Annotated in this window: 56 protein-coding genes, 2 tRNA genes and 2 pseudogenes (1 of these 60 running past the window's edge); 18 read left to right on the forward strand and 42 right to left on the reverse strand. The window is 49.4% G+C overall.

The genetic code is table 11. The features are described 5' to 3' along the window. From WC647_02825 to WC647_02875, 11 genes are all read right to left on the reverse strand, one after another. The coding region (locus tag WC647_02825; GenBank protein MFA6221229.1) for a CsbD family protein at nt 1–128 on the reverse strand (128 nt) is incomplete at its 3' end. A 231-nt stretch (nt 129–359) separates the two neighbouring features. Next, nucleotides 360–743, reverse strand: coding sequence for a PRC-barrel domain-containing protein (locus WC647_02830; GenBank protein ID MFA6221230.1), 384 nt, complete (start codon nt 741–743; stop codon nt 360–362). 760 nt (nt 744–1,503) lie between these two features. Continuing rightward, entirely contained in the window at nt 1,504–1,752 is a 249-nt protein-coding gene (locus tag WC647_02835; protein MFA6221231.1) for an alpha/beta hydrolase, read from the reverse strand. Further along, nucleotides 1,752–2,372 (reverse strand): superoxide dismutase, encoded by a 621-nt coding sequence (locus WC647_02840; GenBank protein ID MFA6221232.1) that lies wholly within the window; start codon nt 2,370–2,372, stop codon nt 1,752–1,754. Before WC647_02840 ends, WC647_02835 begins: the two co-directional genes overlap by 1 nt. A 144-nt stretch (nt 2,373–2,516) precedes the next feature. After that, a complete protein-coding gene (locus WC647_02845; protein MFA6221233.1) occupies nt 2,517–3,815 on the reverse strand; it encodes a divalent metal cation transporter in 1,299 nt (432 codons plus the stop codon). Nucleotides 3,816–3,988: 173 nt separating this feature from the next. Beyond that, nucleotides 3,989–4,627 carry a hypothetical protein gene (locus tag WC647_02850; protein MFA6221234.1) on the reverse strand — a complete coding sequence of 213 codons (639 nt, stop codon included), beginning with the start codon at nt 4,625–4,627 and terminating at the stop codon, nt 3,989–3,991. A 22-nt stretch (nt 4,628–4,649) separates the two neighbouring features. Then, nucleotides 4,650–4,850 (reverse strand): hypothetical protein, encoded by a 201-nt coding sequence (locus tag WC647_02855; GenBank protein MFA6221235.1) that lies wholly within the window; start codon nt 4,848–4,850, stop codon nt 4,650–4,652. A gap of 411 nt (nt 4,851–5,261) precedes the next feature. Next, on the reverse strand, nt 5,262–5,564 hold the full coding sequence (locus WC647_02860) for a hypothetical protein (GenBank protein MFA6221236.1): 303 nt from the start codon (nt 5,562–5,564) through the stop codon (nt 5,262–5,264). Nucleotides 5,565–5,829: 265 nt separating this feature from the next. Continuing rightward, the gene (locus tag WC647_02865) at nt 5,830–8,376 is read right to left on the reverse strand and encodes a sigma 54-interacting transcriptional regulator (GenBank protein MFA6221237.1); all 2,547 of its coding nucleotides are present in this window, start codon (nt 8,374–8,376) and stop codon (nt 5,830–5,832) included. A 10-nt stretch (nt 8,377–8,386) separates the two neighbouring features. Next, nucleotides 8,387–8,830, reverse strand: coding sequence for a response regulator (locus tag WC647_02870; GenBank protein ID MFA6221238.1), 444 nt, complete (start codon nt 8,828–8,830; stop codon nt 8,387–8,389). Between the two features lie 21 nt (nt 8,831–8,851). Next, nucleotides 8,852–10,789, reverse strand: coding sequence for an ATP-binding protein (locus WC647_02875; protein ID MFA6221239.1), 1,938 nt, complete (start codon nt 10,787–10,789; stop codon nt 8,852–8,854). A gap of 443 nt (nt 10,790–11,232) precedes the next feature. On the opposite strand from WC647_02875, the gene WC647_02880 reads away from it, so the two are divergent. The 3 genes from WC647_02880 to WC647_02890 all read left to right on the forward strand — a co-directional run bounded on the left by WC647_02880 (nt 11,233) and on the right by WC647_02890 (nt 13,591). After that, entirely contained in the window at nt 11,233–11,802 is a 570-nt protein-coding gene (locus WC647_02880) for a flavin reductase family protein (protein MFA6221240.1), read from the forward strand. Between the two features lie 183 nt (nt 11,803–11,985). After that, the gene (locus tag WC647_02885) at nt 11,986–12,912 is read left to right on the forward strand and encodes a cation diffusion facilitator family transporter (GenBank protein MFA6221241.1); all 927 of its coding nucleotides are present in this window, start codon (nt 11,986–11,988) and stop codon (nt 12,910–12,912) included. Nucleotides 12,913–13,285: 373 nt separating this feature from the next. Further along, nucleotides 13,286–13,591 carry an AF1514 family protein gene (locus tag WC647_02890; GenBank protein MFA6221242.1) on the forward strand — a complete coding sequence of 102 codons (306 nt, stop codon included), beginning with the start codon at nt 13,286–13,288 and terminating at the stop codon, nt 13,589–13,591. Between the two features lie 74 nt (nt 13,592–13,665). Here the strand turns inward: WC647_02890 and WC647_02895 are convergent. Both WC647_02895 and WC647_02900 read right to left on the reverse strand, forming a co-directional pair. Further along, nucleotides 13,666–13,833 (reverse strand): annotated as a pseudogene (locus WC647_02895) (transposase). Between the two features lie 79 nt (nt 13,834–13,912). Then, nucleotides 13,913–15,211, reverse strand: coding sequence for an ATP-binding protein (locus WC647_02900; GenBank protein ID MFA6221243.1), 1,299 nt, complete (start codon nt 15,209–15,211; stop codon nt 13,913–13,915). Nucleotides 15,212–15,912: 701 nt separating this feature from the next. Here WC647_02900 and WC647_02905 point away from each other — a divergent pair. Continuing rightward, entirely contained in the window at nt 15,913–16,143 is a 231-nt protein-coding gene (locus WC647_02905) for a hypothetical protein (protein ID MFA6221244.1), read from the forward strand. Nucleotides 16,144–16,260: 117 nt separating this feature from the next. Here the strand turns inward: WC647_02905 and WC647_02910 are convergent, their stop codons facing one another. From WC647_02910 to WC647_02925, 4 genes are all read right to left on the reverse strand, one after another. Beyond that, nucleotides 16,261–16,959 (reverse strand): lipid-binding SYLF domain-containing protein, encoded by a 699-nt coding sequence (locus tag WC647_02910; protein ID MFA6221245.1) that lies wholly within the window; start codon nt 16,957–16,959, stop codon nt 16,261–16,263. 294 nt (nt 16,960–17,253) lie between these two features. Continuing rightward, complete coding sequence (locus WC647_02915) at nt 17,254–17,670, reverse strand: YidB family protein (GenBank protein MFA6221246.1); 417 nt, start codon at nt 17,668–17,670, stop codon at nt 17,254–17,256. A gap of 203 nt (nt 17,671–17,873) precedes the next feature. Continuing rightward, on the reverse strand, nt 17,874–18,062 hold the full coding sequence (locus WC647_02920; GenBank protein ID MFA6221247.1) for a hypothetical protein: 189 nt from the start codon (nt 18,060–18,062) through the stop codon (nt 17,874–17,876). A 162-nt stretch (nt 18,063–18,224) separates the two neighbouring features. Further along, entirely contained in the window at nt 18,225–18,494 is a 270-nt protein-coding gene (locus WC647_02925) for a hypothetical protein (protein ID MFA6221248.1), read from the reverse strand. Between the two features lie 145 nt (nt 18,495–18,639). Between WC647_02925 and WC647_02930 the strand changes: the two genes are divergently transcribed. After that, nucleotides 18,640–18,882, forward strand: a complete 243-nt coding sequence (locus tag WC647_02930; GenBank protein ID MFA6221249.1) for an NAD(P)-binding domain-containing protein — start codon at nt 18,640–18,642, stop codon at nt 18,880–18,882. A 786-nt stretch (nt 18,883–19,668) separates the two neighbouring features. Here WC647_02930 and WC647_02935 read toward each other — a convergent pair. The 5 genes from WC647_02935 to WC647_02955 form a co-directional block, all read right to left on the reverse strand. Beyond that, complete coding sequence (locus WC647_02935) at nt 19,669–20,484, reverse strand: methyltransferase domain-containing protein (GenBank protein ID MFA6221250.1); 816 nt, start codon at nt 20,482–20,484, stop codon at nt 19,669–19,671. A 23-nt stretch (nt 20,485–20,507) separates the two neighbouring features. After that, nucleotides 20,508–21,107 (reverse strand): NAD(P)H-dependent oxidoreductase, encoded by a 600-nt coding sequence (locus WC647_02940; protein ID MFA6221251.1) that lies wholly within the window; start codon nt 21,105–21,107, stop codon nt 20,508–20,510. Nucleotides 21,108–21,581: 474 nt separating this feature from the next. After that, nucleotides 21,582–24,086: an arylsulfatase gene (locus WC647_02945; protein MFA6221252.1), complete on the reverse strand. Its 2,505-nt coding sequence runs from the start codon at nt 24,084–24,086 to the stop codon at nt 21,582–21,584. 537 nt (nt 24,087–24,623) lie between these two features. After that, nucleotides 24,624–25,484, reverse strand: a complete 861-nt coding sequence (locus WC647_02950; GenBank protein ID MFA6221253.1) for an enoyl-CoA hydratase-related protein — start codon at nt 25,482–25,484, stop codon at nt 24,624–24,626. A 139-nt stretch (nt 25,485–25,623) separates the two neighbouring features. After that, nucleotides 25,624–26,619, reverse strand: coding sequence for a GlxA family transcriptional regulator (locus WC647_02955; GenBank protein ID MFA6221254.1), 996 nt, complete (start codon nt 26,617–26,619; stop codon nt 25,624–25,626). A gap of 168 nt (nt 26,620–26,787) precedes the next feature. Here WC647_02955 and WC647_02960 point away from each other — a divergent pair, with 168 nt between their 5' ends. From WC647_02960 to WC647_02970, 3 genes are all read left to right on the forward strand, one after another. Then, nucleotides 26,788–27,243, forward strand: coding sequence for a DUF3795 domain-containing protein (locus WC647_02960; protein MFA6221255.1), 456 nt, complete (start codon nt 26,788–26,790; stop codon nt 27,241–27,243). A gap of 439 nt (nt 27,244–27,682) precedes the next feature. Continuing rightward, on the forward strand, nt 27,683–28,975 hold the full coding sequence (locus tag WC647_02965) for a metallophosphoesterase (protein MFA6221256.1): 1,293 nt from the start codon (nt 27,683–27,685) through the stop codon (nt 28,973–28,975). A 529-nt stretch (nt 28,976–29,504) separates the two neighbouring features. Beyond that, entirely contained in the window at nt 29,505–29,807 is a 303-nt protein-coding gene (locus tag WC647_02970) for an RNA-binding protein (GenBank protein ID MFA6221257.1), read from the forward strand. A 223-nt stretch (nt 29,808–30,030) separates the two neighbouring features. On the opposite strand, the gene WC647_02975 is transcribed toward WC647_02970, so the two are convergent. From WC647_02975 to WC647_02985, 3 genes are all read right to left on the reverse strand, one after another. Beyond that, nucleotides 30,031–31,059, reverse strand: coding sequence for a hypothetical protein (locus WC647_02975; protein MFA6221258.1), 1,029 nt, complete (start codon nt 31,057–31,059; stop codon nt 30,031–30,033). Nucleotides 31,060–31,316: 257 nt separating this feature from the next. After that, complete coding sequence (locus WC647_02980; GenBank protein MFA6221259.1) at nt 31,317–32,297, reverse strand: hypothetical protein; 981 nt, start codon at nt 32,295–32,297, stop codon at nt 31,317–31,319. Nucleotides 32,298–32,312: 15 nt separating this feature from the next. Further along, nucleotides 32,313–33,113 carry an RluA family pseudouridine synthase gene (locus WC647_02985; protein MFA6221260.1) on the reverse strand — a complete coding sequence of 267 codons (801 nt, stop codon included), beginning with the start codon at nt 33,111–33,113 and terminating at the stop codon, nt 32,313–32,315. 257 nt (nt 33,114–33,370) lie between these two features. Here WC647_02985 and WC647_02990 point away from each other — a divergent pair, with 257 nt between their 5' ends. The 7 genes from WC647_02990 to WC647_03020 all read left to right on the forward strand — a co-directional run bounded on the left by WC647_02990 (nt 33,371) and on the right by WC647_03020 (nt 41,929). Continuing rightward, on the forward strand, nt 33,371–34,384 hold the full coding sequence (locus tag WC647_02990) for a substrate-binding domain-containing protein (protein ID MFA6221261.1): 1,014 nt from the start codon (nt 33,371–33,373) through the stop codon (nt 34,382–34,384). Nucleotides 34,385–34,389: 5 nt separating this feature from the next. Continuing rightward, on the forward strand, nt 34,390–35,913 hold the full coding sequence (locus WC647_02995) for a sugar ABC transporter ATP-binding protein (protein MFA6221262.1): 1,524 nt from the start codon (nt 34,390–34,392) through the stop codon (nt 35,911–35,913). Further along, nucleotides 35,910–36,866 carry an ABC transporter permease gene (locus WC647_03000; protein ID MFA6221263.1) on the forward strand — a complete coding sequence of 319 codons (957 nt, stop codon included), beginning with the start codon at nt 35,910–35,912 and terminating at the stop codon, nt 36,864–36,866. The genes WC647_02995 and WC647_03000 overlap by 4 nt, the downstream gene beginning before the upstream one ends. A gap of 36 nt (nt 36,867–36,902) precedes the next feature. After that, on the forward strand, nt 36,903–38,426 hold the full coding sequence (locus tag WC647_03005; GenBank protein MFA6221264.1) for a fucose isomerase: 1,524 nt from the start codon (nt 36,903–36,905) through the stop codon (nt 38,424–38,426). 1 nt (nt 38,427) lies between these two features. After that, nucleotides 38,428–40,098 (forward strand): FGGY-family carbohydrate kinase, encoded by a 1,671-nt coding sequence (locus WC647_03010; protein MFA6221265.1) that lies wholly within the window; start codon nt 38,428–38,430, stop codon nt 40,096–40,098. A 232-nt stretch (nt 40,099–40,330) separates the two neighbouring features. Next, a complete protein-coding gene (locus WC647_03015; protein MFA6221266.1) occupies nt 40,331–40,759 on the forward strand; it encodes a MaoC family dehydratase in 429 nt (142 codons plus the stop codon). A gap of 201 nt (nt 40,760–40,960) precedes the next feature. Beyond that, nucleotides 40,961–41,929 carry an MBL fold metallo-hydrolase gene (locus WC647_03020; protein ID MFA6221267.1) on the forward strand — a complete coding sequence of 323 codons (969 nt, stop codon included), beginning with the start codon at nt 40,961–40,963 and terminating at the stop codon, nt 41,927–41,929. A 38-nt stretch (nt 41,930–41,967) separates the two neighbouring features. Here the strand turns inward: WC647_03020 and WC647_03025 are convergent. Both WC647_03025 and WC647_03030 read right to left on the reverse strand, forming a co-directional pair. After that, nucleotides 41,968–42,279 (reverse strand): annotated as a pseudogene (locus WC647_03025) (AF1514 family protein). A 43-nt stretch (nt 42,280–42,322) separates the two neighbouring features. Next, nucleotides 42,323–42,919 carry a DUF1499 domain-containing protein gene (locus tag WC647_03030; GenBank protein MFA6221268.1) on the reverse strand — a complete coding sequence of 199 codons (597 nt, stop codon included), beginning with the start codon at nt 42,917–42,919 and terminating at the stop codon, nt 42,323–42,325. Between the two features lie 525 nt (nt 42,920–43,444). Here WC647_03030 and WC647_03035 point away from each other — a divergent pair. Then, nucleotides 43,445–43,720, forward strand: a complete 276-nt coding sequence (locus tag WC647_03035) for a hypothetical protein (GenBank protein MFA6221269.1) — start codon at nt 43,445–43,447, stop codon at nt 43,718–43,720. A 42-nt stretch (nt 43,721–43,762) separates the two neighbouring features. Here the strand turns inward: WC647_03035 and WC647_03040 are convergent, their stop codons facing one another. Next, nucleotides 43,763–44,587 (reverse strand): NAD(P)-dependent alcohol dehydrogenase, encoded by an 825-nt coding sequence (locus WC647_03040; protein MFA6221270.1) that lies wholly within the window; start codon nt 44,585–44,587, stop codon nt 43,763–43,765. A 266-nt stretch (nt 44,588–44,853) separates the two neighbouring features. Between WC647_03040 and WC647_03045 the strand changes: the two genes are divergently transcribed. Further along, on the forward strand, nt 44,854–45,429 hold the full coding sequence (locus WC647_03045; GenBank protein ID MFA6221271.1) for a DNA-3-methyladenine glycosylase I: 576 nt from the start codon (nt 44,854–44,856) through the stop codon (nt 45,427–45,429). Between the two features lie 223 nt (nt 45,430–45,652). Here the strand turns inward: WC647_03045 and meaB are convergent, their stop codons facing one another. The 14 genes from meaB to WC647_03115 form a co-directional block, all read right to left on the reverse strand. Then, nucleotides 45,653–46,684: a methylmalonyl Co-A mutase-associated GTPase MeaB gene (gene meaB, locus WC647_03050; GenBank protein MFA6221272.1), complete on the reverse strand. Its 1,032-nt coding sequence runs from the start codon at nt 46,682–46,684 to the stop codon at nt 45,653–45,655. Between the two features lie 3 nt (nt 46,685–46,687). Continuing rightward, the gene (locus tag WC647_03055) at nt 46,688–47,092 is read right to left on the reverse strand and encodes a cobalamin B12-binding domain-containing protein (GenBank protein ID MFA6221273.1); all 405 of its coding nucleotides are present in this window, start codon (nt 47,090–47,092) and stop codon (nt 46,688–46,690) included. 26 nt (nt 47,093–47,118) lie between these two features. Further along, complete coding sequence (locus tag WC647_03060) at nt 47,119–48,816, reverse strand: methylmalonyl-CoA mutase family protein (protein MFA6221274.1); 1,698 nt, start codon at nt 48,814–48,816, stop codon at nt 47,119–47,121. A gap of 176 nt (nt 48,817–48,992) precedes the next feature. Then, entirely contained in the window at nt 48,993–49,247 is a 255-nt protein-coding gene (locus tag WC647_03065; GenBank protein MFA6221275.1) for a hypothetical protein, read from the reverse strand. Nucleotides 49,248–49,284: 37 nt separating this feature from the next. Beyond that, nucleotides 49,285–49,890: a pyruvate kinase alpha/beta domain-containing protein gene (locus WC647_03070; GenBank protein MFA6221276.1), complete on the reverse strand. Its 606-nt coding sequence runs from the start codon at nt 49,888–49,890 to the stop codon at nt 49,285–49,287. An 84-nt stretch (nt 49,891–49,974) separates the two neighbouring features. After that, nucleotides 49,975–50,517, reverse strand: coding sequence for an isoprenylcysteine carboxylmethyltransferase family protein (locus WC647_03075; protein MFA6221277.1), 543 nt, complete (start codon nt 50,515–50,517; stop codon nt 49,975–49,977). A gap of 213 nt (nt 50,518–50,730) precedes the next feature. After that, nucleotides 50,731–50,889 (reverse strand): hypothetical protein, encoded by a 159-nt coding sequence (locus WC647_03080; protein ID MFA6221278.1) that lies wholly within the window; start codon nt 50,887–50,889, stop codon nt 50,731–50,733. Continuing rightward, nucleotides 50,886–51,323, reverse strand: coding sequence for a MaoC family dehydratase (locus WC647_03085; protein ID MFA6221279.1), 438 nt, complete (start codon nt 51,321–51,323; stop codon nt 50,886–50,888). The genes WC647_03080 and WC647_03085 overlap by 4 nt, the downstream gene beginning before the upstream one ends. 327 nt (nt 51,324–51,650) lie before the next feature. Then, nucleotides 51,651–53,048, reverse strand: a complete 1,398-nt coding sequence (locus tag WC647_03090) for a hypothetical protein (GenBank protein MFA6221280.1) — start codon at nt 53,046–53,048, stop codon at nt 51,651–51,653. Further along, the gene (locus tag WC647_03095; GenBank protein ID MFA6221281.1) at nt 53,045–54,442 is read right to left on the reverse strand and encodes a hypothetical protein; all 1,398 of its coding nucleotides are present in this window, start codon (nt 54,440–54,442) and stop codon (nt 53,045–53,047) included. Before WC647_03095 ends, WC647_03090 begins: the two co-directional genes overlap by 4 nt. A gap of 307 nt (nt 54,443–54,749) precedes the next feature. Next, nucleotides 54,750–55,697, reverse strand: coding sequence for a CRISPR system precrRNA processing endoribonuclease RAMP protein Cas6 (gene cas6, locus WC647_03100; protein MFA6221282.1), 948 nt, complete (start codon nt 55,695–55,697; stop codon nt 54,750–54,752). 382 nt (nt 55,698–56,079) lie between these two features. After that, the gene (locus tag WC647_03105; GenBank protein ID MFA6221283.1) at nt 56,080–56,865 is read right to left on the reverse strand and encodes a DUF169 domain-containing protein; all 786 of its coding nucleotides are present in this window, start codon (nt 56,863–56,865) and stop codon (nt 56,080–56,082) included. Between the two features lie 110 nt (nt 56,866–56,975). After that, nucleotides 56,976–57,053 (reverse strand) — tRNA-Glu (locus WC647_03110). A 34-nt stretch (nt 57,054–57,087) separates the two neighbouring features. Beyond that, nucleotides 57,088–57,162 (reverse strand) — tRNA-Lys (locus tag WC647_03115). A gap of 248 nt (nt 57,163–57,410) precedes the next feature. Here WC647_03115 and WC647_03120 point away from each other — a divergent pair. Further along, nucleotides 57,411–57,671 carry the beginning of a phosphatase PAP2 family protein gene (locus tag WC647_03120; protein MFA6221284.1) on the forward strand. Its footprint extends 468 nt past the window's final position, so only the first 261 of its 729 coding nucleotides appear in the window; it begins with the start codon at nt 57,411–57,413; its stop codon lies off the right edge, out of view.

Below are 57,671 nucleotides of genomic sequence, written 5' to 3' on the forward strand. Positions count from 1 at the left end.
AACTTACCAAGTAAATGATCTCGCTTCCCGGCAACGACTTCCAGATCGTTGTCCGTGAGTTTGCCCCACTTCTCTCTGAACTTGCCTTGCAGTTGCTTCCAATTTCCCTCAATCTGATCCCAGTTCACGGTTCATCCTCCTTGTTGTTGTGGCGTTAATTCGCCAGGTTTTTCCTGTTTCATGTACTCCACGCCGCCGTCTGAGATTAGTTTTGAGGGTATTCGCTCCGCCCCCGAGTTGCGAATCAAAATCAGGTTCAAGGCCACCCCAGACTGCTGCAATCAAATCGGCAAATAGTTGTAGTTGTTAGGCAAACATCCCTGACCCCTTTTTTAGATGTCAGCGGGGGACAGACAGCTCTAAACATTAGCAACCACAGGTTGCTGCTGAGTTACGCCAGCCGTATAGGCCGCAAAGTATCTATCGACTTTTTCATTCCATTCGGCCGCGGTGAAGTCGGGCCATGTCTTGCTCTCAAAATTGAGGGCCTTTTCCAAGGTCTGCTTGTCAATATCGAGAACCGCTGTTCCCTTTTTATCGCCCGTCATCAGAGCGTCAAACGGAATCGGAATCAACACGTCACCTATTCCCAGGAAACCTCCGTGAGACAGGATGGCGTATTTTAAGCGCCCATCCACGTCCACCATGAAATCCTGTATTGTGCCAAGTTTTTCCCCAGGACGATTCTCCACGGTAGTTTTCAGCATCTCACTCACTCTCATGGGTACCTTAATTTCCATCATTTTTCCTTCTCCTCTTTCTCGTGTTTACATAGGCGTTGCTGATATCTCTATGGCTGGGACGACTGGACGCCATCGGAAACGGCTGCAGTTGCTACACCTGGTCCACAGATCCAAAAAGCGATTCAGATTATCGAATAGTGATTCTTTATAACCCTTGCCCCATATGTAAGCATTTTACGTGCCAACTATGCACAAATGAATGAAAACTTAAATAAAGGCTTTGATGTTAGTTAGTTAGCTACGGTGATGAGCGTGGGGGCGAGATGCCAAAGGTCGGCAAGAAAGGGGGTGAATGTCCTAATAACGGACCACAAAGTTACTGATGTATGTTTTATCAAGGGGTTAACAGTTCTATAGGTGTCTTAATGTCGATCAATCGTCTTGGTCTACGGTCCGTTTTTCGCTCTCAATCACGAAACGCTTCATGTATCTATAAAGTGAGTCACGGGCTATGCCAAGCGTACGGGTAGCGCATCTTCTATTGCCGCGGCAGCGCCGAAAAACATCTAGTGTAGCGTTCCCCACGTTGGTTGGACATTGTTACCTTCAGATAATGCGGCGTTTCCATTCATAAATAGTACCATCAATTTTTGGAACGCCACACTAGACAAAGTGGTTCGATTACCATTTCTACTTTCTTCATCGCTGCCGCTGCTGATTGACGGGGGGCTCCCTTATGCCCTGAGAAAGGCGAGCAGGTCGGCATTGAGTTCGTCTTTGTGCGTGTCGGCCAGACCGTGCGAGCCACCCGGGTAGACCTTCAGTGTCGCGTTCTTGACGAGTTTGGACGAGGCGTGCGCCGAGGCGCGCCGATCGGCACGATCTGATCGTCGTCGCCGTGGATGATTAAGGTTGGCACGTCGAACTTCTTGAGATCCTCGGTGAAGTCCGTCTCGGAAAACGCCTTGATGCAGTCGAGTTCGCTCTTGAGACCGCCCTGCATGCCCTGAAACCAAAACGCGTCTCGGACGCCTTGGCTGACCTTCGATCCAGGCCTGTTTGGCGCCATCAGCCAAGGTTCTTTGCCGCGAAATCCCAATTAATCAGTTTATCCAGCACTGCGTTGACATAGTCCGCGCGCCGGTTCTGGTAATCCAAATAGTAGGCGTGTTCCCACACGTCGATGGTCAATAATGGTTTCATGCCAGTGGTCATCGGCACATCCGCATTGCCGGTCTTGACCACCTTGAGCTTGTCACCATCCAGCGCGAGCCACACCCAGCCGCTGCCGAACTGGGCCATTGCCGCAGTCGCCAACTCCTTCTTGCATGCATCCAAGGCGCCGAAGGAAGCCTCGATCTTTTCCTTCAACACGGCGGGTGGATCGCCACCACCCTTCGGTCTTAGGCTGCGCCAGTAAAACGTGTGGTTCCATGCTTGCGCCGCATTATTGAAGATCGCTGTCTTGTCAGCTTTGCCGGCTGTCTCGATAATTATTTTCTCCAACGGTAGGTCCGCAAACTCAGTTCCTGCTATCAGCTTGTTCAGGTTATCGACATAACCCTTGTGATGCTTCCCGTAGTGGAAACCAATCGTATTTGCGGAGATTACGGGTTCCAGAGCGTTATCCGCGTAGGGCAGAGACGGTAGGACATGCTGCGTTGCGCTTTCAATCTTGCTATTGCTCATCTTTTTCCTCCTATGTAGTGACGTAAGGGCCGAACACCTCTCATCAGCAGAGCCGCCGCGGAGCACTCAGGGAATCATGAGAAATTAGCTTCGGAGCCTCCGCTGCATAAGATTGTTAGGCAGTATCGCTATTATTATCAACTGTTACATGGTTACAAACATCGCTATAGACGCGGCAGTCATAATTGCTGCCGTTGCCCATCCGAAATAACGCAGCGGGCGCGAACTGACTCGAATGCCCATTATTTCGGATTTGCTCGTAAGCAGCGCTACTAAGACAATCAAGGGCGGTGCCAACACCCCATTGAGCACTGCCGAATAAAAGAGCATCTTCACCGCATTGAGTCCTACAAAATCCAGCGCCAAACCTAACAGCATCGCTACTGCGATCAATGCGTAAAACTTGCCTGATAATGGTGGTTGGTCTTCCAATGTTCCGCGCCAACCCGCTGCTTCCGTCACTGCATAAGCAGCCGAGCCTGCGAGGACGGGGACACCAAGTATCCCTGTCCCGATTAAACCAACTGAGAACAACAGGTAAGCTCCATTTCCGGCTAAAGGGCGCAATGCTTCCGCCGCATCCCGCGCTGTTTGTACGTTGGTTTGCCCATGTGCGTGCAACGTCGCCGCAGTAGTCAGGATGATGAAATACATTACGAGGTTAGAAAAAAACATCCCCGTGAAAACATCCGTTCGAGCTACTCTCAATTCCTTGAGGGTCGCACCTTCACGCTGTTTAACTGTGCGTTTCCCTTGCGCCCGGTCGTCTTCAACTTCTTGCGATGCTTGCCAGAAGAAAAGATAGGGCGAGATGGTCGTTCCAAGTATGCCAACAAAGGTCGCAAAAAACGTACTCGACCATTCGCCGCGGGGCACAAATGTCGCGCTTAAGACAGAGTACCAGTCTGGTCCGGCGAGGAAGCCTGCCGCAATATAAGCGAAGAGAACAAGCGTCAGCCATTTGAAGATGCGAGCGATATGACGGTATGATGAAAAAAAAAGCAGTAAGATGATCAGTATGGTATAAACTGGGGTCCAGTAGTACGATTCAATTCCCGTCATCATTTCGGTCACTTCAGCCATGCCTCCGAGGTCGGCGGCGATGTTGAAAACGTTAGCCACAATCAAGATCGCACACGCGGACCACAACACCCAACGCGGATAATAAAGTCGCACTACGCCTGCCAGCCCGCGCCCCGTCACCATACCAAGACGCGCACACATCAACTGTACGGCAGCCATCAGCGGGAACGACAAGAGCGCCGTCCATAAGGTCATATAGCCTAAGGACGCCCCGGCCACCGAATAAGTCGCGATGCCTGAAGGGTCGTCATCGGCGGCGCCGGTAATTAAGCCGGGACCAAGATTGGCGAAGAACCGTCGCACTCTGTTTGTCGAGTGATGCTTGGATTCAGCTTGTTTTTCGATATTAGAGTTTTTCAATGCTTGACTTTTTCCCTTTAGGCCTTGGTTCCTTCGACGTTTTCCTCAACCTTTCCCTTCACCTTTTCAGTCTGCTTTTGCTTCAGCCTCTCTTGTTGCTGAGGCTCGGCTCGCCAGTCTCGGATCAAATTCTTACTTTTCCGCTAATTCCAAGCAGTTCTGTCCAAAATTAGCTAGGGCCCGTAATTCCTGAGGTCTTTTCCTTTTCCGTGGCCAGTTAGGATTACTTGTGGTTCTTCTATTGTCAGGCTTTCTCCTTCGCTTTGAGCCATTTTCGCGCTCCCGGGGTCTTGGCGAACGACAATGTTCATTGGATCGGATTCAGAGAATCCGCTATTAGCGGAAAGCTGAGTGGAACTTTCTTTTGCTAAACTTCTTAGCCGTTCTTTCAATTGAGTCGTCAATCTTGTCCGCACAGATTCTATTAAACGCATGTATTCGGAGCACAGATTTGCCGAATAGAGTTGTTTATAACCAGGGCTCCTAATAAGCGCCCGGTACACCTTGAGAAACCTTTCATATTCGCTGGTTCCAACGAGATGACTAAAGACTCGATTCATTAGCTCGCTATTTAATTGCGAATCTGTCAATGATTGTCGCGACAAAGACGCTATCATCGCTGTTCGTTTCTCCGCCTCATAGCACCTTTGTATATCACGCCCCATCAATTCCAAGTCCTGTATCTGCTCGATTAACTGATAAGCCGTGTCATCAACTGGTATCGACAAGTCCTGTGATCGAACAATACCCGGCATGATGGTGATTGTCGCAACTAACAAAAGCGAGCCAAAGAGTTTGGTTTTAGTCTTCATTGTGTTGTTGCCTCGGTCCCCGTTATTCAGTGAATTGAGCCCAAGAACCAAACGAGACGAGATTTTCAAAATCTTTGGTGGTAACATGATCGGGGCCAAGCATGGCTTCAATGCAATGAAACGCTTGCACCCTCCAATGCTGTAAAGCGGTCCGATCAAAATCAGAGTCGAGCACGTACCAGCCCGCTACCATCAAGTTGTCGATTCGCTGTTCGATAGACATTGGCGCCTCTTTCTATCAAGAAGATTCGACGGGGTAAACTTCGTAAGCACGGCGCCTCGCTGGTTTTACCTTCGAGGTAGCAGCAGTTACTGCGATTGGTCCGGAAAACTCAAAAACGTTTCAGATTATTATAACGAAGATAGTTTAACCCTTGCCGCACCTAAAGCACATTTCGTGCCAACTGTGCTGACTCGAGAACTCTTTGCAGAACAACCTGGCTAATTAGACGGTTAGCTATTTTGACGAAACCGGGTGTGAGTTACGAAGATTTGACAGGAGAAGCGGGACAGGAGAAATGTGTCTGACAAACGCAACACAAAATTCCTGATGCGTGTCTTGTCAAGGGGTTACGGATTTACCTGGTGTCTTAATGCCGGCCAATCGTCTTGATCCGCAGTCTGGTTTTCGCTCTCAATTGCGATCCGCTTTGCTTGCAAAATCGGCTGCTGTCATTGACGCCGAAGTTGAATTGTCGCCGAACAGTTGTTGGACAGCGGTTAGTATGCCGTATGCCGCAAGAAGGTCAATTCTTTGGGCTTGTCTGACAAAATCTTCAAAATGTTTCGTATAATAATGATCGGGACCAAGGAAGGTAGTCAGACAATCAAACGCTTGTAGTCTCCAGCGTCTAAACACGCTTGGATCAAGATCAGAGTGGAGAGCGAGGAGCGTACCTGATTCTATCAAATCGTCGATTCGCTTTTCTGAACACATTGATGACCCCATTTATACAGAAATAATTTCTTTAACCCTTGCGGCGTATTAAGCATTTTTTGTGCCAACCGTGCCCATTAGAGACTTCCGTACAGAAACATTAGGCCAATTAGATGGTTAGCTGTTGTGACGAAACCGGGTGTGAGTAACGAAGGGTTGACAGGAGAAGCGGGAGTCGGAGAAATGTGTCTGACAAACGCAACACAGAATTCCTGATGCGTGTCTTATCAAGGGGTTAAGAATTCACCCGGTGTCTTAATGCCGGTCAATCGTCTTGATCCGCAGTCTGGTTTTCGCTCATGATCCCAAAACGCTTCATGTACCGATAAAGAGAATCTCGGGCTATACCAAGCGTACGGGCTGCGGATCTTCTATTGCCTTCGCAACGTCGGAGCGCCTCCAAAATCAGGGATTTGATCACCTCATCCGTCACGTCGTGAAGCGTGCGTTCTTGCGCCGGAAAACTGGACACGTGAGACCAGTCCTCAGAACCTGCTTTACCAGAAGGGAGCGTCAAGCTTAAGCTATGCCCGTCGGATAGCATCAACGCCCGCTCCAGAGCGTTCCGCAACTCCCTGACGTTGCCGGGCCAGTCATACCTCGTAAGCGCAATAGCAAAGGCCGGATCGACATACGGGAGACGAGTTAGTTGAAGTTCCACCGCCAGCCGCGGCAGGATCCCTTCCAAAAGCACGGGGATGTCTTCGATCCTGTCACGAAGGGGTGGCACAGTTATCCCGAAAACGTTAATTCTATAGAAAAGCGCGGATAGGAATCGGCCTTCCTCAACCTCTTTATCGAGGCTCCTGTTGGTAGCCGAAATGATCCGAGCATTCACAGTGAGGGATTTTTCCCCACCGACACGAAGGAATGACCTTGTGTCCAGAAACGTAAGAAGCTTGGACTGCAACGAGAGAGGAAGTTCTCCTATTTCGTTCAGAAGGAGGGTACCTCCTTCCGCCAACTCCAGGAGTCCTCGTTTACGCCTATGCGCTCCAGTGAATGCGCCACGCTCATGTCCAAACAGCTCTGATTCCGCCAATTCTCTTGATATGGCAGCGCAATTCAGCGAAAAGTATGGGCCTAACGCACGCTTCGAATGGTCGTGGATCCAGCGCGCCAAATAGTCCTTCCCGCTCCCGCTCTCCCCCTGAAGAAGAACCGTACCGTCACTGGCGGCGGCCGAGCGAGCCTCGCGCATGGTCGCCCTCATGGCCTCCGATGGGTAGCTTTCAAAAACTGCTTTGGGGGTAGGCGATACCCTCGAGCGCTCGGTCACATCACGAGAAATCCCGAATACGCCGACAATTTCTCCTTCAGCGTTGTGAAGCGGTCTGAGGACCGTATTCAGTATTGACGAGACACCTTTTATGCGGACAGTGTGTTCTCTTTCGATGGACTCTCCTCCGAGTACGCGGAGATCCAACAGTCGAAGCTGTTTCCCGATTTCTTCGCCATAGACCTCCTCTGGCTTGTGTCCAATGATTTCGGACACATCAAGTCCAAGAACTTTGGCCATCGCGGGGTTGGCTTGCTTGTATTTACGATGACTATCCATCATGAAAATCATGTCCTGGGCACCGTCAAATATTGCCCGGAAACGTTCTTCACTGAGACGCAAAGCGTCCTCAGCGCTCTTCCGTTCGGTAATATCAAGATATGTTCCCGATACCCGCAACGGTTTGCCGTGTTTGTCCCATTCGACGACTGAACCACGGGCCAAGATCCACTTCCATTCGCCCAACTTGGGCCTCAGTCGAAATTCCGCCTCGTAAAAAGGTGTGCGGCCTTCTATGTGCTGATTCAACAGCTCCATGACTCGAGACCAATCGTCTGGATGAGTTAGATTCTCCAACCAAAGGATATGTGGCTGAATATCATCATAGTTGAATCCGAGCATCTTGGCCAAACCCCGGTCGTAAAAGGCCCCGCCTGTCTCAAGGTTGTAATCCCACGACCCGAGGCCCGCTCCGGTCAATACCAGGTTCAGCCTCAGTTCGCTCTCTCTTAGCGCCTGTTCGGCTTTCCGCCGTTCAGTGACGTCTCTGTTACATGCCCGCCTGCCAAATGGTTGCCCATCTTTCCCGTAAACTGGTTGGCAAGCGTGGCTGACCCAGAGGGCGTGTCCATCTCGATGGATGATTCGGAAATCTAAAGAATGGGAGGTTTCATGGTTAACTTCTCTCGCCACATGAAAATGGTTCATCACCTCGTCAAGGTCATCCGGATGGACAATTCTCTCCAACAAGCTTGGGTCATCAACAAATTCTTGCGCTGAGTAACCTGTTACTCGTTCACACGAAGGTGAAATGTATAACAGCGTGCCGTCCGAGGCCACCCAATACTCCCAGTCATAAGTGAAATCGGCAACAGTTCGATAACGCTCTTCACTCTCTCGTAACGCTCTCTCGGCCTGTTTCTTATCCTCTCTGACAACAGCATCCTTGAGTTCCCGCTCGATCGCGGGAATAAGCCGAGGTAGGTTAGCTTTCATGACGTAGTCACATGCCCCGGCCTTCATCGCTTCCACGGCTATCTCCTCGCCAATCGCTCCAGATACGAGGATCAAGGGGATATCCAGACCGCTTTCCTTCAGGACTGCAAGGGCATGGAGACCATCAAAGGAAGGCATCTTGTAATCAGACAGAACAAGATCCCATGGCTTCTCAGCAAGGGCCGAACGCATTGCGTCTTCCGTTTCAACTCTCTCGAAGGATGTTTCAAAACCGCCTTTGCGGAGAATCCGGACGAGCAGCGTCGTATCATCAGGAGAATCCTCCACAATCAACACACGCAAGGGAATGGCGCTCATGTCTCCATCCTTACTTCACTAAAGGAGGCGATTCGTTTAACAAAATCCAGTACAAACCCAGTTGCCGGATGGCTTCGTTGAACTGTTCAAAGTCAACCGGTTTTCGGATGTAGCTGTTGGCTCCCAGGCTGTAACCGTTGATGAGATCGCTTTCTTGTTTTGACGAGGTTAGAATGACAATCGGAATAAGTTTCGTCCTTTCATTACCACGTACTCGTTTAAGAACCTCAAGTCCGTCAATTTTGGGGAGTTTCAGGTCCAGGAGGGTCACAACAGGTGTCACGGAGGTGTCACGGCCCGCATATATTCCAGTGCCGAACAGATAATCAAGGGCCTCCACCCCATCCTTCGCAACGACCACCTCATTGAGGATATTGTTCTTCCTGAGGGAACGCAAAGTAAGAGTGATGTCATCAGGACTGTCTTCGACTAAAAGGATGATTTTATCTTTCATGTGATTCCACCCTAATTGGAATTAGATTGTAAAAAAGAATGTAGCGCCCTTGTTGGGTTCGGCCTCTGCCCAGATCCGTCCCCCATGACGGTGAATGATCCGCTGGACCGTAACCAGACCAATACCGGTTCCCGAGAATTCTTCTGATGAATGAAGACGCTGGAACGCTCCGAAAAGTTTTCCGGAATATGCCATATCAAACCCGACACCGTTATCCTTGATATAGTAAACATTGAGACCATCCTTCTGATTCATTCCAAATTGGATTCTTGGCCGCTCTGTTTTTCCGGTAAATTTCCATGCGTTGTTTACGAGGTTTTCCATCGCTATTTCTAACAGATATTGGTCCCCGTTTACGATGATTCCTTCTTCAACCTCACATTCAACGAAACGATCAGGCTCGTTGTTTTTGAGTGATTCAATGATTTCGGTAATGATACCACTCAACGATACCGGTTCTTGACGCATCTCAGTCTTCGCAAGTCGGGACAGCTTCAACAGATCGTCAATCAGATGGCCCATATGCTGCGTGGCGGCCCTCACTCTCGTCAGGTAATCCCGACCTGTTTCATCAACCTTCTCGTAATAGTCCTCCAGGAGGGCCTGACTGAAGCCGTCAATCCCACGCAATGGCGCACGCAGGTCGTGAGACACGGAATAACTGAACGCCTCCAGTTCTTTGTTGGTTCTCTCGATCTCGTCGCCCCATTTCTGAATTCGCTCCAACATAGAGTTGAATGTTGCGGCAAGAGCGCCGATTTCGTCCGAGGTCTTCACTGGCGCCCTGACTGCAAAGTTACCGGTTTCTACCTCACGTGCGGTAAGACTCAACGCCTGTATCGGTCTTGATATCCTGTTTGCCGTGAGCACTAGGAGTAAGGCCCCGACCATCAGCCCCAAAAAAGCCACTAGACACGTATACAATACACCGTTCCACAGCGGACCGAACACTTCCGCCTGGTCACGTTTTACCACCAATCCCCAGCTTTGGTTGGGCCCTACCGAGACTTGCCGATAAGCTGACAGCACTGGTACGCCACGATAGTCATCGGCGATGATCAAGCCTTCCTCTCCTCGAGCGGCCATCGTCGCAGGTAGAGCATGAATCTTATATTCAAGGGGCTTGGGAATGGTTCCGTCGGGCAAGGGGAACCTAAGTGACATGAGGATAGTTGCATCCCGGTTGACCAGCGCTATGTCATCTGTTCCTCCCATGCCTGTACCAGCGTAAAGCAGAGGCTTGAGGTAAGATTCGGTGTCGATGTAGAACATAGCGACGCCCAATGGGGTGTCTGTCGCGGTATCTTTGGGTGGAGGCCCAAAGACGGCTCGGGAGACGATAAGGTGAGGGTGTGTTGTAGTGGGGTCCAACTGAATGTCGACTGCCACTTCTCGTGGGGACTTAAGGGCCTCATCGAAAGAGGAGTAACCCGAAACGTTGAGCCCCCGACTTTTGTCGTCACTGGAGACTACAATCATCCCCGTGCTCGCATCAGCTATCTGTATTTTTTGATACGCCTTGTAGCCAGCAATAATCTGGTCGAAACGGAGAACAAGAAGTTCATAGCTAGGTTCTTCGGTCAACTGGGCCCAAAATTTGGCGTTTGGTTTCCCATCAGAAGAGCCCCGCCGAATCAGAGTCAAAAAGTCATTCAGTAAAGTTGAAATGTTAATAGATTCTGAGAATACCGTGACATCATCCTTGCGGCCCCCTAACCAAAGCTCGAAGAGTTCTTTCTTCAAATCCGCAACGAGACCGAGAGTTTTCAGGACCGAGGACTGTTCTTCGCCGAGAGTGCCGGTGTATCTTGTGAAGGGGATACCTAACGTCGATACGACAATCACTAGCGCCATAATCCCAACGATAACCGCCCCGAACTCGAGCGCCAGCTTTGAACGCAGGCTGAGTCCTCTGGACTGGAACCCCTTTCCGGACTCTGAAGTCTGATGACTGCGCATTGTGGCTCCCTTGCATCAAGACTGAACTACGTGAGCGGACATTTCTTCGTATTGGCAAGTTTTCCTCATATTATATCAATCGGGGTGAAAAAGCGCATCAAATTCTGTCGCTTGATCAATTCGCATCCATTAGGCTGGAGGAAATATAATGATGACAACAGGTTCCAAAAATGTGTGTCTCGTATGGTAATAACCCTGTCCTTTCCATCCCCAGTGATGGTTCATCCCTCCCAACGCTACCTGACTACGTCTTTTTGTCGGCAAGAGTTTCGTTTCGCCCCATTATGGAGCACCCCCGATGCAGGGGGAAGGGTCTGTCACGACAATGATTCCATTTGAAATTTCTCACGCTTTGTGCTCAGCTAAACAGGTTGAAGGCAGAACCATTCATCGGGTATCACTTAATCCGGCATACGTGTGGCCGTACGATCAGGAGGAATGTCGTGAAAAAGTCTATAGGAGCGAAAACACTTCTCTACCCTACCCCTGTCTTGATAGTGGGTACTTATGACAAGGCTGGGAAGCCCAATGTGATGACCGTCGCTTGGGGTGGGATTTGCTGCTCCTCTCCACCCTGCGTCTCAATATCAGTTCGAGAGGCAACCTACACTTACGGCAATCTCATGGAGCAGAAAGCCTTCACGGTAAACATTCCCTCGGAGAATTACGTGAAGCAGGCTGATTTCATCGGGATATTGTCGGGGACGGATACCGATAAATTCTTGGCGACTGGACTTACACCGTTGAAAAGCGACGTCGTGAATGCTCCATATGTTGCCGAATTTCCATTGGAACTGGAGTGTAAGGTCATCCATCACCACAGGATTGGTATACACACACAATTCATAGGTGAAATTCTGGACATACAGGCAGACGAGGCGGTTGTGGGACAAAATGGCCCTGAGATCGAGAAGATTAAGCCGTTCATGTGGGCGCCTGATTCTTCCCGAGGTTATTACGGCGTTGGTGAGCATCTTGGCAAAGCGTTCTCGATAGGAAGGAACCTTAAATAGCCTTTCCAACAGAGTGTGGGGGCTCGAGATCGGTTATGAACCGACTCGAAGTTCCCCGAAATGGAGCGACCGCCGCATAATTCCGAGAAACCAGTGTTTTTTCCGGCTCTTGCCGGAGAGTGAAGTGGCCAATTGGCAAGCCAGTGAGCGATTAAAGAGAAATATTCGACGGAGTTCCAGCGCATGGCTGCGTCTTCCTTAAAAGTTATCTATTCCGCCCTGGCCGGAAATTGTCTCATCGCAATAACCAAGTTTATTGCGGCCCTCATGACCGGCAGTCCAGCCATGTTCTCGGAAGCGATCCATTCTGTTGTCGATACGGGTAACCAATTTCTACTGCTGTATGGATTACGGCGGTCAAAAATGCCAGCCGATAAAGAATACCCTTTCGGCCATGGCAAGGAGATTTACTTCTGGAGTTTTGTCGTTGCTATTTTACTCTTTGCAGGTGGCGCGGGTCTTTCGATTTTCAAGGGAATTGATCATCTCATTACCCCTGCGGATGTAAAGAGTTCCTACGTCAACTATGGGGTTATAGGCCTCGCCACGATATTCGAAGGAACTAGCTGGTACATCGCTTTGAGGGAATTCTCAAAATTAAAAGGCAAGTGGGGCTACTTCCAGGCCGTTCATAGAGGAAAAGATCCATCCATTTATATCGTGCTTTTAGAAGATTCGGCTGCAATTTTGGGTCTTGCAGTTGCCTTTCTGGGGATCCTTCTCAGCCAAGTTACTGGAAGCCCCTACTTTGATAGTTCGGCCGCAATCGTCATCGGGCTGATACTTGGCGGAACGGCCATTTTGCTAGCTTCCGAGACGAAGAGCCTTTTGATTGGAGAAAGCGCCAATGAAGAGGTCGTTCAAGGAATACGTGAAATTGCCGATTCGTGCAAAGAAATCAAACAAGTTAATGAAATACTGACCATGCACATGGGACCCGATTTTGTTCTCGTGAATGTCAGCGTCGATTTTGTGGACCCCATCCTGGCGACGGAGGTTGAGGTCGCCGTGGCCCGATTAGATGGGTTGATTAAACTGGCCTACCCACAGGTTCAGCGCATATTTGTCGAAGTAGAGACATGGCGAACAAAGGATTCCCGCCAGGGATAACTCGGTATCGGCATACAAACTGTTAAGCATGTGATTCAGTCTTGTTTGCTCGTCATTCCGGACACATGACGAGTGATAGGCGTCATTCCCAAAAAATCTTTCACGTTAATAGTTACAAAAGTTGCGTTTTGTTTTTTACGAAGTAACCGTGGAAAAGCGTCATCAGTTATGACACAATTTGTTCTTAGACCTTGTTCGGATAGGTTCCGCGAGATTACTCTGACCCGGACTCTCCAGTTTACATCTATAAGTCTACAATCGATTGACATCGGTGATTTCGTGATTAACTGGGACGCAGAGTTAAAATGAATCCAGTATTTTTTATTAGGCGCTCCTATCAAGAGGTTTCAAGGTTAGACACCAGGAGGTTCCCATGGTGGATTGCAAGTACATAACTCGGGACATGCTAACTAATCCCGTCAGTGTACGGATAGATGATAGACCTGCGGATTTCCCCAGCGCCAAGTCCTTGGCCGACCAAAAGGCTAAAGAACTGTCGTCGGACCCGATGCTGCTAGCGTGGTTCGACAGGAAAAAAGGGACATTTTCGCCTGACGTAATCTGCTGCGGCGACACTAAACCTAGTTGGCTGGTCTACGCTGATTCGCGCGGGGCTGACATTTCCGTGGACGTCAACGACCTGGATTACGTGTTCGTGTACAAAACGGGTTGGGAATAGCATACCCCGACCACGAAACAATATGAGTCCCACGTGGACCTGTAAAGAATTTTGTGTAAATGGGGTACGTGGTTTCAAAAGTTTGGTAACCAGTCCTTTATCGGCATAGTCCATTTCTTTGCGATGTTAATCAAGGCCAAGTAGAGAAGCTTGAACATGGCCTCGTCATTGGGGAAAGAGCCTCAGTTTTTAGTCACTTTCCTAAGCGTCATGTTCAATGATTCTATGGCATTGGTCGTGTACTTGGAACTTTCATAATTCAGGGGTGTTTTAAAAATCGGATCCGGAGAAATCCGGTTGGAAGATAGATCCGGAATGAGCCTAAGAGTTCGGGAGTGTAAAATAGAAAGTCGACCCTTTTCCAACCTTCGAGTCCACCCATATGCGTCCCCCATAACGTTCCACTATTTTCCTGCATGTCGAGAGACCGATGCCGGTTCCCATGGGACCAGACAAGTCCTTTACCCTTTCAAACAGATTGAAGATACGGTCCAAATACGGAGGCTCAATTCCAATACCGTTATCGCTGACCGAGAATTGATAATAAGACTCTCTGGAGATAAAGCCGACGTGAACTCTAAGAGGCCCTGTTTCGCCGTATTTGATCGCGTTGCCAACAAGATTCTGAAAGATTGTAGCCAATTGAGAGGCGTCGATCTTAAGAGTTGGAAGAGTATCGCTTGTTACAACTGCTCCTCTTTTCTTGATTGACAACCCCAGATTTGAAATGGCGTCTGCAAGGCAAGTGTTGCAATCTGTCATCTCATAAGAAATCGGGGTAAGTGTTAGTCGTGAGTATGCGAGCAAGCCCTGGAGCATCGAGTCCATTCGTAGAGCCAAATTTAGCGCCTTTGCGATACACGTCCGCGCCACATCCTCAAGGGGGTTCTTAGAAAGTCTTTCTAGAACCTTGAGGTATGCAGCGACTGCCACCAGAGGCTCCCGCAGGTCGTGGGCCGCAACATAAGCAAACTGCTCCAGGTCCTTGTTGCTCCGTTCAAGTTCCTCAGTTCTTTGTTTAAGAACTTCTTCTATCTGCTTGCGCTCGGTGATGTCGCTGACCGCCATACGGATCACGTGGGTAACGCTTTTGTCCTCTTGCAGTTCGGCAGGCGCATGCATTCGGATACTTTCAAAACTGGCATAAAACGTCGAACCATCTTCCCGAATGAGTTTCAGATCGCAAGTCTGCCTCTCTTCATGCCCAAGCACGCTAATAATATGCTGATACCAACGGTCTAAGCACTCAGACGCAACAAAACGTCCAAAACCGCGATTAATTAATTTGGAACGAAAAACCCGGAGCAGGGAGGCGCCGGTCAGGTTGACCTCTCTGATGATCCCCTTGTGATTTAAGGTAAAGTATCCTACGGGAGCAAAATCATAGAGATCCTCATATTTGTCCTTGGACTCTTCCAATGCGCGCTGGATTCTTTTCAGTTCCTCATTCTGCGTCTCCAGTTCGATCTGGTGGGCCTGGAGTTCGTGGATGATCGCTTCAGGGGTTTGACCTTTGAGTCCCGAAGGCGCACCCTCACGCTTGCCAAGTTTCTCCGCCGCAACATGCCTCAGAGCGCTTTCGCTTCTAGCATTCTCATCCAGGTCAATTTTGTCTGCCATGAGTTTATATCCTCATAAACGCTTCAGTCAAAATGACATATGCTCTGGATGTCATCTCGAGCAGTAACGTGACGAAATATCTACAGCTTTACGGGGATAGATTTCTCCCTCTGGCGGAGTGGACACCTGTTCGGGTTCGCTATTCATATTTGGAACCTTGTCCAATCAGGGCCTTTTTATATCTAACAATGTAATCCACTAGCTAAGCTAAGCAAATTTTATAGAGTATAAGTTATCAACATTATACCTGCTGATGGGCCGCACCGTTCACCATGTGTCTTTCTTACTCATTGTGTATAACTCCTGAGCGGGCTAGATAAAAAGTCGTTAAAACAGGGCTGGAGAATGTACCTTGGATTGATTCCTTAGAAACACTTTCTTCAATTTTATCATAGAATAAGCTTTAACTTCTTTTTTTCCGATTATGTCATATATCGTGGAGCCTTCCAATGCCTATCTGTAATGGTTAAATCGTATAGTGATTCTGGAGATTGGAAGATTGTGAGGTAGCTTAACGGTCTCAATCCGTCATGACCACCATGATATAATTCCCAATATATCCGGTAGTAATCTAAATATATTTAGATCAGATATTAATTTGTTAATATAACATGTTTATAAATCATAGTAACATATTTAGTGTTTCACTGTCACTACTAAGCGGTAAGAGAAAATCCTGATGGAGAAAGAAGGTATTGCAGATGAAACGCATCAAACAACTTATAATCGCAGCCGACGCCCTTCTGAAAACGAATGTTGAAGTCGATTCCTTCAGGAGTTGGGAAAAGAGTTCTCTATTAGCTCTTGTTGCTCTGTTGGGGCCTTTGCATTACTACACCGAGAATTTTGGAAGATTCACGAAGGAAAAAAACCGAAGGGGCCTGCTGGCTGGAACGGGGATTCTAACAGCGGTCGAGGAAGAATTCACTTAGAATCTGTTTGGGAACTGCCGGTTCAAAGCCTTTATGAATAAATTTATCCCATTTGTTTGTATCCGTTATTCAAAGCATTTCAACTTATATTAATGAAATTTCCGGACGCCTGGTATTTCATTTTGACAGGTGTCTATTAAGAGTTTCAATAAGTTTTACAGCCGCGGGAGAGAGGTGTCCCTTTTTGTGGGAAAATATATCAATAATTGAAACATGTGAACCATAATAAGCTTCATTGGCCTCCCAATCCGCCTCTAAGACCCCTCCCTGTATAGTCAAGCCTGCAAAAAGACCTGAGGCTCGGGAATATGATAAAATCCCGGTGGATAATGAAATATCGGTGTCTGCGGACGCTTGTCGGCCAACAGGACCTGCTGCCACCGATGCGTCTACCCCGATTGTAAACTTGTCCTTAAACAAATTTTTTAGATTAACATCACTCATAACCAACAGAACCAATTCGGTCGATTGCACACCCAGTTGCCAACCGAAACTCCCACCATAAAGAGTGACAAACGCAGGAAAGCCCCATTTCCGGTTCGCAGGGTCACGACGTAAGGCCACACCTTTTCCATATTGCCCACCTATCCCCATACCCGCTTTGATAACTGACGGAAATATAATTATGGCTTTGCTACGTTTGAGCAAATCATGAGGGATCCCCCCATCGGGAGCCTGGAGCATCTCAGTTATGACCTTCTTTGTATCAGTCAATCTATTTTCAAGCTCTAAATTTTCGGCATGGGATATCCTCTGGCTAATATTTCCCACCATAAACAATAGAAACAGGATTTGCAGGACGGTTTTTTTCTTCATCTAATCCTCCTTTGCAAGAAACGGTTTTAGTGTTTACACCAAGAGTGTCACAATGAAAACAATATTGATCATAATCCAATCACCTGAACCTGCTAAACCATATTGAGAAATCGACACCTCATAGGGAACATAGTGAACGGAATTTACACCGAGCCACTGCCGTTTGTGACGCCAAACAATCAGCGAATCCGCTGAATCCTGGCGGCTCCGATGCCGAGGCACGCAAGGCGCTATGGGAGACGAAAACCGTTAGACTATCTCACGGCAAACTCTTGGTGGAGAAGTTCGCCTAAGTCACTTGCCGAAAAGTTTGTCCGCAATCAATCCCAAACCCTGGTGAAGCAAGTCCTGGATTGGTAGGGAGCCTTCAGGCGTTAGTTTGTCCACAATCTGGGGTAACATCTCGGCCAGGCCGCTCGATGCCTCTTCCAGCGAAACCCCCAGCTTTTCCGCGATCCGCTGAACTTGATCTCTTCCCAGGACCTGCTGGATTTGTTCAGGAGAAATCGGAAGGTTTTCTCCTTTACCAATCCATGAAGACATTACCTCGCCAAGCCCGTTCTCTTTGAAAATGTTTAAGAGTCCTTCAGCGCCGCCGGACTCGGAACTGTTGAGGATGCCCATAATGCTTTCCAACATGCCACTCTGGGTATCTTGACCTGAAAAGACATTTTTCAGGAGTTCATCTGCAGCTTCCTCAAAGAACTCCATATTGAACCTCCGTGGGATTTTTTCCTGGACAATTCCGAAATCTTCTGTGAACTCAGTACCCGTCCATGATGGCCGTGTTCGAACAATCTCTGTAGGTTACGCGTGGCGCGACGGTAAGAATTCGGTTCAAATACAGGAAAAGTCCTAGCACAAACTGCCAGGGCCTGAAAAATAATTCCGGAATGTAGGTAGAAAACCAGCGCCTATCTTCCAGGTGGGCTGATAGGTTTACTTGGCTGATTAGATGCTTTAGCGCATTCCTTTCCCTTTGCTTTTACCGCTTCTTCTTTGGTCTTGATTACAAAGTAGCTATCCCCGGCGGCGAAGACGGCTACAGTTGTCAGGACAAAAATCATAGCTATGAAAAAACCTGTTAAACGTCTAACTTTCATTAAGCCGTCCGATGAATGAGATATTATTAGTGGTAGGATAATGATGTAGCAAAAAGCAATTGAAGGAAAACCCAAAATAATTTTGATATTCATAGGTTTCTAGGCCTTTCAAAATCTGAGTCGCTGGTCAGTTTACCTCTGACCGGGGATTTCTCCTTCTGGTTAACTAGTCCTTTTAAGTGTGCCGATAATCTCAATCATTGCGTCTTTCGCTTTTTGTTCACCCCTACCTAGAGCAGTTAAAAAATCGTCAAAATTCTGGAATCCGTAAAGAGCTAATGACCCTTCCCTAGAAAAAATGTCGTCAACCTTTTCCGCGTCCTCCTGGGATAACTTTTGAAAAAGTTTTTCTAATCCTTCGTCCATTGCTTTGTCGTCGGTAAGGATTCCTTTAAAGAGACGGGCCACAATTCCATTGATTTTGTCATCCATACCTCATCCTCCTTTATGTTATTTCACAGTTGGTCCGTTTCTAGCCACAATTATCTCCCTTCCACACACAGACAATCTCCCAGGCGGAACATTTTTTTGAGGCAGATCTCATTGTCTTTATGTATTGGCGTTGAAGGAGGTCGCAATGCAAGGGAAGAAATTGGGATTCACAGGCGTTGGCCAATTGGCGCAGCCAATGGTAAAATACTTATTTGAACAGGGTTACGAAGTCCTCGTTCACAATCGACGCCCAGATCCGCTCGAAAGACTCATATCCAAAGGCGCCATGTACTGTCCGCGTCCTGAAGACGCCGTAGAGAATAAAAGGCCATTCTACATTACAGGAGGCGACCGTTATAGAGGAGCCCTGGAAGGTTCCCCTATATGAACGAATCACTTGATCAACTCCCTAAGACCACTATATCAGCCCGCCACTCTTTCAATGCTTTCTCGCCGCACGTAGGCCTAAACATACAAGAAGCGTTTTCACAATCCTCGTGCCTGTTATAACATTCATCATAACCTTTGTTTCTCTGATGATCATGCACTTTATCTTCTTTTTGTCGCTGAAAACATTCTGGACAAATTCCGTGGCTTATATCAGTTCTGTTTTCTATATCTAAATTTTGGACATCTAATGTTTCATATTTGTCCCTACTACACCAAACCTTATTACAAAAGACACAACCATATATCATGATGTCACCCATTGTTTTCCTATAGGTCTTTCTAATCGTAATGTAGTCATTTTTATGTGTAACGCTCTATCTTCGGGTTTTCATTACGTCACTGAGAAGACGTCCAGCTTTGACTTAGGATAGCCGCAAATAATTAAAAGAGATGATATTTGTTTCTTTTTGAGCCTCTCTTTTAGAATTCGATGAACACTAGTAGCATTACCTTGATAGGACCTATTTCTCGCGAACAAAAAAATAATGTTGACGCTAAGATGAGTAACGGCACAAAAGCGACGTCACAGACGAGCTATGCCAAGCCTGATTGCATTGACCCAGCGCCTCCGTCAAAATCGGGCACAGCATAGCCTTCATCTGCACATATTGAGCAAGTCGGCGGCATTCAGAGAGGAGTACCGAATCAAGCGTTTGAGCAAACTTATTAAAGAGAAACTCGTGGATGGTGGCCGTTTTAAGAAAAAAAGCCCTGGCGAAGAACGCTAACGCAAGTGAGGCTTCTCTCCTAAAGCCTTGAAAAAAGTATAACAAAATACACCATCCACCTCCGTTGTTCTGTAAAGGTCCCTAATCCCTTCCTCAAAGACATGTTGGTCTATCAGCCCCGCTTCAATTGCAGATTCACGAACACCTTCGATCATAGCCGTAAAAGTCTTTTTTGTGAAACCTTCAACAAATTCAGGTTTGCTAGAATCAACGTAAACCATTCGTGGCGAAACTCGAATCGAACGAAAGCCAGCTTGTTGTAAAAGCGGATATAATTCCCTTCCAACCATGGCGTTACCGCCTGATCTCTTCTGTAGTTCTACCTGACATTGAATTGCCTTACGGGCAGAAGGGCTGTCCGGGTAAAAAAAAGCGGAACCGTGATCACCTTCAATGACCGTAATTGTACCGCCAGGCTTGAGAATGACTTTTAAGGAATTTAGCGCATCAAGCGGTCGAGACAAATGCTCTAAAACGAAACAAACGAAGATGTGGTCGAAAGATTCCGGCCTAAAGTGTAAATTGAAGATATCCGCCTGTTGGAATTGGACGTTGGTGAATCCCGCCTCTGCTACTTTTCTCCTGGCTTCGGTTATTGAGGCTTCAGATATATCCACAGAAGTAATAAGCCCATTGGGGCTATTCCGAGCTAGGGTAACAGTCTGAGCGCCGATGCCACAACCGGCTTCAAGTATGCTGCTTCCGGTCGGATATGCAGTGTCGGAATGGAGCAATTCAACCAAGGTGGAAGCCTGGTCCTGAAGGCGTATGTTTTCTCTGGGGTCGTAACCGTGAACGTATGAGATCTTCATGGTTCTCCGTGCGCATGCAATTGTCATGATTTTTTGGGAAAGAGTCGCGTAACCAGTAACCGAGTCTCATTGAGCCATGCCTGTCGCTCGGCATGAGTGCTCGTGACGATGACATTGAACATTCTGCGGTGGAAGATATGGACACCGCATAACCCGAAAATGCAACGTTTCCACAGTGACTCCAGGGGATCACTGAAGGCTGATTGCTCTCGTTCATCCGGGGTGTTAGACGTGTTCAGAACCAAAGCCGTTTTGGCTTTGAGCAGCCCGATGGGGACTCCGTCTCCAGTATCGCCGTCTTCAAACCTGTAGGCTATGCCCGGTCTAATGACCCTGTCGATCCATCCCTTCAGAATGGCCGGCGGTTGACCCCACCAATTAGGGTGGACAATGACTATGCCGTCAGAAGACCGCAACTGTTCACAATGACGCTGTATATTCTCGGGGACCAACCCCTGTTCCGGGATTTCCGCCCTGGTGAGGAGTGGATCAAATCCCTCGGCGTACAGATCATGAAATAGCACACGATGTCCGTTGTTTAATGAGGTTTCGCACACGGTGGAGGCTATGGCGTGGTTGAAACTGTCCGGGTCTGGATGACCAAGAATGACGAGTATATTCATTTGCTACCTCAACTCCTTTAGCAACAAAAGAACATGCCATAGAATCACAACTAAGATTTGAGAGTTATGTCACTTTGAGAATATGAGTTTCGGCTATTTAAGGCACAGGCTTATGGGGTGTCAAGGGGAGATTGTAGCAAGAATTAGTTTTGGGGCAGGTTTCTCTTGATCGGACCGAAACTCAGTTTATCTCATAAAAAGCTAAACCCGCCGTTGAGCCAGCGGGTAAAGCAGAATTCGACGAATGGAAGTTGCGGAGTATTAAAGAATTTGAAGCTCTTACACTCCTGCCAAATTATCTTCAAGCCGGATTTCTCCGGAGTTGTTAATGTAGACACCGTAAAATTAAAAGGGTTCCACTACAACAGTAAAAACATTCAAAAGCAGAAACATTTCTTTTCTGGCGATTGTTTCTCAAGAGGCTAGGAGGAATGGGCAACCCCGGAAGGGGGCCACCCGACTTCTCTCCAAGCGCTATCGCCGATCGGCTGCGCTCCCAGCGGCTTCCATGAGCCGCTTTTCGTCTTCCGGCGTTAGCTTCGGCGCATCAACAGTGATGGTGAGCTTACCAATCTTGCCCGTAAATTTGAAGGGTACCTGGTAGTCCCGGTCATCGACCGGCGTTCCGGTGTCCTCGCCGATGTCGAAGGTGTCGTCCCACTGGAGAATGAGCGGTACTGTGCGCTCCATCTTCTCCGTCACTACGACCTTACCGTCGACCTTCAGCACGCCGACGCCTCCGCGGCCGATACCACTGATGTTATTGAGGGCCAGAGTGGCAAAGCCCAGGCCATCATAATTGAAGTCGAACTCGATGGAGTGTTTGCCGGGCGAAAGAGAGCCATTCCCCTCCCACCGAACCCGATTGAGATTGAGTACGTTCCAGGTGAAAACCGGCTTGTTCTTCAGCAGATAGAGACCATACCCGCCGAACCGCCCGCCGTTCGTATTGATCATGCCCTCAGCGCCACCCTGAGGAATTTCTACCTCGGCGGTGATCGTGTATGAGGAGTTGAGCAGGTTGGGAGCGCCCCCATGTGGGATGCCGGTCACCGTCTCGCCGGAGTACGTAAATACCGTCCGACCGGCTGTGGGGCTGGGACGCGGAGCATCCAACCGTGTAAACACCGCCGCATCCAGTGGTAGGACATGATACTTGGCCATTTCCACCCAGAGCAGTTCCTGCATTTCCTTCAGCTTAGCGGGGTTGGAAGCGGCCAAATCGTCGTTCTGCGTCCAGTCCTTGCTGATGTCATACAGCTCCCATTTGAAGCCATTCGCGGGATCCTGAATTGCTGTTCCCATCAACTGCCAGGGCGGCCGAATCGGGACAGCGCTCAGCATCCAACCATCGTGGAACAGCCCCCGCACACCCATTATCTCGAAGTACTGGCTCATGTGTGTAGTCGGCGCATTCGCGTTGGCTTTGTCAAATGTGTAGGCCATGCTCACGCCCTCGATCGGCTTCTGCGCGACACCGTCAACCATGACGGGCGCAGTAATGCCGGTGACCTCGAGGATTGTAGGCATAACGTCAATCACGTGGTGGAACTGCCAGCGGAGGCCCCCCTTGTCCTTGATAACGTTCGGCCACGAGATTGCCATGCCCTGGCGAGTGCCGCCGAAATAGGCAGGAATCTGCTTGACCCATTTAAAGGGTGTATCGAAGGCCCAAGCCCATGGAACCGCGTGGTGAGGAAAGGTCTGGTCTGTGCCCCAGAGGTCGTACCACTTCATCTGCTCCGCGACTGGCAGTTCGACCCCGTTGAATTGCATAACCTCGTTGGGGGTGCCGTTTGGTGATCCTTCGGCGCTGTGGCCATTGTCGCCGCTGATGTAGATGATCAGCGTGTTATCGAGCTTACCTATGTCCTCGACGGCCTGGATCACGCGGCCGATCTCGTGGTCGGTGTACGCCAGGTAGGCCGCATATACCTCCGCCTGTCGGATAAAGAGCCTCCTCTCCTCGGCCGTTAACGAGTCCCAGTGTCTAACCAACTCATCCGGCCACGGAGTCAGCTTCGAGTCTTGTGGAATCACCCCGAGCTGCTTCTGGTTGGCGAAAATCTGATCGCGTAGAGCGTTCCAGCCCTTGTCAAACAGGCGCATGTCACTGATCTTCTTGATCCACTCCGGCGTCGGGTGGTGCGGCGCATGTGTGCCTCCAGGAGCGTAGTGAACGAAAAACGGCATCGAGGGGTCAATGTCGTTCAACTGCTTCAGCCAGTGAATGGCGTCATCGGCCATGGCCGTGGTCAGGTTCCATCTGGGATTGCCGACGTACGGATATATAGCCGTAGTGTTACGGAACAGGTTTGGCTGCCATTGGCTGGCGTCACCGCCGACGAAGCCATAGAAGTACTCGAAGCCCATGCCGATCGGCCATTGATTGAACGGACCGGCCTGACTCGCACACCAGTCCGGAACGTTATGATCTTTGCCGAACCACGACGTGCGGTAGCCATTGTCCAAAAGAATCCGGCCAATGCTCGCGCTTTCCTTGCCGATGACGCTGTTGTATCCAGGGAAGCCCGTAGACATTTCGGAGACCACACCAAAGCCCACCGAGTGGTGATTACGGCCGGTGAGTAGCGCCGCTCGCGTGGGCGAGCACAACGCCGTGGAATGGAAGTTGGTGTAGCGTAGCCCGGCGTTGGCTATTCGGTCGAGCGCCGGCGTCGGAATGACCCCTCCAAAAGTGCTTGGAGCCCCAAAACCGACGTCGTCAGTCATAATTAGCAGCACATTTGGGGCTCCCTTGGGTGGTACCACCGCGGGAGGCCACCATGGCTTGGACTGGGTGGCGTTTAGGTTGATCACACCGCCGAACTGCGGTGGCGGGGATGGGAGATATTTCCCGTCAATAGTGGTGGTCGATGAGGGCGAACCGGTTGTCTGCTGGGCGCCGCTAAAACCCGCAGCGAAGGTGATGAGTGTTACCAATGCTGCGAAAATCAGTAGCTGATTGCGAGTTCTCATTGGGTCCGTCTCCTTGGTGATCTCTTTAAGCTAAAAGCGATAGTCCCTCATCGCGTTCCTTTATACGGTCTTGCAAAGAGGTATTCGTTCACTGTCATCTGGGGAGTTCGACCTATATCTGTTGTCCTTTCAGTCTTTGGCATCAATGCTTGTCTTGATTCAATTAGAAACAAGTGACTTGCGCTCTTCACAGGACAAGGCCTGAACTGCTGAGATGAGACATCAAGATATGTGGTACGTTCTTACGCGAGGATCCAAAATTCTCTATGTCAACAAAGCTAATTTCTGACGAATCTCCGTTCCTGAAATCGGCAATTGCAGCGGTGTACTATCCGGTATTTCTCACGGTCGGAACCAGACCTTCAAAACGCCAAAATCTTGACCGTAGCGGCTAGCCATTGCTTTTCGGCTTGGAAGCCACAGGACTTGGGAAGATGCTTCTGATGACAGGCGCAGTCAAGCAATTTCATGCCCAACTCGGTTCAAGGCCCCCTCACATTGGCCGTCCAATTGTCAGGTTTTGGCTCGACGTTACATCTACTTCTTGTCCTCAGTCCACCAAGGGTAGAAATCAGGCATATCAGACGTTGGACTCATGGTGAAACTAGGCGCTCTTTTTTCAAGGAAACTCATCACCCCTTCAAAAGCGTCTTTCTGGAACCCACACCAATAAAAACACCGTGAGTCTATTAAATGAACCGTTTCTGGATCTCTTTCTATGAGCCCATGCCAAAGCAGGCCTTTACTCAAAGCTACTGAAACCGCTGAAGTGTTCTTGGCAATCTCGGCGCTAATAGCCATCGCTTTAGGCAACACTTCATTTTTGTCAAGCACGTAGTTGAAAAGTCCGGAATCCTCCTCCTGCGAAGCACGAAACACTCTTCCGGTGTAAACTAGTTCTGTGGCCCTGGATATGCCTATCAGGCGAGGCAAAAACCATGATGAGCAAGCTTCCGGGACCACTCCACGTCTGGTAAAAACAAATCCTATCTTGGCGTTTGCCGCTACGATACGGATGTCCATCGGAAGTGTCATTGTTATTCCGACACCTACTGCATGACCGTTTATCGCGCCAATAACAGGCTTACGACATTTCCAGATTGCCATGGCGACTTTCCCACCCTCATCCCTGTGTTCATTTATGGCAATGTCCCGGCCCTCCCTCTTGGACACGTCAAAGGTTAAGGCCCCATACGAAAGATCTGCTCCTGCGCAGAAAGCCTTGCCCGCTCCAGTAACCACGATCACTCGGATTGAGTCGTCCTTGTCAGCCTCTTCAAAGATCATTTCCAGTTCCTTGCCCATAGTCAAAGTGAAGGCGTTCATATGATCGGGACGATTTAGGGTTACAATGGCGACTCCATCGCAAATTTCCAGTCGGGTCTCGGTTAAATTCATAGCCTTATCTCTCTCCTTTTTGTATGCCGTCTTCTCAATTGAACTAAGGTGAAAAAATAGACGCCAATGTTTAGATCAAAGACAAGACCGAGGCGCCAGGATAGGAAAGGTAAAGATTCCGTACGGCAAGTACATTGGGTTACTCTGAAAAAATGGCCACGGAGTACCCTGTGAATCTCCTCTGGTATTCGTTTGGTCTCAAGCCAGTGATTCTGACAAATATTTTCCTGAAAAACGGGATGTCTTCGTACCCAACTTGATATGCTATTTCACTGAAAGTCTGCCTACCTTCCTCCAGCAAGAGTTTAGCTCTTTCTACGCGCAATTTCTGTAAATAACCCAATGGTGTCACTCCTAGTGACCGCTTGAAGCGGCGTTCCATGGATCGCCGGCTCATTCCGCACTCTTGCGCCAGCCACTCGTAATCAATTGGTTCAGAGTTATGCTGTTCTATCCACTCCTGGGCTTTCACTACTAAAGGGTCTCCATGGTCCTTTCGAAAAATCAAACGCTCATAGGGAGCCTGCGATACTCTACCCATATCCAGGACCATCGTCTTTGCTGACTCCACAGCCGCCTGCCGACCGCAAAATTTTTCCACAAGGTATAGAGAAAGATCCAGACCAGCGTTTACACCCGCTGAACAATACAGACGACCGTGATCAATGTACATCTTATCCTGTTTCAATTTCACCTGTGGATATCTTTTGCGGAACATATCTACAAATCCCCAATGGAGGGTGGCGGATTTACCATCAAGAAGTCCGGTTTCCGCCAGTAAAAAGACGCCCGTGCAAATGCTGGCGACATGGGCGCCTCGATCGTAATGATGGCGTATCCAGGGTACCAGTTCTGGATTCTTTTCAAGAATTTCCTGAATATATGTAGCTGAGGATATAACAATCAGGTCGGTCTGATGAACATCCTCGATGCTGCAATGGGGTTGGATATAGATATTATTCACGGATCTGATAGGCTGCCCGTCCGCCGAGGCGATTGTTACGTCAAAAAACGGTGTGCTGGGCGATTTAGTCAGACGATTCCAGAGCCGCCCCGCCTGATTCAAAATATCCATGGGTCCAAAAATGGTTGTCGCCATGGTGTTGTGAGGCGCAAGAATTGTGACTTTTTTCATCGGTTACCGCTAGACGGCAAAGATTGGCGATATCGCATATCACACTGTCGATTATGCCACTTTCTTCTCCCTACTGCCATAGTTATGATCATACAAAATACTCCACCGTTTAGCAGGGGGTAATGAGCCCCCAAAGGAGTAACTTGTCTCAATGGAAGGAGAAAGGACATGCCTGATGCAAAAGTCAAAGAGTCAATAGCCCCCTGCGGTCTCTGTTGCGAAACTTGTTTTGCTCATGTTGACGGAGATATACGGAGATACAGCCTCAAACTTTCGGAAAAATTGGGAAATTTCCACATCAACGCCAAACGATTTGAGACGCTTCTGGATGATCCTATTTTTAGCAAATACCCTGCTTTCAAGGAGATGCTCGACTATTTCGCCTCGGAAAATTGTAAGGGGTGTCGCAACGAGCAGTGTAAGTTGTTTAAGAACTGTGGAGTACGCGGGTGTCACCAGGAAAAGCAGATTGATTTTTGCTACCAGTGTGACGAGTTTCCCTGTGAGAAAACTAATTTTGATTCTGGCCTGTATAAAGGATGGGTGATGATAAATGAGAAGATCAGGGCAATGGGTATAGAAAAATATTGCGAGGCTGCCAGAAGCCGATCCAGATATCCATAAAAGACATACCCATACGAAGTTTTTGTTCATATGTGCTTGTTGCTGACTTTTAATTCCGGGACTGAACCTCCCTCGGTGATAACTGTAATAATTAACGCCTCATCAACCAGCGAGTTGTTAGGGTAAGATACGACCGTAAAGGTTACGATTGACCAGGGGAGGTATGGTGCGGTAAGCTCAAGAAAAAATACAATAGAAGCTTCTTTGTCCACGTGACGACGGTTTTGCTACTGTTGGGTCCCGTGGGGAAGCGGAACCAGCTTCTTCAGGTCGGAGGAACCAACCAGCGGCTGTTCAGCGGCCCCCAAAACTTCCGAAATGGCAAGACCACAGCATAATTCCTGATATAAATATCAAAGAATGCAAGCAAGAAATGGCAAATTCAGACCCGCGGGTGTAGACAGTCGAGCAAATCGCCTACAGTCCTGAGGTACATTTTATGGCTAAAAGTTATTATTTTATCAGCGACTTGCACATCGGGGGCGATGAAGCCCTCGGCGTCTGCGATTATGAGGCGGAGTTGGTGGCGTTTCTGCAAATGCTGGCGGATCAGGGACAAGAAGTCGAACTCGTTATTGTGGGCGATATCTTCGGCATGTGGGAATTTACCAATATCAAGGGTCCGGAGAAACTACAGGCATTGATGCAACAGTTCCCCAATATTTTCGAAGCATTCCGGGAAGCCGGTAAGAAGATCAAGATAACCCTTTTGCCCGGTAATCACGACTATGAAATCGCCTGTTATCCCGAATTCGTGGAAATTTTCAAGGATTTCAATATCGGTCTTGAACAACGACCGGCAATAACCCGGGAACTTGACGGCAAGCGGTTCTGGATTGAACACGGCAACCAGTATGATGACTTCAACCACATGCCCGATTTCGGTAACCCGTACGCTCTACCGGCAGGGTATTTTATCACTAGCGGGATGGTGAGCGGGGCCGGAAAACATTCCGAATACGGACGCTACAATTGGCTCAAGGATATCCAGTCGGTGTATCCCACGGAAGAGATCCCATACTGGGTGATCTCGAATTACTTTTACCGGGAAATGAGCGTCTGGCTGCGCTGGCTGATTTTGCCATTTTTGCTCCTGTCCGGCTTGACAACCTTCGTCCTGGCGGGGGCTGCGCTGGAGTGGCTGGGTATAACCCAGACCAATATTTTCCTTTACAACGGCCTGTTCACCTCCCTGGGCTTTCTTGGGAATCTGGCGCAGATCGTGCTAATCATTAATGCCATCGTCTTGTCGGTACTAGGCGTCCTTTTCGTACCGCTAAGCTTTATCCTGCGAGACATCAGGAAAACTCTGAAACGATTTCACCTGATAACACATCCGCATGATTTTACTGCAGGAAAGGAACAGAGCTATCTGGACGCTGCCCAAGCGGTCTTTGAGCGCGATCCCGACACGATCATCTTCATCTATGGGCACACCCACGCCCCCTCGCTGCGGCGGCTTGGGAACCGGATAGTGCTCAACACCGGTACATGGCTGAAAAGGCTGGTCAGGGTACCGCTGCGCTTTGGCTATCTGCCAGATATCTATGTCCCCTATTATTTTTTAGATTATTTTAAACTCAGCGACGCCGACGGCGCCATCGCCATAGACTTTCAACGGGTTGCCAAGGCTCAACCTCGGGAATTGGATCTCTTGCAGCGTCTCCTGATATCCAGGAAACGCCGTCAGACGGAAGAACCCATACCTGCGCGAACGATCCTTGAGGTCTGACGCTGTTTGAGAGTAAAGTTTCTTGATTAGCGCAAAAGATCTGGGATGATAGTGGTCTCCATATAACAATGGTTCATTTGAGCCGAGACATCTTCTTGGACCACACCGCCATTTGGAGCAAATACAGACGCTCCCGCAAACCCTTTCGCACCAGAAAGAGACGGACCGAAAATCAGTGACTTCGCTCAGCTTCCCGAATCTGCGGGAAATGACATGAACGAGACCGTGTTCCTACCGCTGTTCCTGGGCATAAATTGGTTACGCCGGAAAACTTTAATATTTCTATTGCTTCCCTGTCACCGATGATGTATTCTATATTTGAAGCTTAACTTGTATTGCTCCAGTTGCTCCGTCAATTCACGGTCACGGGTGTTATGCGAGAATTAAGATCGTAGAACGTGGTACCCGGCCGTGGATAGGTCCGAATTATCCTGTCGATTTATCCCCGATCACCAAAACCCCGTTATTCATTAACCTAAACGCACTTTCACAGGATTGTGTCGAGCGTTTTTTCAAAAGGAGCTACAAAATGAGTTTTAACATTTATGTTGGTAATCTTTCTTTCGACGCTAGCGAAGGCGAACTAAGAACTCTATTCGGCGCATATGGCGCAGTGGATACCGTAAAGATCATTTCTGATCAGTTTACCGGTAGATCTCGCGGTTTTGGTTTTGTTGAGATGCAGGACCGTGAAGAAGGTTTGCGTGCAGTCAAGGAACTGGATTCCAAGGAAATGGGTGGACGAGCCCTAAAGATAAACGAAGCCAAACCCAAAACCTCCGGAGGAGGAGGGGGCCGTCGCAATGACAGAGACGGCGGTTCTCGCTGGTAAAACCTTACTGAAAAAATAAACCATTGAGATAATCACACAGGAGCTTGCTTCGGCAAGTTCCTGTTTTCAGTTTATTTGTTATATTCCCAAAACAGTCACATCCCCGTAGTCATTGTAAACATCCTGGTCACGATATTTGATTCTAAACACTAATCTTGTGTTGAGCTGTTTATTCTTGGTCTCGAAATAAGCGCTTGCTACGTGGTAGTCTACCTGAAGAAACCTACTGCCCGTATAATCTATGACAATCGGTTGCCACCAGGTCCGCTATTTGTCGAGAATGATCGGAATAAAGCTGAATTGACTCGAAATCAGGCGTAAACAAGAGCTTCTGCATCAAAAGACCATCATCATCGAACCACTGGGGAAGCAATCCACCCAGGAAAAAGCCTCTTGCCTGAAGATCTTTCACTACCTCTCCTATCCAAGGTGAGGTGAGTTTGAGCCATACCTGAATGACGACGGATCCCTTTTTCACTGCTTCGGATTCCAAAGCTGATATACGTTCTGAAAAATCTGAACCGGTTTCATAAAAAGCTATACGTGCCACCTTTGCAAAATCGAAGAGATCCATACTAGATAGGGAATCCGTGTGGATGGGAAGTGACGCTGTTGATTCAGAAAAAGCGCGACCCGACAAGAAATGTTCATACATGAATCTCAGAGCCACTTTGTAGGGCCTTGGCAGAAATATTTTCTGAGGAATGTTCCGGTACACGCGAAAGAACAACAAGGTGCTGACCCTTTGTGAGGTCACGCCCTCACCTGAATAGGTCTCTCCCGGCATCAATCCGACTTCCAACGCCGTAATATTAAAACCATACTTGGCCCCTTGCTTCTGCATGTGAACATGGTTGGTTACCGGCTCACCAAAGACGGTGTGCATGCCCAATTTTGGGACTACATTGTCGATCATAAACTGCTCAATGGCTCCCGAAACCCCCTTAACTCGCCATTCTTTCAATACCAGACCAACCCCCCATTCATACACTTCTCGACTAGGGGCTGACCGGAAGAGGTTGTGAATACCTACGATTTCGCCGTCTGAGGACCTCGCTACTATGCTGTAATAGTCTCCCTTCTCATTGGCCGTGTTGAGTTGAACCGGATCATAGAACATTTTGATCGGATAATCTTCGCCATGCACAGATCGGAACAGACGTGCAACTCCCTCTCCATCCGCAGAACAAAAAAGACCAACGTCAAAAGATCCTGTGACTACGTTGGGTGGGTCCTGAATATTGATTTTCATGGTCTTACTCATACCTTTCGAGAACAATTTATTGAAGACAAACAAGCTGCATCCACAAGAATTTTAACATTCGCATTTTTGGCTCCTGGCACGCTTGCGCCAGAGGCATGGACGACAAGGCCAACTGCTATAATGCGTACGAATCTGATTCTGTGTGTCAGCATATGTAATATCTTTTAGTTTCATTCTAATTTAGATATTCGTAGCTTACCAGTCCCGGACTTTCTTCAGTATTTTGCTCCTTTTTCTCGTGGTCATCAGTTTTCATCATCAATATTATAGCCGGTAATTACTTCCTCTATACCGCCCGGTTTATCCGGATAAATCGAAAGATCCTCGACACGCTTGAAGAGCGGCCACAGTATTTCAGGCAGCGAGTTGGGAGCGCCGAAAAAAAATGTGTGATGACCAAGTAAATAAGACGTTCCCGAGTAACCTTCATGGCCATGACGTTTCAAAAAATGGTCCAGTCTGTTTTTTTTCTCGTCATCCAGCGCCATGTTATCAGGCGAAAGTAAGGGCTTTTCTTCTTCCAGATAGACAAGTTCCAGTTTTTTCCAGTCAAGGGATCTCAACGTCCGTCGAAAACAATCCGCTTCTTTTGACAGATCAATATCTGGGAACTGTTCTTCTTCGATCCTGATTATTTCCTCAATTTTACCGTCCTCCAGAAGATGGAAATTCTGGAGCGCCTTTTCGTGAATCACATAACAAACCAAGTACGTTTTTTTGTATGCATTAACCACCCTGACGTCTTCGTCACTTAACCCGATGAACTGAAAAATGAATTGGGATCCAGTGCCTATGTAATCATCGAGGATTACTAAAGCCCGATTACCAAACCGTTCGGGATCTTCCGACGTTTCGCGTGCAAGCAGGTCAAAAGTCTTGAAATCAATAGATGGTATCAGATTTGATTTTCTGTATATGTATGAAACGACGTCGCCACTCTTGCAGGTAAATTCACGGCTAAAATCAACATCTTTAAATTGTTCGACGTCAAATTGGCTCCCGGCAAGTCTGTCCGACAATTTCTGATGAAGCCTTCTCGTTTCTCGCCTGATACGAGGTTGAGAATGATATTCAATATTGTTAAGCAATAGTAATGCAGTGTCTCTGTCTTCCTCCGCGAATCGATCCAGCCATCTCCTGATTGATTCCATAGGAATAACCGGTTCATTAAATCGTTCAAATATTCTCTCCAAAGTCTCTTCTGCCAAATCATCTGGATACTTCATGGTGATCGGGCCTCGTCAAATATTTGCATCACCAGTCTTATCAGCAAACTGCTGCTTCGGGAGGCAAACGGTTTCATCCTGACCACAGTCGCTAAGGTCACCGTGGGCGTTTATTTGATTCAAGCCCCCAATCAGTCTGTTGAAATATGCAGGGACTTTGGTTTCATAAGTTAGCGGCGCCCCACTAAAAGGGTGTTGGAAAGAAATCGATTTCGCATGAAGCGCCAGACGTTTGTAAACTTTATCCCCTTTTCCGTACTTTTTGTCTCCCACTATCGGGTGTCCGATTTCGGCCAGATGTACGCGTATTTGGTGCTTCCTACCTGTCAACAGGTCAACTTCCAGCAAAGCAAAGTCATTTGCCTGTTTGAGCACCTGGTAAGCCGTATGAGACAGTTTTCCTCTTATGGTATCCGTCGTACAGTACACAACGTAAGCCGTGTTCTCTAACAGATACGTGGTAATCATCTCCGAGTCCTTCTCACACCTGCCATGAACGACGGCGAGATATTTCTTCTTCGTATCTTGCCACTGGCTTTGCAACCGGAACTTTGCATCTTCGTTCTTCGCGAAGATAAGTATGCCTGAAGTTTCCCTATCCAGTCGGTGAACGATGAAAATTCGATTCTTGGACCTTGCGCAGCCCTTGCGGACATAATCCGTGAGAATATAGTAAGCTGTCCGTGATGTTTCCGTATTTGTAGCCATCGTCAAGAGTCCTGGTGGTTTATCCACCACCAGAATATCTCTGTCTTCATAGATCATCACGAGTCCATTCGGCAGAAATTTGGCGCCTGGTTTCACATGTTTATGCATAGTTAGTTCTATCAGTCCTTACCAGCGGCCCTTAACTTTGCTCAGTTGAACAGGCGGCAAGGGCGAAAGAAATACAACAGGTTCAGACCATACCGTTCATTAGAACTAGCGTCAACCTGCTCTTGAGACCATACTCGCGATATTGATCATCCAAACCAACCGGGAAGCGCTCCCTCCTCTCCCAGGACGAAAAGATTCTTTACCTCCTACTTAATATGTGGCACATAATTCGGGGACGGGTCACAGAAGGAGTCGTTTTGAACAAGAACGTCCTGATTCTGGTATTTCTGCTGGTCGCAATTGCAGCCGTGGTAGCTGGAGTGTTTCTTAAGAAGGGAGACAATCCCACCCCCCAATCAGGTTCCTCCAAAGTCGGGAACACCGCTGGAGCGCTCGAAAAACTCGGCCCCATCGCAGTCATACCCAAGGGGACTACCCATTCGTTCTGGAACTCGGTTCTCACCGGCGCCCAAAAGGCCGCCAAAGAGAACGATGTGGAGATTCTCTGGGCGGGTCCGGATCGTGAGGGGGATCGAGAAAAACAGATCCAAATCGTTGAGGACTTCATCGTGAAGAAAGTGGCGGGCATCGTGCTGGCGCCCACCGACGCTAGAGCGCTCGTTCCCGTGGTCGAACATGCGGCGGCCGCCAAGATACCGGTCGTCATCATCGACTCGGACATCGAGACTGACAAGCGGGTCTCCTTCGTGGCCACAGACAACTACGCCGGCGGCGCCCTCGCTGCGAAGCGCATGGCGAAGATCCTCGGGGGAAAAGGTAAAGTGGCTGTCATCAAGTACATGGCCGGCTCCGCCTCCACCACGGCTCGGGAAAACGGTTTCATCGAAACACTAAAGAAGGAGTTTCCCGAGATCGAGCTTGTTGAAGACCGATACGGCATGGACACGGTAGAGACATCGCTCTCCGCCACTGAAGACGTGCTCACCCGCCACAAAGAACTCGACGGTATTTTCGCCTCCAACGAGTCCACTTCCCGGGGCGCCCTACGAGCGCTAGAGAGCCAGGGACGGGCCAACGCCGTGAAGATGATCGGCTTCGACGCTGCTGACGCTCTACTCAGAGGGCTAGAGGCCGGGCGCATCGACGCTCTCGTAGTCCAGAATCCTCAGGCCATGGGATACCAGGGTGTAAGCAGTGTCGTTGCCACGATCAAGGGCGAAAACGTTAAGTCGAGGATCGATACCGGGGTTGAACTCGTCACCAAGGATCGCCTGAACTCCCCCGAGATTCGAGCCCTAATCGGGGGCTAAAATTTATGACGCTGAGCCCTGGAGTCGAGTCTTCCCCGTTCGCCATCGAGATGCAGGGGATAAGTAAGAGCTTTGGCCCCATCAAGGCCCTCGAGGATGTCACGCTACGCGTCCATCAGGGTACAGTTCACGCCCTGGTGGGCGAAAACGGCGCCGGCAAATCCACCCTGATGAAGATCCTCGCTGGAGTTTATCGGCCCGACACCGGAACCATTTTGCGAAAGGGTAAAGCCTGCGCGTGGAAGCGTCCTTCCGACTCCCTTGCGGCTGGGGTCGCGATGATCTACCAAGAACTCAGCCTCGCTCCAGATCTCACCGTCGCTGAGAATGTTTGGCTCGGGATCGAACCCCGGGGACCGCTACCCGGCTCCTACTGCAAAACTCGAATGCTCGCAGACACTCGAGCCCTTGCAGAAAGACATGACTTTGATGTGGACCCCAATCAGAGAGTCCAGGACCTTCCAGCGAGCGCTTGCCAGATCGTCGAAGCGTTGAAGGCTATTGCGCGTAACGCCGAAATTCTGGTTATGGACGAACCAACTTCCTCTTGTGGACAGAATGAAGTGGCCGTGCTCCTCGAAATGGTCAAGAAGCTGAGTCGGGCGGGGACCACAATCATCTACATCTCTCATCGGCTCGAGGAGGTTGTTGAGATTGCCGGGGACATCACCGTTCTCCGAGACGGACGAGGCGTTCACACTGGCCCCATGAAGGGCCTCAAGATCCATGACATCGTTAAAAAGATGGTCGGGCGCGACCTTTGTGACTACTTCCCGAAGAGCGAGGTAGCGGTCGGGCCCACAGCTCTGAGCGTGTCGGAACTGACGTCCCAAAGAGTTAAAAACATCAGTTTCGAGCTGCACTGGGGAGAGATCATCGGCGTCGCAGGGCTAGTAGGCGCAGGCCGCACTGAGCTTGCCCGAGTCCTGTGCGGTCTGGATCCCCCAATTAGCGGCAGCGTCGCTCTCGATGGGAAAAGCGTGAAAATTACAACTCCTGGTGACGCTCTTTCCTGCGGAGTCATGTACGTCACTGAAGACAGAAATCGCACGGGGCTATGCCTCGAACTTCCAGCGGCGTGGAACATGACATTACCGTGCCTTGCCGAATTGGGCATGAAACATATCCTGCGCCTCGGCCGCGAAAACGAAATTGTCGAAGAAACTGCAAAAAAGCTATCGCTCAAGTGGCCCGGGCCAGGAGCGCCGGCGAGCGCTCTATCGGGTGGTAATCAACAAAAGCTGATGCTCGGTCGCGCGCTCATCGCTCGGTCGCGACTATTGGTGCTGGATGAGCCTACTCGGGGAGTCGACATCGCCGCCAAGGTCGACATATACGAACTGATTGGACGCATGGTCGCTGAGGGGAAGGCAGTTCTCATCATCTCTTCCGAGCTGCCGGAACTCTTCGGAATCACCGACCGGATTCTGGTGATGCGCAGGGGCCGCATGGTCGCGGACCTCGTCACCTCAGAAACCTCCCAGGAGGCCGTGATGCAACTCGCTGCAGTGGACGAGGCCCACGCATGAACAAACTCGCTCGGGAGATGCTACCGTTCGGGAGCCTCATCCTGGTCATCGCCATCTTGTCGCTCTGGCAGCCCGATAGCTTTCTGACTCCCGACAATTTCCTCAACGTGCTGCGTCGCTCATCGGTCTACGGCATCATCGCTGTTGGAATGACATTCGTCATCATATCCGGTGGCATAGATCTTTCAGTGGGATCCCTCCTTGCGTTGTGCGGCATGTGCGCCGCAGGAACAATGATCGGCCTCGGCGGCGAAGAACCTAGTGTGGGGATGATGGCCATTGGAACCGCTGCAGGGCTCCTGGTCGGAGCGGTTGGTGGTATGATTTCGGGAACGTTGATCACCAAGCTGAAGCTCCAACCGTTCATTGCGACCCTTGGCGCTATGAGTCTCTACCGCGGGATTGCCCTGGTGATGTATGACGGACAGCCAATCAACGTTTCATCGTACCGCTATCTGGGCGAAGGCTCTCTACTCGGGATACCAATTTCAATCGTCCTGTTCTTGGTCGTCATCGCCTTTGCCGGAGCCACCCTGCAGTTCACTCGGTTCGGTCGTCACACCTATGCCATCGGTTCCAATGTGCAAGCGGCGCACCATGCGGGAGTAAGGGTCGACCGATGTCTCATCGGTGTCTACACCCTCGGAGGCCTGCTCACTGGGCTTGGCGCTATGATTGCCATGAGCCGAACAGTCTCGGCGCAACCCACAGCCGGCGTGGGCGCAGAACTCGACGTCATCGCGGCGGTAGTAATCGGCGGCGCCAGCCTCTCCGGAGGGAGTGGAACCGTCACGGGAACCATCATAGGCACCTTGTTAATCAGCTTCTTGCGTAACGGATGCACGCTGGTGGGAGTCTCGACTAACGCCCAGTTAATTGTGATCGGCGTGGTGATCGTGCTCGCTGTAGCGATGGACCAGTTCACCCGACGCAAAGCGGGTGAAACGGCCTAAGAAATTCTGCGACAGGCGTCGCGTGAAGGAGAAGAAATGTCCAGAACCAAAATCGGCGTTTTCTGGCCAGGCGATTACCGGTCTAAACCCAACGATCTGGCTCGGCCAAACGCTGAGGAAGCTACGGTCCAACTGGAGCGCGCCCTGAAAAGATTAGGTCGTAAGAGCTATCGCATCGAAGGGTTTATCACACGACCGCACGAAGCTATCGAGAAGCTCGGCCCAGTGGATGACCCTCTCATCGGTGTCTGCGTGCATTGGTGCTACGGGCCACATACCACAGACGGCGTCGTCGGCAAAGACAGCCCATTGCTCCTGGCGAGTAATTTCTCAGGTCAGTGGCCAGGGCTCGTTGGCCTACTCAACACTGGAGCCTGCCTGGAGAGCCTTGGCCGTAAATTTTCTCGTGTGTGGACCGACGCTGAAGACTGGACGACAGACGACACGTTCATGGATCATTTGGAGGAGTGGCTCAGCACTGGTCGCATCGGCTACTGCAACGAGCAGATCGGCTATTCAGTTCCCATATCCAAAGAGGCGCTCACCCGATCGAGACGTGTCGCTGAGGAGATTGGGGAAAGAAGGATTCTCGCCCTGATGCTCGGTGATACGTCCATGGGGATGATTAACGGCTATTTTGGCCCGCGGCGGCTAGCTCCCATAGGATTTTCTGAACACAAAGTCGACCAGGCCTGGATCATTGACCGAGGTCGTTCAATCTCCGAGGACCGGCTCGACCGGGCGATGGCCTTCGTAAAAGAAAGCGGCGTCAAGTTCCACTGGGGCGAAGACGGGGCCAACGACTTCGACGAAAACGCAACACGCGAACAACTGCGCGACTACCTAACAGTGCTCGACCTCGTGAGAGAGTTCAAGGCCGACTGTGTGGGTTGGCAGTATCAGCTCGGTTTAGTACCGCTGCGGCCGCCATCGGATTTCGCAGAAGGGCTGCTCAATTCCGTTTGCCGACCAGAGAGTAACGGCGACGTGATCATAACCTCCACTGAAGGAGATCAAGGCAACCTCGTCCCAATGGAGCTGATGAAGCGCCTGCTCAAGATCAAGGGGCTACACCAAGCCGTGATGTTCCACGATGTGCGCTGGGGCGCCGAATATCAGGGACGATTCTTGTGGGTCCTGCTTAACTCGGGTTCCTGCGGAGGGTATGCCATGAGCGGTAACCCTGACACGCTCGTGGGCGTCCACTCGTACCGGCAACCCGCCGAGTACTTCCCTATCCCCGGCGGCACATTCTCCGGCGAAGCGCATCCGGGTAACATCACGTGGGCTAGGGCCTATCTCCAAAATGATGAGATGTGGATGGACGTCGGGCAAGGAGAAGTCGTCACTCTACCCGAGCAAATCCGCGAGCAGTGGTGGCGCGGAACCACACGTCAGTGGCCGTTCATGGCCGCGGATCTGGGAGTCTCGCGAGACACCCTGATGGCCTTCTATCTGAGCAACCACATCGCTGTGGCCTACGGCGACATCCTCGAGGAAATGGCAGCGCTCTCGCAAATGCTCGGCTTCAGGGTCCGCTTTCTGGGAAGGAGCGCATGACATGACGCAGAGCCGCCGCTACTACATCGGCATTGACGTAGGCACGGGGAGCGCACGGGCGGGGGTGTTTGACACCAACGGCAAGATGCTCGGACAGAGTTCGAGCCCCATCAAAATGTGGAAGCCACAGGCCGATTTTGTAGAGCAATCCTCGGACGACATCTGGGGCGCCTGCGCGACGGCAGTACGTCAAGCTGTCAGAGAGGCTGACATCGACACAACAAATGTACGGGGGATCGGCTTCGACGCAACTTGCTCGCTGGTGGCCCTGGACGCTGGCGATAGGCCCGTTTCGGTGAGCCCCACCGGTAAAGACGAACAGAACGTCATTGTTTGGATGGACCACAGAGCCCTCGAGCAGACGACCCGCATCAACGACAGGGGACATGCCGTCCTGCGCTACGTGGGTGGGATGATCTCCCCTGAGATGGAGTCGCCCAAACTCAGTTGGCTCAGAGAGAATCTCCCCGAATGCTGGAAACGAACCTGTCGCTTCTTCGATCTGCCTGATTTTCTGACCTACCGCGCCACCAGCGATGAAACCCGCTCGCTGTGCACCACAGTGTGCAAGTGGACCTACCAAAGTCACTTGGAGCCGAGGATACAGTCCAGCGTGGGGAGATGGGACGACAGCTACTGGCAGTCCATCGGGTTGGGTGAACTGGTTTCGGAAGGCTACCGGCGCATTGGAACTCACATCCGGCCAATGGGCGAGCCTATTGCTATGGGCCTTACCGAAACCGCGGCGCTAGATTTTGGTCTCAGCCCGGGAACCCCGGTTGCGGTTTCCATAATAGACGCTCACGCCGGTGGCGTTGGAATGCTGGGAGCGCAATTCACTGAAGGCGGTGAGGTTGAATTCGAAAAGCGCCTGGCCCTCATTGGCGGCACATCCAGTTGTCACATGGCTGTCTCCAAAGAACCTCGATTCGTCGATGGAGTCTGGGGTCCGTTCTATTCGGCAATGATCCCCGAGTTATGGCTCACAGAGGGTGGCCAATCCGCAACTGGCGCTCTCATCGATCACATCATCTTCAGTCACGTTCGTAGCCATGAACTCGAGCAAGATGCGAAAAACCGTGGGATCACCGTTTATGAAATCCTCGCGGAGGTCCTCGATAAGCTCGCCGCTGGAACAGCGTTTCCAGCCGAACTGACCAAGGATCTCCACGTGCAACCGGATTTCCACGGCAACCGCTCCCCCAGAGCCAATCCGCAAGCGCGCGGGATGATCTCGGGTCTCAGGCTCGGCCACAGTCTGGAAGACCTCGCCCTGCTCTACCTGGCCACAGTCCAAGCCGTAGCCCATGGTACCCGCCACATCCTGGACGCAATGACCGAGAGCGGTTACGAAATCGAGACCGTGCTCACCACAGGTGGAGGCGCCAAGAATCCAATCTTCCTACGTGAACACGCCGACATCACCGGACGAAAAATTGTCCTGCCTAACGAACCAGAGGCTGTGCTCCTCGGCTCGGCCATGCTCGGCGCCGTCGCCGCCGGGGACTGCGCCACGGTGACCGACGCGATGACTAAAATGAGCGCCGCTGACACGGTTATCGAACCCTGCCAAGGGGCTGCAAAGAGATACCACAACGCCAAACACGAGGTTTTCCTCCGGATGTACGAAGATCAGCTACAATACAAAGCGCTGATGGGCGGGAAATCATAGGCGAAAGGCCTCCCACCGAACTTCTTTTCCCATACTGGAAAGATCTTAAATGGCACATTCAGGGAAAACTACGATGGTCTACATCTGACTTGTCGAAAATATACTAGCTCATGACATTTGCCCTTGGCGATCAGTTTCATACAATGTTGAGCTGAAAGGTTAAAACAATTTTAGTCCCAAATCTCACCGTGAGCCAGTACAATTAGTCAAATACCGTGGAGATTATTACATCATGATCCTAAAAACTATCGACCAAATCCATGTTGGAGATGTTGCTGAGTTTGCCAAGACGCTGTCAGAATCCGATGTCTACCTTTTTGCAGGAATCACCGGTGATTTCAACCCGGCTCACGTTAACGAGGTTTACTCGCAGGCCACTTCTTTCAAGACCAGGATAGCCCACGGGATTCTCACCGCAGGCCTGATTTCCGCAGTCATGGCAAACCAACTCCCCGGACCTGGGACCATCTATATTAGACAGGAACTGGATTTCCTAGCCCCGGCTCGCATCGGTGATACAATCACCGCCCATGTGGAAGTCATTGACATCATAAAGGATATTAACCGTATTCGGCTAAGGACTTGGTGTACAAAACAGGATGGTAGTATGGTGTTGAACGGTGAGGCATTGGTAAGCCCTCCTAGAGCCTTTCACCCTTGATGCGGACGAGCTTTTGGTCAATCACCGAAAAAAATCTCCCATTCATGGTATGTCTCTATATTGGCTCTTTTTTTTGGAGCTTCAAAATTCTAATAAAGGAGAACTACCCGGTCTTGTTGCCCCGTTGCAGTTCAGACGAGAAATCAGGGCTGCAGGAAAGAAGCTAAGAAAGGAGGCCGTTACGTCCTGTAGGACAACAATTTGATTCATGCTGGATGCGAGGCGGAGGCGGCGAAAGAAAGGTATCTAGAGGAAAGAAAGGTAACCCTCATGAGGTCTCAAAAACCCGGTAAAATATGTGATGCGTTATGGTACTTAGGACATCCGGAAACCGGTGTCTATTTGTTGGAAGGGCGGAATGAATCCATGATTATCAGCGGCGGCATGAGTTACATTGTTCCTGCGCTGATGGACCAATTACGGGGGTTTGGAATTAAACAGAACCAAATCCAAAAAATGCTGATTCTACACGCTCATTTCGACCACATCGGGATCGTTCCATTTTTCCGACAACGTTCCCCTGATATACGAGTTTATGCTTCTGAGAGGGCTGCGCAAATCTTGGCGGAGCCACGAAATATTCTTACGATCAATGATTTCAGTCACCGTGTAGCCGCTCGAATGGGTATGGACAGGGAATGGTCCACAAGCCACTGTGATTGGCCCGTTGGATTAGGTTTGGAATTGGTGTCCGACGGAGACATAATCGACCTTGGTGGCATTGAAGTAATCATACTTAAAACCCCCGGACATTCGTCATGTTCAATTTCAGCGTATGCGCCAAAACTCAAGGCGCTTTTCCCGTCCGACGGGGGTGGGATCCCTTATAAAGACACTATAGTTCCTGCTGCAAACTCAAATTTCACGCAGTATATTGAAAGTCTCAAAAAATTGGAGTCTCTGGAAGTCGAATATTTGTGCGCAGACCACTTTGGCTACGTTTACGGCGATGAGGCTGGATCTTACATAAGCTCATCCATAGAGTCGGCTCAGGCTGAGCATGCAAGGCTTGAAAAAATCTATCTTAAGTTCAGGGATATTGAACTTGCAGCCCAACAGGCCGCCTCATCTTTTCTGGATGAGAACCCGGATTATTTTTTGACCCGTGAAATCTATGAAGGGATATGCCGTCAGATGATGAAAAACATCTCAAGAAACGTTGACGCTTGAGGTATATTCATTCGCCCTCAGACGAAGTGGAATAAGCGTCAAGTCTCGATCTCTGCATCCGCATAAATGAAAACGTAATCCCCGTCGTTGATGTACACTGACAGTTTTGCTCCCCTTGTCTCGGCGTATTTTACCCAACTGGGTGTCTCTCCTTCTCCTCAACAGACGGCCGGGGAATGCTTCCAGGCCTTTCTGTCAAACCAGGCTAACAGAAGAGGGTCGACCAGTGTTTCCAATGCAACGTGTTCAGCCATTCGTCTGGCATTTGCAAAATCACGCGCATCCTTCACAACATAAAGTTCCACAAGACCAACGAGCATGTCCCTTTCAACTCTTCTTGGGTCTATCATGGCACTCTCCCATTTTACTTTTCTTCTCAATTGGCCAGGACTTCTACTTGAGTGAGAACTGTCGGATGATCCTCTGCATCCTTCTTCTGTTTACTCCGAAATCATAATATCCTAATCGAGAGGCCGAGCGAAAATGTATGAGCTTCGACGCGTCATCAAACTCAAATTCCACATCGTCAATGAACGAGAAGATCGTTGAACGGAATTCTGCCTTTAGGTAGTTTGGGGTATTCCGAACCACCGTAGCTCTATCGAACGTGCGAACAACTTCTAAGAGCCTTTGTCTGGCTTCCTCAATTGAGCCTTGGTACTGGATTGGATCCATCTTTCGAGGTCCTTCCGGCGCCCAAGAAGAAACACAGTTCGGTCGGTTGGGGCAAAGCTTTAATAGAGACATTGAGGACTCCGATCCGCCGGACCAGACTTCAGCGCTGACCATGGCGACCATAGCTAAACACCATACAACAACGTGAAGACTGACTAGGCTTCTCCGTATAGTTTTTAGGCCAATTTCTGAATTCATTTCGGACTGCTCTGATATGGCCCTTATGGAACGCTGCTCCCAAGGGCGATCCACCATGGAGTCTATATCCAACCCTTCCCCAATGTTTATCACATATTCACCGTCCTTTGCAGACATGTCCCTCTCCGTCCCTTTTAGATGGCTGCTATGGATGTGGTAGGTGTCATTTTACTAGCTGTAGAAGAAAAGTCATATGTTCTTAGTCAGTTCTATATAATTCGTGATAGGGCTATGCAACTTAATTAATAGTATTGAGCTATAATCCACTAAAAAAACATTGTTTTTACCTAAGAATTATAATAAACTAGTCTCTAAGCGTCACTACCCCTTTTGGCCCTTGGCGGTCACTATTCTACGCAGATTCCCGTCACGACGTATGACTCTGACGGGATTTCTGTTTTTTTTAGGCGCGGGACTCCGTGTAATCAAGGACCTCCGGGATACTTGAACCAAAATCTTGTATCTCCCGTGGATTTCCTCCGATCTTTTGGCGGGGAAACGTCTTGTAAGAACGGTAAGGTTAAATCCTTAAGTGTCTAGCGCTTCAAGAGGCTCACGCTTCCTGTCATTTGCAGTGGATCCTCGCTTCCGACATGCCAGATTTTTGTTTGATCCTGATAATTCCCAGCAGGATGTGAGCCAATGGTCAGAGTGGGAAAACCTGGTCACCTATTCTGTGGCGTACAGCTAATTCATTCGCAGGACAGGCTTGATCGTGTCGCCTCTCTTGGCGTCGGCGATTGCTTTATTGATCTCGCTGAAGTCATAAAACTTCACAAGGCGGTCAAAGGGAAACTGCCCTGCTCCGTACAGATCGATCAGTTTAGGAATGAAGCGCTGAGGAATGGCATCCCCCTGGATTATGCTGAGGCTTTTCCTTCCGTCTGTCAGAGAGTTTGTACTACCGCTTCCGGTTAGGAACCCGCAAGCGCCAAGTGGGTTCAACACCTGAATCGCGAGCTATCGCATCTTCCGATCACCCGTGGTTTCCACCACGTAATCAACGCCACTACCTGTGACATCGGTAATGCCCGAGGCGATGTCATCATGATGACTGTTAATCACATGGGTAGCGCCCAACTCCAGGGCTACTCCGAGCCGATTGGGCTTGATGTCTACTCCAAAGATTGTCGTGGCCCCCACGATGCGAGCCGCCATGACTGCAGCAAGACCAACAGCCCCCGTACCGAATATAGCGATGCTTGCCCCTTTCGAGACCTTCAAGGAGTTTATTACGGTACCGGCTCCGGTCTGCATACCGCAACCCAGCGGAGCCAAAATCTCCAGGGGCAAGTCTCGGGGAACCTTCACGAGATTGCGCTTAGTGGCAAGGGCATGAGTGGCGAACGAAGACTGGCCGAAAAAGTGCCCGCGAACGCAACTGCGTTGCATCGCATTGCTACCGTCCAGGCGAGCGAAACCAAAGTTCAATTCGTAGAAATGTTCACAGTCTGTGGGGTGTTCACTTCGGCATTGTCGGCAGTGGCCGCAGGACTGGTAAGAGAGCACGACATGATCGCCACGCGTGAAGTCCTTCACCTGCTGCCCAACCTGTTCTACTATTCCAGCGCCCTCATGCCCCAGAACCACAGGGGTGCCAGTAGAATCCCAGTCTTCGCAGAAATCTATATCGGTATGACAGATTCCGGAAGCAACGATTCGCACCAGAACCTCATCTTCCCGAGGACCTTCAAGTTCGAGGGATTCGATCTTCAAAGGGACCCCTCCCTTACGCAGAACGGCCGCCAGAATTATGTGGGCTTGTGTGTCCGTATGGGCTGGCAATGTTCAGTTCCTTTTCTATAGTATATCAGATAGTTGGTTCAAAGAGGATACGTTTCTCAGTCGCGCTGTCGAATTATACAGGTTCGCATTCAACAGGGGTTCGGCATGTCGCCTGTATTCCCACGTAGTAGCCATCATTCGATGTTCGTGTTCAAGAATACCCGCATTTCTATTGGCGCCAAGCACTTATATGGGGTTTGCTTGACATTTGGACTGTCGAAATGGCAAGTGTGTCTGGCAATTCAATCTAATGGAGGCATAGGTCAGTGCCAATTCGTTGCGCATGGGCTGGCAGAGGCCCTTTGGAACAGCAATACCATGACACGGAATGGGGTGTGCCCCTTCACGACGACCGGTTGCTCTTCGAATTTCTAGTTCTGGAAGGAGCCCAAGCCGGCCTGAGCTGGGTGACCATTCTCCGTAAGCGTGAAGGGTACCGAAAAGCCTTCGACGGCTTTGCGGCGGACGTCGTTGCCTCCTACGATCAGCACAAGGTTGAGGAACTTCTGGCTTCACGAGACATCGTCCGTAACAGGCTCAAAATTGAGTCGGCTGTTCGCAATGCCAGAGGGTTTCTTAAAGTCCGTGATGAGTTTGGGACGTTTGACTCCTATATTTGGAGGTTTGTGCGTGGCAAACAAATAAGAAACTCATGGAAGAGGTTTTCCGAGGCGCCGGTTTCAACAAAAGAGTCTGAGGCCATGAGTAAGGACCTCAAGAAGCGAGGTTTCTCCTTCGTGGGAAACAAGATCTGCTATGCCTTCATGCAGGCTGTTGGGATGGTCAACGACCATACGCTGGATTGCTTCCGCTGGAAGGAAATTGAACAGAAAAGCAGGTAATTACGCAAATATATCGTAACGGATCTGGGTTCCCTGGATTCTCCATTGAGGAACCCCTTTCCCTCAGTTGAAAACAAGATGTTGATAGATGCCCTGTCTGTGCAAACACGTGACCATGATCGGAGTGATTCATCCTTTGGGTCTCAGTTGGCGTACGGGTTGCCCCTTAAACCTGGAATCTTACAACACACGATATTGATCCCGACGCAGACGATGCCCGGTATTAGATCTGTTTTTTTGAACTGATTGTTTTCTTGACCTTGGATCCTTCTTTCAAGAAAGTTTTAAGGACTTCTTCAACTACCGAGTAAGGATCAGTCCTGCCGTCAAAGATTGCCTTGATGTATTGGTGTTTCTTGCCTGTGCCCTTCAGCCCTTTGAATATGAACTTCTGGACTTCGTCCTTGAACACCAGGCCAAGCTCCTGCTCAATGCGCTTTGTTTGAACCTCATCTATGGCATGGCTTTGATGAAGGTATTCCTGATGATCATTGATGGCTTTCACCAGTTCGTTGACACCTTGGAGATCTTCTATCTTTACTGCAGCCGCCACCGTTGGGATCAGCAGCGGCCCCCAACTGCCTTCCTTGCGGCTACTGCCCAACTGGATAGTCGCTTCCAGGCTGTGAAGACATGAGATGGCCCCGTCCAGGTCCGCCTTGTTCAGCACGATTATGTCAGCGATCTCCATGATACCCGCCTTCATAGCTTGAATGTCGTCGCCCATATTTGGAGTCAAAACCAGTATGCAGGTCTGGGCTACGTGGATAATGTCTACCTCGTCCTGTCCGGCCCCGAGAGTCTCGACGATCACCACATCGTTACCCATGGCCTCCATTATCCGGACCACATCGTTTGTGGACCTGGCCAAACCACCCAAGTAACCACGCGAGCCCATGGACCGTATATACACCCCATCATCCATGGAATGGGCCTGGAATCGAATTCTATCTCCAAGAAGCGCTCCACCTGAAAATGGGCTGCTCGGATCCACTGCCACCACACCAACTCGTTTGCCTTGATCTCGGTACTGCCGGATCAAATGATTGATCAGACTGGATTTACCACTACCACCAGACCCGGTCAGTCCTATGACCATGGATTTGCCGGTATTGGGATAGACCAGCTTCATAACCTGGTTGCTTTTCTCAGACTGATTTTCAACAAGGGTGATCATTCGAGCCGCTGCCCGACGATCACCGGCAAGGAGCTTCTGCGCCATCTCATCGGGGTTATCAGGCGTCTTCTTTGCCATGAATCAGCCTTTTTCCCGAGTATTTTTCTTGATGTAGTCAACTATGGATTCTGTTAGCGACCCTCCTCGAAATACCTCGTCCACACCCATCTCTTTCATTACCGGTACGTCCTCCGGCGGAAAGGAGCCGCCTACAACAAGCAGAACATCGTCAAGCCCTGATTTTCTCATTTCATCGACGATCTTGGGGGTATAAACAAGATGTTCGCCGGAAAGGTAGCTAAGACCTATGACATCGGCGTCTTCATCGATCGCTGCTTTGATGACTCCTTCAGGCGTTTGATACATCCCGAGGTAAACAACCTCCATCCCGGCCTCCTTCAACAGAGTAGCGACGACCTTTGCTCCACGATCATGGCCATCCAGGCCCACTTTACTTACAATCACTTTGATTTTATTCTGGTTCATGCCACACCATTCTCCAGACTCTAAGCTTATTTGAAGGGAGATTCGATTACCTGCATCGGATCATAAGGATAGCCCATTACTTCTCGAACTGTTCCCAATAGTTCCGCAGTCGTTGCGAACGCCTTTGTAGCTTCGATCATTGCTGGAATGGTGTTTTTGCCTCTTGACGCGTCATCCCTGAGACGATCGATGGCATCTCGAAGCGTAGCCATATCCCTGGTTCTCTTGAGTTCCTGTACCTCAGATATTTGCTGTTTGGCTGATTGCTCCGCAATACGCTGGACTCCAAGAGGGGTCTTTGTTTCCGGCTCGGAATCGAATATGTTGACGCCAACTATTAGTTTATCCCTATTATCGACTTCTTTTTGGCGTTTGACGGCCTCGGTCTCGAACTTGCGGTCCAACCACTCGGTCCGTATGGCCTCCTCCATTCCGCCAAGTTCCTCGACCTCCTTCATGCATCTTAACGCTTCTTCCTCTATCTTGTCGGTGAGGCTCTCGATATAGTATGAGCCGCCGAGTGGATCCGCCACGTTGGTAACTCCGGTTTCATAAGCAAGTATCTGTTGCGTTCTCAACGCCTGTAGATGCCCTTTTTCAGTCGGGAGGCACATCGGCTCATCGTAAGAACAGCAATGCAAAGATTGAACTCCGCCAAGAACCGCAGCTAGAGCTTCATAGGCAATCCTAACGATGTTGTTTAGAGGCTGCTGCGGTACCAACGAGCAGCCTGCAGTATGAACGGCAAAGCGGAACTGCATTGACCTGGGATCTTTCGCCCCGTATTTTTCCTTCATGAGTTTTGCCCACATCCGCCTCGCTGCTCTGATCTTGGCTATCTCTTCAAAGAAGTCCACATGACATGAAACGTAAAAGGTAAATCGAGGAGCAAAGTCGTCAATATGGAGGCCACGCCTGAGCAATTCGTCGATGTAGCACATCGCGATCCCGAACCCGTACGCCACTTCCTGGTGGGCGTTAATTCCCTGTTCCCTCAGATCGTACATATTCACTGTGGTGTAATAGAACTTGGGCATATGCCTCGTACAGTACTCCATGACATCTGAACCGAGCTTTACGGAGAGATCTAAAGGGCATGCGGGCCTAAAACCGCAGTATCGGAAGTGAATCGGGTCATTCTGGATGGAACCGCGGAGGAGGCTTATGTCATAATTCTTTTGCTGAGCCACGACCACGTATTGAGCCATGGTAGCTGCGGCCGCCGTCGAGGCTGTAATTAGAGACCAACTCACTTTGTCCAGTGGAATGTCACCAACCAGGGTCTCCATATCTTTGACGGACGTGATATTTACCCCCGTCAAACCGACTTCGTTTTCCGCCCAGGGATGGTCAACGTCGAGCCCCATTTCGTAGGTAACGTCTGCGATGGTGTTCAGGCCTGAGCCTCCTTGCTCGAAACAAAAAGCTGCCCGCTCGTGCGTGTCTGCCGGAGAGCCAATTCCAACTACCTCGCGCCTGGTCCAGTACCGACCCCGAAACATATTTCTATGGAGACCCCTTGTGAACGGGTATTCTCCCGCATCGGCAATTTCACGTTTGTAATCCTTGTTTGCCAGATCATCGGGAGTGTACAGTTCATGGACCTCATGCCCCGACCAAGTCCTAACGCTCTGGGGCTTTTCATAGTAGGACTTGAGATAGTCGTCCCAGCTCACGTCACATGAGCCATCTGGATTCTTTTTCGTTGCATGCCCTTGGTTCATCGATTGTCTCCTCGTACATCGCCTGAACAACGGGGCGCGTGTTCATTTTCAGCCCCGACGACTCTATCTTACCATCACCGGTGGCATCACACCATGGTAGAAAACTCAGCAAATTAAAAGTCCTATACACATTATAAACCCGAATAAGGATAGTCCATAAACAGCCTGGACGCGTCCTATTCCCTCGACCCGCAGCTTTCGAACGGTGTGGTGGACAAACCGACTGAGAAGAAACAGAGACCAAAGAAAAGTGTTTTGAGAGGATTGGCGTGGCCAGTCCCTGTTTCAGCCGCCTTCACGGCAACACTCCAACGGGCTGGAACAATTGAATAAAATTTGTCTTGTTCCATGCAGACTGAAATGGGCAGGCGATTTTGTCTCGAATTGAAATCTTCGGGATCACATCGTTTTCCTGTGGATCCCGATTTCACCCACTCGGTCCATGGATAGCCAGGAACATGAATTTCATTAAAACCTCGCAGGCTTACAAATTACCTCTTTGACCCTAAGTTTCAAGAAGTCAGCGCTATTGGTCGGCTGGAGTACAAGCGCCGTATCTGCGCCTCTCCCGGTTCCCCCCACCGAAATAACATCTTCATCAGTCCTGACTATGCCGGCGTCGGCGACCATTAGAGCCAGTTCTATCGCAACTTTGGTTCCCTGACCAAAAATACGTAAGGTGTAGGCAACTATCTCATCAACCTGATATGCGCCTAATTGCGTCCTTATGCCCCGGCCTACACCTCCAAAAGCGTGCTGCGCCGTAAGCACGCTTATGCCCTTTGCGATCAATCCTTTGCGAACCTCTGCAGGCATCTCCGGGTGATTAGGTTTTACGAAACCCGTCACGTGGCTGACCGCTATGATATTGATCTCCGGAGCCAGCATCTGTCGTGCCCTCAGAGCTGTGTCACCGCTTACAGAGGCCACCAACACCCGTTTGATGTTGAGTTCCTGGGCTCGCCTACGGACGCACTCAAGGACTTGCCCTGTATCACGAGGGCCAGGTTCATTGAAATAAAGAACCGGCGTTTCATAATAGGAAGCCGAGTTTTTCGGATCGTTTTCTTCCACGGGGCACTCCTTGTTTTGCCTGTTTTTCGCAGCGGCGAAGGTGAACAGCGAAAATCACGTACAAATTTAAAGGGACCGCTGTTCTCAAAATCTCGGAATCAGAAACGTCGTTTTCTCTCTATATTCCTCATATTCCTGTCCGAACCGCATTCGCAATTCTTTCTCTTCAATAAACTTACTGTAACAAGTTCCGATTAGAAGAATCAGACAAGACATTATAAACCCAATAGTTATGGAGTCCACAATGGTTCCAACTCCGAGAAAATAAATAATCACTCCGAGTAACATTGGGTTTCGGCATATTCTGTAGGGACCATCTACAATTAATTTTTGAGACGGAGCTACGGGAACCGGCGTACCTTTTCCGGTTCTAATCAACGACACGAACGTCCAGACCATTAGGAAGAATCCAAACGCAAGGCTTAACAGCGCAACCATTATCTGTAAAATCCGAAGCCTATGAGTTAGGAAATATTCTTCAATGCCGTAACTGGCCAGTAACAGGAGCAGAGGAATTATGATTAGAAACAGAGAGGCCCCTACCAATGCTACTACCGTTTTGTAGCCAGTGGACCTGTGTTTTCCAGCGGCTTCTACTATTGCCTCCACCAGTTTATTGGTAATCATAGCGTCATTTCCTCAAACAGGTTTTTTTCTATTCTCGCTGATGAACCTTCTAAGCTTCCTACGGGGTGTATCGATATGAAAAGTTTCCGGCAATAACTCCATGTGTCCTTTTAATCCGGCTTCGGTAATCAACAGAAATAGATCCTCTTTGTTATCAAAGAAATCGTATATTGAGCCTTCTGCAACCCCCTCTAATCCTGCGATCTCGGAAACCTAGGTCTTGTTGAACCTATATTCAGCAAATACCTTTTCCGCACGAAGCACGATCCGGTCTCCCTTTTCAACCGTTGACAGAATCAAAGACATGATATCTTTCCAGGCGCTACTGTTTTTTTCAATCGCTTCGAAATCAAGGAAAACAGGTCGACTCACCGAGGCGCCTTTCTAGGTGGCGAGACCACGGCTGACCCTTCCGCCACTACCACGTCTTTTTGATTCGTCCAAGTTAACGCCACCTTTACCCACTTTTTGTCCGAGATCTTTTCAACGATTTCTCCGGTAACCGTAATCGTGTCGCCAAAAAATACCGGGGCTTTGAAGCGAGTCGAGAATTCGACTGCGATAGTCCCAAGCCCAGGCAGTTTCATTCCAACTAATGGAGCTGACAGCGCCTGTGTCAGCGGCCCATGAGCTACACGGCTACCAAAAGACGTTTTCTTCGCATATTCCTCGTTCACATGCATAGGATTAAAATCACCAGATATTCCAGCAAACAGGTAAACATCCGTTTCCGTAATCGTCTTTGAAACAGAATCTTTCTCGCCAAGTTCAAGCTCTTCATATGATCTACCAAGTTGTAAGTCCATAAATGCCTCCTAATTCAGTCAACTGACTTCTGGGCCCCATGACGACCTGTCTGGTTTGACGCGTTTAGTTTACCTTGGAAATTACAAGAAAGCCACATGCTCCAATCCCTTCGCGCTTGACATTTGTCGTGCGTCATTCGGGCTAGCTACTTCTTTGCCCAAATCCTCGGAGATACGTCTCATTTTTGTCACTAACTGGGCGTGTGGTAGATTTCAAGCTCCGGTTTAGTACGATTTTGTTTCATGATAGTGATAATTTTTTCAAGCGAAGCACAGGTATTGGGGTCGCAATGGATTGCGCCTGCGCTGCAGGATTGCTGATTCGAATCAGATGTCTTCCTGAAGTACACGCATAAATAGATCCATAAAGTCCTCAGCTTCTTTTCGGGAAAAGAGGGAACCCGAAGCCGCCAGAACAAGATTGAGCCTCTTCAGAAATGAATAGACTATCAAAACCAACGGCGTGCTCGTAAGGTGTTTATAGCCTGTTCCATATACTTCGGTTATATGGGTCTCACCTACACCGGTTGGATAAGAATCGAGCGTTGGTTTACCATTCTTCATTTCCGGCCATACAACTCCCAAGAGTGTTACTGCGATCGAGCATTGATGTTTCTGGGTTATCTGATGAACAACCTTTCGCCTCGCATTGAATGGCAAGAGACTTGTGCAGGAAATCATCCTGGCGACATTCTTATAATGCTTCAAGTCCATCTGTTTCCGAAACTGCCTGATTCGTTCAGTTGACAGTGAATGAATTAGTTTTTTAGGGTCTTTTCTCTCATTCGAGCCAGACTCAAAAAATAATGCGCTCACATTGTTCAAGTGATCCAGGCTTGCATATCTGCCTCTTATATTCATAGTCAAGGCCGTTGTAACATTACCGGTTTCTACGTTTCGAATTCTGTTCCATTTTTCTATCGCTAGATTGCTGGAGGCTATCAGGATGTCTACAAGATTTTCCCCTTTTTTTTGCGTAGACATGGTTAGGCTTGCTGTTTCTTCGACGGATAGAAGTCTCTTGACATGATACTGCTTTTCATCTGTTTGTAGCCCTGTCCCGGCAGGCAAAGGAGGTTTTGAAAACAAAGGCTTAATGGCCAACCGGCAAGTATGGACGATGTCCTCCCATTTGCGCACCCTGACCTTCACAGTTCTTTTCCTGGAAGTGGACAGACCATGAGTCATCATGCCGGGAAAATCATCCCTGACACCCGTTAGCAACTCCCGGTACTGCAGAAAGCATTGTCTGCCGAATTCAGAAGCTGTAGCGGCGTCAAAGGCTGCATGATGTGCGATTGCTACTGCTACATAATGATCGTGTGAAATTCTCAACAAATGAATCTCACCTGGCGGTTCCTCGAATAGATCCCAATCCCTGTCCAGTCTAGGGGTTAGATGGTTCAACACGGTGTCAAGAATGGGAACAGCGGCCTGCTGATCCTTCAGATACGATATGATAATGGGAAACTCGACATCAGGACGGGGATGCCAGCACAAGTAATGCCTGCTCTTTTTCCTTGTCTCCTTCAGGCAACAGAGGAGTTGCGGAAACCACTCCAGTGCCCTCATCACGGACGGTTTCAACAAGCTCTCGTCAAATGGGCCTTTGATCTCGAATGCAGTCACCAGAAGGTTCTTGGTATTGGCGAAACTGGTCAGTGCAATCATCTCGGAGTTTGGGTCCAGGAACTTTGATGGCGCCAACGGCTCTAACCCTTTCATGCGCCCCCAAAGGGATCCTCAACCAGAACATCTGCAAGCAGGCTCACAAAGCGCTCAGTCTCGGCTCGGGTGAAATGGTTCGCTGATGCCATGATCTGAAGGTTGAGCCTTTTGCGAAAAGTATATGCCCCCAGAATCAAGGGGCAGCTATATCCAAGTTTATATGGGATCGCATGAAATTCAATGAGGTTGAGACCTCCAGCCTCCTTCAGATATGAGTCTCCAGTCCGCCGCCCTTCCCTGGTTTCCGGCCACATCATCCCGAATGGGGCAATCAGGATTGGGATAAGGGGAATATGGCATACAAAGTGGGCTATGCGCTGTCTTGCTGACAAAGGAAGACCCCTAACAGTGTCAGCCAGCCTGCATCCAGCCAGCCAGGCCCTGATGTCCGCCAGACTGTCAGACTGCTCCCGTCTTCGCTGTGAAACCGACCTGGAAAACAGTTCCGGATTCGTCCGCTCATTTTCACGCAATTTCACAACGAGAGAAGACGTATTCGAAGCGACTTCCGCTTGTCCAAACCTTCCTCTCATTTGTACTGTGACACAAATCACTATGTTGCCAAGCTTTCTTATTTTAAGAAAGGCGTTCCATTTGTCTACTGTCGAAGCCATGCCTCCCAAGAGGGCATCAATGAAGGGACTCCCTCGTCTCGAAACGTTTTTTACAACACGATCTGTCTGTTCCGGGGTCAGGACCGACTTGGCATAGTGTACTCCAATATCAAGTGGTTTTCCGTTTCCCCTTGGAAGAGTAGGCCTGGAGAAATAAGGGCTAAGGACGTTTTTTACAAAGAAAGCCGCATCGCTCCATCTTGTCCTTTTCAATTCTACCATCCGATTTTTCACGCTGGACACATGGTCGTAATCATGGGCCCATTCCGGCTCTCCTCCGGTCACGATCTTATGGTAGCGTCCCAGAAATGCTCGGTAGAATGCCGCCAAGGTCCATCCATCGGCAGCGGCATGGTGTACCATCGTTAGGAGACTACTCCGTCCGTCAGGGAAACGAATCAGGTGAAATTCAGTTGGCGCAGTGTGAAATAGGTCCCAATCCTTCTCCAGGCTTTGATGGAGGCTCTGGAGTAACGAATGCTGAAAACCGAGATGGGAATCAGTTACCGCCATATTTGAAAGTCTAATTTCTGGTTGAAAATCCGAATCCAGAAACCATGTCAAGCGCCTTTCCCCTTGAATCCTGGATTCTTTCACGTAACTCGAAAATTCCGGAAAACTCGGCAAAGAATCCCTCAAAGCTATACTTAAGGCGTCGATGTCGACTGCTCCTTCGACATCAAAGCCAAACAACATGATGTTTTTTGCGTCCGGATAGTTGGAGTAAACCATCAGTTCTGACATTCCATCAAGCGCTCTGGGCAATTCTCTGGACATCAAGTATTCTCAAAGGGTCGCCGAATGGGGGGCTTGGGTTCGCTCACGGACTCCGACGATGTAATGGAAATTTTAATGTAAAAAAGGATACCAGGGGGTTTCAAAGCATAATTCCGGTGATTGATTTAGCGCAAGCAAGAAATACCAGCATCGCAAACATTCCTCAAAAATTCAAATGAAAATTTAGCGTCTATATGTCGTTAGCCCCCCATTTGGACATTCTTGCTGAAGCGAAGTTCTTTTTAATCGTTGGGCCTTATATTGAATATTGTAAAAGCGCTATCCGGGGTCCCTCATGACAAAAGCCTTACACTCCCGATTCCAAGGCAGGGTCTTGAATCATCTCTATCTTCCCCAGACCGAACGTGGTGGCTTTGCCTAAATGCACCTTGGAAGAATATCTGATTAGAGGCAGGAACTCGCTGAGTCTTCCCCTGTATGTGATTTCGCCCACCATACCCCCAAGTTGCATTCTCACCTGCTGTCGATTGGAAAATCTTGTCCAGTCCAGCCATTCCAGTGATGAATCTATTGTCTCAACATCCGAGGCACGTTTTATAAGGCCCACATAATCCAGGTTAGGCTCACCATTGCCAAAGTGGTTATTAAGGCTGGAAATTCGTCGCAACATCGAACGCGTAAGAATATGAAAAGGCAATTCTGTATGGAACTTATTCTGGAATTTAAGCCTTAGCGGGGTTTCAATGCATATAGTAATTTCAAACTCCCGGCCGTCATCTTCGAGACCTTCATCGAAGGGCATGTCAATCTCACATCCCATCAACACAAATCCGTCGGTTCCTTCATAGACTATTCTGGATGAAGACGATACTCGGACAAGGTCATACCCAGGCCTGCTTCCTTCGAGCAACCTGCCAATCCCTATCTTTCCCATTTCTTCAAACGCGTATACAAAATACGGCAGGTAGCCATTGGCAAAACCAAACAACAGAATAGAGAAATTAAATTCGTCCCCATTCGAGAACCTGGTCTTCGCACTGTCGGGCGGCTCGATGACAAAGGGATGAGGCCTTACCCCATTCCCGGCGCCTTCTTGAGGCTGCGCATTTTCAAAAATTCTAACATAAGCGCAGCTCTTTAGTAGCTGACAGCGTCGGCAGTCTTGGTGCTTTAACGCACAGGCTACATTCTTTAGAGCTATCCCGAAAGCCCCCCTGAAAGTGGATCCTTTGTAACGAGGGAGAATAGCGTCTGAATTGAAAACTGAATGGAAATCGTATTTACCAAATTGCACTTGAGCCCCCCTCAATCGTTACGGTTTCAGTATTGGGATGTAAACCGGTACCCTATACAAACCCTAATGCAAGAAGCTCAAACGCTCATGATAAAAGCCGCCTGACAGGTGACAAACAATTTGATGGCTTGATCATGGGACATACCCCTTGAAAATTGTGTTTACAATAAAGTTATCAGTAATTAACTTGCCCAAGATCCGGTATTTTACTATCACTTACATTAACGTAATGTAAAGGTAATAAGCGGGATGCAACACTTTTTGTTTACAGACAGGGGTTCTTCTTTTAGGCTATTTAGATATATCAATGCCGCTGAAAATAATTTCCAGGAGCAGGCTTCCCCCGATAAATATCGTGGGAAGTCGCTTTTCCGGTTACCTTCTATATGTCCAATTCCTTACCCAGTTCTTTGTAATATTTCGGAAACTCAGGCTGAAAATTCTGGTAGAATGTCACAGGATATCTGGCTCCGAGGGCTTTACCCGCGTTTTTCAAGCCTTCAACCATAGTTTCCAAACCAGAAGCTGGTATGGAAATCGCCATCTCGTCATCCTGGGTCATTGAGAAAATTCGATCTCCATTGCCTGGAATGGAAACTCTCGCTGCATTATCCTTGTATGGGCCTATGAGGTATTCCGTGCATTCAATTTTTCCACCAAGGTTTGCGGTGATCCTCTTACCGGTCATGTAAACCCACGCCTGAATCATTCTCATTATCTGGGCCGGATTGCCGTATGTCACTATTGTGTCAGGCTCAAGAGCAGTCTTGGCAAGTGGAGCGAGGTATACCCCCTTGTTTGGGTTCTTCTCGAGCGTAAACATGGAATCCGCTTCCATCCTGGCTGAGTCCATATCTTTCGACAGGGTGACGTTGCATAGCAGTTTGCTCATTACCGCTTTTTGGTCGGATGCTGGAGTAAATCCAAACGCTATCATTGCCGGGACGCAGATGAGGTCTTCTCGTCCAAGCCCAACCGGCCATCCGTAGATTCGAGCCATTGTCACGCCCTGGCAAATCGTAACCCTCTTGCCCAAGACCTGAGAAGGACGTCTGGTTTTTTCTGGGAAGTCCGAAGTGTCCAAGAATTTCACACCAATGGGTTGACTTCTCAGCCTAAGGTTTTCGTAAATGAAGTTGGCCTGCTCTAGACGCGTTTCTCCTGGCATAATGAATCTCCTTCCGATAGATTGAGAAATTGAAACTTTATGGACGGGCCATTATGTAATTAACTGGATGGCGGATTAGAATCTGGAATAGTCGGTCGGGAAAAAATGAATGGCGTCCCCAAGGGGATTCGAACCCCTGTCGCAGGCGTGAAAGGCCTGTGTCCTAGGCCAGACTAGACGATGGGGACGCTGAAATAAACCAGCGACTCTCGGCTGATTTTTTGGTAGGCCGTGCTGGGATCGAACCAGCGACTCTCTGCTTAAAAGGCAGATACTCTACCCCTGAGTTAACGGCCCGCTTGTATTTGGCTGCGCCAACATTTCAATAGGCGTCCCATGACCAGCTCGCAAAGCCCCGTCGCGACGCCATCTATTAAGTAAAACACATCAGTTTTGACGTGTCAATAGTCTGTCCTAAAATTGTCCAACACAAATTTCCCGAATACTATTTCGGCCTCTCTTGAATTGGGACATCAAAAATGATTTCATTCCCTTTCTGTTTTCACGATTCCAGACATAAATTCATTGGTCAGGAGCGCAATTAAATGACTGAGTCGCAATCCAAACGAGTCGGCTGGGCGATTGTAGCTTTACTGCTCTTGTCCGGCGTCATGATCAGCGTATTAATATACCTGGGAGATTGGGACCTGAAGCTGTCCTCGGGGTTTCATGACTCAGGGCCCGGACACACCGGATGGCCGATTGGGAAGCAATCACCATGGCTAGAATTCTATCGTTTCGGAGAATACCCTGCGATCATAATGGCCGTCGTCGCTTTGATCCTGTATCTGCTAACGAGGGTAAAC

This window comes from Desulfomonilaceae bacterium, assembly GCA_041662605.1.
Lineage (GTDB): Bacteria > Desulfobacterota > Desulfomonilia > Desulfomonilales > Desulfomonilaceae > CAJBEZ01.

Excerpts from the sequence above, each read along its gene's own strand:
- WC647_02830 (MFA6221230.1), bottom strand. The coding sequence starts at position 743 with ATGATGGAAATTAAGGTACCCATGAGAGTGAGTGAGATGCTGAAAACT.
- WC647_02835 (MFA6221231.1), bottom strand. The coding sequence starts at position 1,752 with ATGGCGCCAAACAGGCCTGGATCGAAGGTCAGCCAAGGCGTCCGAGAC.
- WC647_02840 (MFA6221232.1), bottom strand. The coding sequence starts at position 2,372 with ATGAGCAATAGCAAGATTGAAAGCGCAACGCAGCATGTCCTACCGTCT.
- WC647_02850 (MFA6221234.1), bottom strand. The coding sequence starts at position 4,627 with ATGAAGACTAAAACCAAACTCTTTGGCTCGCTTTTGTTAGTTGCGACA.
- WC647_02855 (MFA6221235.1), bottom strand. The coding sequence starts at position 4,850 with ATGTCTATCGAACAGCGAATCGACAACTTGATGGTAGCGGGCTGGTAC.
- WC647_02860 (MFA6221236.1), bottom strand. The coding sequence starts at position 5,564 with ATGTGTTCAGAAAAGCGAATCGACGATTTGATAGAATCAGGTACGCTC.
- WC647_02865 (MFA6221237.1), bottom strand. The coding sequence starts at position 8,376 with ATGAGCGCCATTCCCTTGCGTGTGTTGATTGTGGAGGATTCTCCTGAT.
- WC647_02870 (MFA6221238.1), bottom strand. The coding sequence starts at position 8,830 with ATGAAAGATAAAATCATCCTTTTAGTCGAAGACAGTCCTGATGACATC.
- WC647_02875 (MFA6221239.1), bottom strand. The coding sequence starts at position 10,789 with ATGCGCAGTCATCAGACTTCAGAGTCCGGAAAGGGGTTCCAGTCCAGA.
- WC647_02885 (MFA6221241.1), top strand. The coding sequence starts at position 11,986 with ATGGCTGCGTCTTCCTTAAAAGTTATCTATTCCGCCCTGGCCGGAAAT.
- WC647_02890 (MFA6221242.1), top strand. The coding sequence starts at position 13,286 with ATGGTGGATTGCAAGTACATAACTCGGGACATGCTAACTAATCCCGTC.
- WC647_02900 (MFA6221243.1), bottom strand. The coding sequence starts at position 15,211 with ATGGCAGACAAAATTGACCTGGATGAGAATGCTAGAAGCGAAAGCGCT.
- WC647_02905 (MFA6221244.1), top strand. The coding sequence starts at position 15,913 with ATGAAACGCATCAAACAACTTATAATCGCAGCCGACGCCCTTCTGAAA.
- WC647_02910 (MFA6221245.1), bottom strand. The coding sequence starts at position 16,959 with ATGAAGAAAAAAACCGTCCTGCAAATCCTGTTTCTATTGTTTATGGTG.
- WC647_02915 (MFA6221246.1), bottom strand. The coding sequence starts at position 17,670 with ATGGAGTTCTTTGAGGAAGCTGCAGATGAACTCCTGAAAAATGTCTTT.
- WC647_02920 (MFA6221247.1), bottom strand. The coding sequence starts at position 18,062 with ATGAAAGTTAGACGTTTAACAGGTTTTTTCATAGCTATGATTTTTGTC.
- WC647_02925 (MFA6221248.1), bottom strand. The coding sequence starts at position 18,494 with ATGGATGACAAAATCAATGGAATTGTGGCCCGTCTCTTTAAAGGAATC.
- WC647_02930 (MFA6221249.1), top strand. The coding sequence starts at position 18,640 with ATGCAAGGGAAGAAATTGGGATTCACAGGCGTTGGCCAATTGGCGCAG.
- WC647_02935 (MFA6221250.1), bottom strand. The coding sequence starts at position 20,484 with ATGAAGATCTCATACGTTCACGGTTACGACCCCAGAGAAAACATACGC.
- WC647_02940 (MFA6221251.1), bottom strand. The coding sequence starts at position 21,107 with ATGAATATACTCGTCATTCTTGGTCATCCAGACCCGGACAGTTTCAAC.
- WC647_02945 (MFA6221252.1), bottom strand. The coding sequence starts at position 24,086 with ATGAGAACTCGCAATCAGCTACTGATTTTCGCAGCATTGGTAACACTC.
- WC647_02950 (MFA6221253.1), bottom strand. The coding sequence starts at position 25,484 with ATGAATTTAACCGAGACCCGACTGGAAATTTGCGATGGAGTCGCCATT.
- WC647_02955 (MFA6221254.1), bottom strand. The coding sequence starts at position 26,619 with ATGAAAAAAGTCACAATTCTTGCGCCTCACAACACCATGGCGACAACC.
- WC647_02960 (MFA6221255.1), top strand. The coding sequence starts at position 26,788 with ATGCCTGATGCAAAAGTCAAAGAGTCAATAGCCCCCTGCGGTCTCTGT.
- WC647_02965 (MFA6221256.1), top strand. The coding sequence starts at position 27,683 with ATGGCTAAAAGTTATTATTTTATCAGCGACTTGCACATCGGGGGCGAT.
- WC647_02970 (MFA6221257.1), top strand. The coding sequence starts at position 29,505 with ATGAGTTTTAACATTTATGTTGGTAATCTTTCTTTCGACGCTAGCGAA.
- WC647_02975 (MFA6221258.1), bottom strand. The coding sequence starts at position 31,059 with ATGAAAATCAATATTCAGGACCCACCCAACGTAGTCACAGGATCTTTT.
- WC647_02980 (MFA6221259.1), bottom strand. The coding sequence starts at position 32,297 with ATGAAGTATCCAGATGATTTGGCAGAAGAGACTTTGGAGAGAATATTT.
- WC647_02985 (MFA6221260.1), bottom strand. The coding sequence starts at position 33,113 with ATGCATAAACATGTGAAACCAGGCGCCAAATTTCTGCCGAATGGACTC.
- WC647_02995 (MFA6221262.1), top strand. The coding sequence starts at position 34,390 with ATGACGCTGAGCCCTGGAGTCGAGTCTTCCCCGTTCGCCATCGAGATG.
- WC647_03000 (MFA6221263.1), top strand. The coding sequence starts at position 35,910 with ATGAACAAACTCGCTCGGGAGATGCTACCGTTCGGGAGCCTCATCCTG.
- WC647_03005 (MFA6221264.1), top strand. The coding sequence starts at position 36,903 with ATGTCCAGAACCAAAATCGGCGTTTTCTGGCCAGGCGATTACCGGTCT.
- WC647_03010 (MFA6221265.1), top strand. The coding sequence starts at position 38,428 with ATGACGCAGAGCCGCCGCTACTACATCGGCATTGACGTAGGCACGGGG.
- WC647_03015 (MFA6221266.1), top strand. The coding sequence starts at position 40,331 with ATGATCCTAAAAACTATCGACCAAATCCATGTTGGAGATGTTGCTGAG.
- WC647_03030 (MFA6221268.1), bottom strand. The coding sequence starts at position 42,919 with ATGTCTGCAAAGGACGGTGAATATGTGATAAACATTGGGGAAGGGTTG.
- WC647_03035 (MFA6221269.1), top strand. The coding sequence starts at position 43,445 with ATGGTCAGAGTGGGAAAACCTGGTCACCTATTCTGTGGCGTACAGCTA.
- meaB (MFA6221272.1), bottom strand. The coding sequence starts at position 46,684 with ATGGCAAAGAAGACGCCTGATAACCCCGATGAGATGGCGCAGAAGCTC.
- WC647_03055 (MFA6221273.1), bottom strand. The coding sequence starts at position 47,092 with ATGAACCAGAATAAAATCAAAGTGATTGTAAGTAAAGTGGGCCTGGAT.
- WC647_03060 (MFA6221274.1), bottom strand. The coding sequence starts at position 48,816 with ATGAACCAAGGGCATGCAACGAAAAAGAATCCAGATGGCTCATGTGAC.
- WC647_03075 (MFA6221277.1), bottom strand. The coding sequence starts at position 50,517 with ATGATTACCAATAAACTGGTGGAGGCAATAGTAGAAGCCGCTGGAAAA.
- WC647_03085 (MFA6221279.1), bottom strand. The coding sequence starts at position 51,323 with ATGGACTTACAACTTGGTAGATCATATGAAGAGCTTGAACTTGGCGAG.
- WC647_03090 (MFA6221280.1), bottom strand. The coding sequence starts at position 53,048 with ATGAAAGGGTTAGAGCCGTTGGCGCCATCAAAGTTCCTGGACCCAAAC.
- WC647_03095 (MFA6221281.1), bottom strand. The coding sequence starts at position 54,442 with ATGTCCAGAGAATTGCCCAGAGCGCTTGATGGAATGTCAGAACTGATG.
- WC647_03105 (MFA6221283.1), bottom strand. The coding sequence starts at position 56,865 with ATGCCAGGAGAAACGCGTCTAGAGCAGGCCAACTTCATTTACGAAAAC.